This is a genomic window from Methyloterricola oryzae (assembly GCF_000934725.1).
Classification (GTDB): Bacteria; Pseudomonadota; Gammaproteobacteria; order Methylococcales; family Methylococcaceae; genus Methyloterricola; species Methyloterricola oryzae.
Window position 1 is genome coordinate 56,405 of sequence record NZ_JYNS01000013.1, and the last position, 57,671, is coordinate 114,075.

Consider the following 57,671-nt stretch of genomic DNA (forward strand, 5'->3'; position numbering starts at 1 on the left):
CAGTTCACCAATTCCAAATACTCGGTCACGGTTCCTGCCAGCGCGGGTTATCCGATCGTGATTACGGCTTTTCCGGCGGCAGGTTCGGTTTCCAGCGATCCCATCAAGGCCGTGGTAACCAGCCCCCTTGCGGACCGCATGGACGTCTCCTCGGTGACCAACTATGTGGTTGACAATGCCCTGGCCCTGGGCGGACTTACCGCCGAGAACATTGCCAAGGCATCCGGCGGCGCCATCGGCATGCGCCAGGCCCAAGGTGTCAGCGCCGGAGCCGGCGGTTCCGGCGGTGGCCCCGGCAACAGCGGCGGCGGTGCAGGGCAGGGTGGCCATGCGGGCCACAACATGTCGCAAATGAATTCCGGCATGAAGGCTGACGAGTCCAAGGAAGAAGCGAAATAAGACACCGAGCCGCAGGCATTGCGGCGGAGAGAGGGCCCGTTTCCCCTGTCTGGTTTCGGCGAGGCAGGGGGCGGGCCGTTTCATAGGAGTTGAACGCACAAGCGGCATTGGACAAGCAAATTTTCCGCCTTTTTCCGGGGCCTTTCGAAGCGGTCCCATTGCAGGGTCTATACCTGAAGCTGGGCCTGCATGAACTCGGCACGCCGGCGACGCCATTCGTGTACGCCAATTTCCTCGCCAGCCTGGATGGGCGCATTGCCCTAGAAGACAGCAGCAGCGGCGAGACCTATCTGCCCAAGAGCCTGACTACCCCGGACGATTTCCGTCTTTTTCTGGAGCTTCAAGCCCAGGCCGACTGTTTGATCACCCACGGCGGCTATCTGCGCTCGCTGCAGCAGGGCCGCTTGGGCAACATCCTGCAGGTGGGCCTGCGCGAGGAGTCGGCCGACCTGGCGCAGTGGCGATTGAATCAGGGGCTTAGTGCGCAGCCGGCAGTGGTCATCGCGAGCGCCAGCCTGGATTTCCCCTTGCCCGATACCTTGCGGCAGTTTGGTCAACCCTGCTATGTCGCGACGGGGCGCCGGGCGGACCCGGAACGCGTGGCGTACTGGCGCGAACAGGGCATCGACGTAATCTTTGCGGGCGCCGGCCGCATGGTGGAAGGGGCGCCACTGGTTAAGGCCCTGGGCGAGCGCGAGTATCGCAGTCTCTATCTGATCGCCGGGCCGCATATGCTGGACACCATGGTGCGCGACGGCCAGTTGTCGCGCCTGTTCCAGACCATCACCCATCAGTTGATGGGCGGCGCCGGGTTTCGCACGGTTTCTCCTCCAGGGCCGGAACTGGGTCTGTTCGGGCGGCTAAAGATGCGTTCCCTGTATTACGACCCTTCGTCGCCGGACGAAACCGGGCAATGGTTCGCCCAGTTCGACAATCTGTCTCCCAATCGCTGAACACGTTCGTTCTTGCCATGAACCGTTATCACGCGCTGCGCGCCCAGGGCCGACCCCTGATTATGGGCATTCTTAATGCGACGCCGGACAGCTTTTCCGACGGCGGGCTCTACAATGCTCCCGAACAGGCGGTGGAGCGTGGCCTGGAAATGGCGTCGCAGGGTGCGGACCTCATCGACGTGGGCGGCGAGTCGACTCGGCCGGGGGCCGATCCCGTGGGCGAACAGGAGCAATTGGCCCGTGTGTTGCCGGTCGTCCGGAGCCTGCGGGCCCGGTTGCCGGAAACCTGCGCCATCAGCATCGATACGACCCGGTCCCGGGTGGCCGAAGCGGCGCTGGACGCCGGTGCCGACCTCATCAATGATGTCTCTGCGGGGCGCGACGATGCAGGGATGTTCGCGCTGGCGGCGCGGCGGCGAGTGCCCCTCGTCATCATGCACATGCAAGGTACCCCCAAGACCATGCAGGATGGTCCATACTACGAGCGCGCAGTGGACGAGGTGCTGGACTTTCTCCTGGATCGCGCGCGGGCTGCGGAGGCTGCGGGCATCGATCGTTCGGACATCATCCTCGATCCGGGCATCGGCTTTGGCAAGCGGCGGCAGGACAACCTGCAATTGATGGCGCATCTGCAACGTTTCTGCGCGAGTGGCTATGACGTTCTGCTCGGCACCAGCCGCAAGCGTTTCATGGGCGCCGTCTGCAACGAGACTCGCCCTGAGGCCCTGGTCGCCGCCACGGTGGCTACCACCGCGCTGGGTGTTGCATCAGGTGTGCGGGTATTTCGCGTCCATGACGTTCGCGAGAACCGCCAGGCTGCCGATGTGGCCTACGCTATTCTTGAGGCTGCCGAAGGTGCTTGATTGCGACGCCCTTTCTGAGCGAGACACTCACCCGTTTTCCGGATTTCATCTTGCCATGACCAGACGTTCCCGTTCATTTGTGTTGACGCTGACCCTCGCCTTGCTGTCGCCGGGCTGCACATCCAATCCGCCGCAGCACAAGGCTGGCTTGCGCACTGCCGTCGCGGCGCCGCCAGCCTCTGGAATCGCGCGGCAGATGCCGGCGCCATCAGCCATGCAAGCGACGGCTGCCCCAGTCATCCCGGCGAGCAAGCCCTTGAGTGAGCCGGTTGGGCCCTACCGGGCCACGCGGGTGTTAGGCGACTACGCGGGCTACGATGCGGTTGATCAATTTATCGATCGTATGGCCGCACGGCACGGATTCACCCGGGAGTACCTCAACGGCCTGTTCTCCCAGGTGAGCCGCAAGGACTGGACCTTGAACTACATGGCGCGGCAAGCCGGCGCGGCTGCTTCGCCGCGGCCAGGGGCCTGGACCCGCTATCGCGCGCAGTTTCTGACGGAGGCCCATATCGCGGGCGGTGCCGCCTTTTGGAACCGGCATGCGGAGGCCCTGCGTCGGGCCAGCGAACGCTATGGCGTGCCCCCTGAGTACATCATCGGCATCATGGGGGTGGAAACGATCTACGGGCGCAACCTGGGCAGCCACCGCATCGTGGATGCGCTTACCACCCTGGCGTTCGATTACCCGCGTCGCGGTGATTATTTCGCCGAGGAGTTGGAAAACTTTCTGATCATGACCCGGGAAGAAGGCATCGACCCTACCGAGCCGGTCGGTTCCTTTGCCGGGGCGATGGGGCTGGGCCAGTTCATGCCGGGGAGCTTCCTGAAATGGGCGGTGGATTTCAACCGTGACGGCCGCCGGGACCTGTGGGAAGCGGACGACGCGGTGGGCAGCATCGCCAATTATTTCGCCCAGCACGGCTGGCGCAGTGGGGAGCCGGTGGTGACCCGTGCCGTGGTCACGGGCTCCGCGGTGGAGAGTCTTGAGAGCGGTTACGACGCGCAATATTCGCTCGCCGAGTTGCAGCGTTATGGCATTCAGCCGGCCGACCATTGTCCCGACGGGCAGCGTGTCCGCTTGCTGCGGCTGCGCGCGGCGCAAGGCGACGAATACTGGCTGGGCCACGAAAACTTCTACGTCATCACCCGTTACAATCACAGCACCCATTACGCGATGGCGGTGCACGAGCTGGCCCAGGCGGTCCGCGCCCGTTATCTGCGCGGCTGATCTGCCCCGAGCGGTGGGCGTCGTCGTCGCTGCCTGACGAACACCCATGAACTTTTCCCGAAATCGGCGATTCCAAGGTTAGAATGGCATTGTCGGGCTCTTGCGGGAGGGGCTATGGTTGCTTGGCTGGCTTGGATTGGCGTCGTCACGGGCGGGTGTTACGCGGCTGCGGCCTGGGCGGATATTGACCACACGCTGTCTTTGAGCGTGGTGCAGATTCAGGGCTATCCGGGAACCGGCCGGGTTGCCTTGGGCTCGGGCGTTGTGGTGGCGCCGGGACGTGTGGCCACCAACTGTCATGTAACGCAGAAATCCAAAGTGGTGGTGATCAACAAAGGGGCGCAACAGGTCAAGGCCAGCGCCCAGCGGGCAGACGTAGAGAAGGACCTCTGCCTGCTGGACGCACCGGAACTGCAACTGCCGGTTGCCCGCTTGGGTCGCTCGTCCAGTCTGAAAGTGGGTGAGACCTTATACCTGTACGGCTATCCGCGTGCGACCGGGATAGCTTTCTCCCAAGGGAGCGTGCAGTCGCTGCACGCTTTCAAGAACAGTCTGGTTATCGAAACCTCGGCCGATCTTACCGAGGGAGCCAGTGGCGGCGGCATTTTCGATGACGCCGGTAAGCTGATGGGCTTGGCCACGTTTTTCTCCGCAGGACACAGTGGCCGCAACTACGCAATTCCCGCGGACTGGATATCAGGCCTTTCGCGTAAGCCGCGCCGCGAGATCGCGCCCATGGACGGCCTTCCGTTCTGGCAGGATCTAGCGCACCTGCCTAAGTTCCTCAAGGTTCCAGGCCAGTAGCGTAGACTCTCAGCAGAGGTCTGCGTCTTCGCTGGTGGCGTAAATCAAGGCCTGATTTCCGCCTCGGCTTTTCCCCTGTACTGATCATCTTCCAGTAGCTTGGACCCCGCAATTGGCAGGGCAGCCCGCAATTGCCGCGGGTGGTCCGCTTGTGCTACGTTATAACCCTGTATCGAGGAGCCATTCATGAGTGCCATGACCGGGCATGACCATAAGTCGTGCGTCAACAAGGCCATCCATACGGCGGAACACCTCTGCCAGGCCCGCGGTGTCCGCCTGACGCCCATACGCCGGCGCGTGCTTGAATTGATCTGGGACAGTCACAAAGCAGTCAAGGCCTATGATCTGCTCGAAAGGATCAAGCCGTCCGACTATGCCGCGAAGCCGGCGACCGTATACCGGGCGCTGGAGTTCCTGATGGAGCAAGGGCTGATTCACCGTGTGGAGAGTCTCAACGCCTTTGTCGGATGCGTCTGTTCCGAATCACAGCACGAACTCTTGCTACTGATCTGCGAGCGCTGCGAGGAAGTCGAGGAACGGCCGGCGCCCGATGTGATGAGCGCCCTCAGCCGTGAAATTCTGCGGGCGGGATTTCTGGTTCACCACAAGGCCATCGAGGTGCACGGCGTCTGCGCCCGCTGTATCGAGCGCGAGCAGGGCCTGGTCTGATGGTCGTAGTCGAAATTGCTACGATATAACATGTTTGTGGTGTTGCCTTTAGGCACTGCCTAAGCGGGGAACGGCCACCGGTGTGATTTGTATGCCTAGGGTACAGTGTCGCAGGGCGGCAAAGTGCCGTGTCTTTGGATAATCGGTGGGACTCGCTTCCCGCGAAATTCCGTTTTGAGGTGCCGCAAGTGGTAATACCACGCGGAGACGGGGGCTAGCGACGCCGTAATAGTTGCATTCGGCGCGAGAGGGGGGAGCGGCCAAGGCCGCTCCCAGGGGCATAAGATTGGCTATTGCTTGGTGGCGGTGGAAGGCACGCAGTACTCGTCCGCCTTCTGCACCTTGGCAGCTGCCGATTCCAATGAATTAGCTATGTTGACCGTTCCCGCGGGCTTGCCGGTCGGCGTGACGGCATAGCACATCAGGAATGTGTCGGGCCGCTGCGCGGAGGCGCCATTGTTGCCGGTTGGGGCGCAGAAATGACTGGGCGTGGTCACCTTGTAACGACGCTGGGCACTCAATTCGTCCTGCAACTGTTTGGTGCTATTCAGGTTTTTCTTTCCCTTGACCTTGGTGGTGTAGCAGGCATAGGTATCAACCACGCCCTGGTTGGACAACTGTGGCGCGGAAGTCGGGGCGGACTTGTCCGCCGAGGAAGGCAGCAGAATGCGGTCCAGCTTCTTGGTGTTCACCGTCCAGGAACCTAATTCGTTGACCACACTGAACTTGGCTTTCCGGTTGAGGGGCTTGGTAAGGCTATAACCGACCAGGCTGGGATCCGGGCTGATGATTTCCGTGACGCCGATCTTGGCCGGGTTGGCCAAGCTGGCGCGTTTGCTGATGCTTGCGGAGAAGGCTCCTGTGGCGTCAGTCAAGGCCAGAGTCGTATTGGTGACCTTGGCCGGTTTGGCCTTGTAACTGAGAAATCGGTCGGGAGATAGAACGGTCTCAACATTGTCGACGGCAAAGGTGAAGTCGGTAAAGGCTCCGGCGCCGTCCGGGCATTCGCCATTGCCTGGAGCGTCTTCGAAGCGAACGACGATGTCGCCGCTCCCCGACGCACTCAGGGCGGCGTGGGGCAGACCGGGCAGACCGAGCGAACCGTCGGCGTCAGGACCGGCGTTACGGGACTGGTTCCCTGAGTAGAAAATGAATTTTTCCTTGGTTGTTTCATTCTGGGCCTCCAGTCTGAACACCAGTTCGTGGCCTGCCTCGAAACTTCCGAGTGATAAAGTGGTTCCCTCCGGTGTGGTCTGGCTCGTGTTCAAGGGATGGCTCTCGAATATCGCGACACTGCCGTACACCGGATCACCGTCCAGATATAGCTTGCTTGTGTAGGCTGCATTCGGGTTTTCAGGGGCGTGCATCGTAACGTTCACCACGCCGGCCTGCGCCACAATGACCGGCTGACCAACGGCCGGGCAAGCAGCATGGCCCAGCAGCGGGGTGGTGAGCAACAGGCCGCAAAGTGCTGTGAGCGGTGAGAATCTGGACATCAAGGACTCCTGCAAATTTTAAATGATAGCGCGCAGCCAACCGTAATCACCCGTTGTTCGAGTTCACGGCCGCGTCATGGGACGGAAGCCGGTGCTCGCCTGTGGGCAAGAGGCATGAACTGGTCTGAGTCCAGTATATGCAGGTGGCGTGCCAATGGTGGTTAGACTTCGTGTTGGGGCGTCTCTGGCGGTGGGAACCGAATCTGTACGCCGCAAAGTGTAAAAAATTGTGACACTGAAAGCTCAACGTCGCCGTGATCCCAATTTTTCTGTCGCCCAGAAGCGCCAGTCGGGATCGGCAAGGGGGATTTTGATATCAAATTTTGATCTGTCACATCGGTGTTACACCTCCCCCGGGAGCGCAGGAATGGTGTGGAAAATCCATACGGTAACGGGGTGTCGAAATTTTTTACATTATCGGCAGACAGGTGCCGAGACACCTCCGTACTTTCCCGTAAAGCCCCAGAATTTGCGGTCTGGTACTAAAAATGCTAAATAAGAGTCGCCATGCAACAGCTTAAAGACTCAGGTGCCCATGAATCCAATCAAATCGACCCTGTTCGTTCTTTTGACCTCTCTGTCCAGCGTGAGTTGGGGAGCGGTCGATGTGAACGAAGCGCGTGAGTTCAGAATGGAAGCAGCTGGGTACGAGCGCGGTCGCGGCGGCAAGCCCGATTATGCCGAGGCGTATCGGCTCTACTGCAAGGCGGCGCTGCTGGGTGACCGGGAAGCAGCCTCCAGTCTGGGCTGGATGTACATGAACCGGCGCGGCGTGGAACTGGATCAGGCGCGGGCCATGGGCTGGTTCAAGAAGGCCGCTGAGCAGGGCGATGCGTTTGCGGGCCGCATGCTGGTCCGGCACAGCGATGTGACGCCCGTCAAGGATTCCGACTGCAGGCCGGAGCGGCCCGCCGTGATTGTGGCCAAGCGCAGCTTCTCCGGGAAGCCGCCGGCGCGCTTCTCGGGTCCCGGCAAGGACCTGATCGAGGGCTGGGTGCACAAGATCGCGCCCAAGTATTCCATCGATCCCGATCTGGTAATGGCCGTCATTCAGGCCGAGTCGGCGTTCAATCCCGCAGCCCTCTCGGGCAAGAACGCCCAAGGCTTGATGCAGTTGATCCCGGAGACCGCCGAGCGCTTCAGCGTCAGGGATGTGTGGAACCCCATCGAGAACATCAAGGGTGGCACGGCCTATCTCCACTGGTTGTTGCGCCACTTCGGCGGGAACGTGGAACTGACGCTGGCGGCCTACAATGCCGGCGAGAACAACGTGGACAAATACCACGGGGTTCCGCCCTTCGCCGAGACGCAGAATTACGTGCAAACCATCCTTGCGGGCTATCAGAAGACCGAGCATCCGGTACCGCCGGATATCGGAAAGAAGGAGGTCGATCGCGAAATCCTGCGACTGGCCTCTGTGCTGCAGCCACTCTAAGTTCGGGCGCTTGACCATACCGCTCCAGGCCAGTCCCTGGAGCGGGGCGCACCCACCAGGCTTTTCTTTTATTCAGCGCCATAGGTCAATGTTGCCGCTTATTCCCCAATCTCCCTTCGACAAAACCTCCAGGGGCTGCATAAGCTAACTGCAACCATTAAGCGCCCGTTTGGCGAGCATCGGGGACGAGATGGTGGATTTCGTCCGCGCCGGATCCGCAGAACTTATAACTTATGCAGCCGGCTATTCTGATTTCGTGCCCAGACTTTGAAGTAGTCCATGAGCAGCTTGCGGAAATGCTTTGAGGCCGTCGTAGTCCAGGTTCAATGCGCTCTGCGGATTCAGCCGCTCTTGCCATTGCGGATGCGCAGGAAGCCTTCCGCCGGGGTGACCCAGATGATGCCATCGCCCATGTGGCCGGTCTGGCAGGTTTCCTGGATGAGTTGGACGATTTCCGCCACCTGGTCATCGGCCGCCAGGATCTCGATGCGCACCTTGGGCGAGAAGTCGGTGAGTTCCGCGTGGATGTCGAGCCGGCTGCGCTGATGCTCGATGGGTGGGCTGCAGCCCTCTGCGCGGCTCACCGTCATGCCGGGGAAACCGGGTAGGGCCACGAGTGCGTTGCGCAGCTTCTGCAGCTTGACCGGCTGTATGACTGCCTTGATCTCTTTCATCGGCACTCCTTTCAGGCTTCCACGCGTTTTTGTTCGAACCAGCGGTAGAGGGTGGGCACCACCACTAGGGTCAGCAGGGTCGAGGTGATGAGTCCGCCGATCACCACGACCGCCAAGGGTCTTTGCACCTCAGATCCGGGACCGGTGGCGAACAAGAAGGGCACCAGGCCCAGGAGGGCCACCGTGGCCGTCATCATCACCGGCCTGAAACGCTGTTCGCAACCGCGGCGGATCGCCTCGATCTGACCCATGCCATCATCGCGCAGGCTGCGGATGTAGGATACCAGCACCACGCCGTTGAGCACGGCTATGCCCCAAAGGGCGATGAAACCCACCGAGGCCGGCACCGACAGGTACTCACCGGTTATGGCCAGGGCGATGACGCCGCCGATGGAGGCGAAGGGCAGTACCAGGATGATCAGGCCCGCGAAGCGCAGCGACCTGAACAGCATGAACAGCAGGAAGAAGATGGCGCCGATGGTGATGGGGATGATGAGCTTGAGGTGGCCCATGGCGCGCTCCATGTTCTGGAACTGGCCGCCCCATTCCAGGTAGTAGCCTTCCGGCAGTTTGACCTTGGCGCCCACCGCCTGCTGCAGCTCGGCGACGAAGCCGCCCAGGTCGCGGTCGCGCACGTTGATGCCCACCACGATGCGGCGCTTGGCCATTTCCCGCTTGATCTGGGCAGGGCCATCCATCAGGCGGATGTCGGCCAGATCTTCCAGGGGCACACGGGCGCCGTTGGGAGAGGTGAGCATGATGCCGGAAATGGCCTCGACGCTGTCGCGGAAGGATTCCGGCAGGCGCACCGCCGCCGAGAAGCGCCGCTCGCCCTCATAGATCTCCGTCGCGACCTTGCCGCCGATGGCGGTCTCGATGACGTCGTGGATGTCGGAGGCGTTGAGTCCATGGCGGGCGATGGCCTCCCGGTCGATCTGGATGTTCAGGTACTGCTGCCCGGTGGTGCGCTCGATGCGGATGTCCTGGGAGCCTTTCACCTCGCTGGCGATCCGCGCGATTTCGGAGGCCGCCAGCTTCAGTTCAGCGATGTCGTCGCCAAAAATCTTTACTGCCACGTCGGAGCGCACGCCGGTCACCATCTCATCCACGCGGTCGGAGATGGGCTGGGCCATGACGATCTGCACCCCCGGCAGGTTCTCCTTGAGCTTGTCGCGCAGGGCATCGGCGATATCGTCCTGGGTCCAGCCCGGGGGCCACTCCTCGCGGGGTTTGAGGGTGGCGATGGGGGTGGATTCGTTCTGGCCCTGCGGGTCCGCCGGGCTTTCGCCGCGGCCGATGTTGGTGGCCACCATGCGCACGCCGGGCACTTCCATCACCATCTTCATGGCCGCCATCTCCATCTTGATGCCTTCCTCCAGGGAGATATTGGGCATGCGGTCGATGGCCGGCACGATGGAGCCCTCCTTCATTTCCGGGATGAAGGAAGTGCCGAGCAGGGGCAATAGCGCCAGGGTTCCGGCGAACAGGGCGGCGGAGGCGATGACGACGGTCTTGCCGTTGGCCATGGCCCAGTCCAGCAGTTTGAGGTACGGCCGCTTGAGGAAGGCAACGATCCGGGTATCGTGCTCCTCGCCCTCGTGGCCGATCAGCATGTAGGAGCACAGCACCGGGGAGAGGGTCAGCGAGACGATCAGGGAGATGAGCAGGGCGATGGAGATGGTGTAGGCCAGGGGCGCGAACATCTTGCCTTCCATGCCTTGCAGTGTCATCAGGGGCAGGAACACCAGGATAATGATGCCGACCCCAAACAGTACCGGCGTCGCCACTTCCTGGGCCGCCGCCAGGACTACGCGGATGCGGCTGGTGGCGCGTCCGCGGCGCTCTGAGAGCAGGCGGAAGGCGTTCTCCACCACCACCACCGAACCGTCCACCATCAGGCCGATGGCGATGGCCAATCCGCCCAGGGACATGAGATTGGCGGACAGTCCCAGTTGATTCATGACGATGAAGGTCACCAGGGGGGTGACGATCAGGGTGCTCACCACGATCAGGCTGGAGCGCACGTCCCCCAGGAACAGGAAGAGGATGATGACGACCAGCACGATGCCCTCGATCAGCACCTTGGTCACCGTGTGCAGGGCGGCGTCCACCAGTTCGCTGCGGTCATAGTAGGGCACGATCTTGAGGCCGCCGGGCAGCATGCCCTTGTCGTTGATTTCCCGCACCCGCTCCTTGATGCGGCTCACCACCTCCTTGGCGTTGCCGCCACGGAGCATCATGACGATGCCGCCGACGGACTCGGTGTAGCCGTTCTTGATAACCGCGCCCACCCGCACCTCGTGGCCTATTTTCACGTCCGCCACATCGTGGATGTGGATGGGCACGCTGTTTTCCTCCTTGAGCACGATGTTGCCGATATCGTCCAGGTTACGGATGAGGCCCACGCCGCGAATCAGATATTGCTCGGCGTAATGGCGCAGTACACCGCCGCCGCTGTTGGCATTGTTACGGGCTAAGGCGAAATAGACGTCGTCGAGGCTGATGCGGTAGTGGCGCATGCGGTCCGGATTGACCAACACCTGGTATTGCTTGACATAGCCGCCTTGGGAGTTGATTTCCGCCACGCCCGGGATGCCGCGCAACAGCGGCCGCACCACCCAGTCCTGGACTTCTCGGCGCTTGGCCAGTTCCTCGGGGCCGAGTTCGCGCTCGCCGTCGTCGTCCCGGTCCAGAGTGTACTGGTAGACCTCGCCTAGGCCTGTGGACACCGGACCGAGGACGGGAATGACGTTCTCCGGCAGGCTCTTGCCCACCTCCATCAGTCGCTCCATCACCAGTTGGCGGGCGAAGTACACGTCGGTCTGGTCGGTGAACACCAGGGTGATGAGGGACAAGCCGTTCTTGTTCAGAGAGCGCATCTCGGTGAGCCCCGGCAGGCCGGTCATGGCGATTTCCAGGGGCACGGTGATGAATCGCTCCACTTCCTCGGGCGAACGGCCCTGGGCTTCCGCCGCGATTTGCACCTGGACATTGGTGACATCGGGAAAGGCGTCCACGGAAAGGTGCTGCACGGCCTGCGCCCCGAAGAACACCAGGGCCACCGCCACCACCACGACCACGATGCGCTGGTCGAGAGCCGATCGGATTAGGGACTCGATCATGGCCTACTCCAGCTCCTTGCGCAGACGCTCGTTGTTCAGGTGGTACACCCCATCCACCACTACGCGTTGCCCGGCCTTGAGCCCGTCTTCGACGCTGCGCATCTTGCCTTCACTGTCGCCCAGCCGCACTCGCACCATTTCGAAGGTGCCGGGGCCGGTCTGGATGAACACGTGGTCATGGTTGTCCTCGCGGATCACCGCCGAGTCCGGCACTACCAATTCCTGCACGCCCTCCTTGCGGATTAGCAGGGTGGCCAGCATTTGAGGTTTGAGGATGCGCTTGGCGTTGGGGACCTCCATGCGCACGGTGACGGTACGGGTTTCCGGATTCACCACGTCGGCGACGAAAATGAGCTTGCCATTCAGCTTCTCTTCCGGCAAGGCTGGCACCTCGGCACTGGCCTCGTCGCCCTCCCGCGCCCAGCGTGCCTGCTGCTCGGGAATTTCGGCAACCACCCAGACCTGGGAGAGGTCGGCGACGGTGAACAGGGCATCCGCGGGCTGCACCACCTGTCCCAGGGTCACCTTACGCTCGATGACGATGCCGGCGAGGCTGGCGGTGATGGGGGAGAAGGAATGAATGGTGCGCTGCCGCGCCAGGGTCGTCAAATCCGCTTCGGACATCCCCATGACCCTGAGTTGGTCCTCGGCGGCATGCAGGTCCACCTCCGCCTCGCCCAGCATGCTTTCCCGCTCCTGCAATTCCGCCGAGGCAATCACGTCGCTCTCCAGCAGTCGGCGCGCGCGGCTGACCGCCAGACGGCGCAGGTTGACCTGGGAACTGGCCTTCAGATAAGCCGATTGGGCGGCGCCCAGTTCCGTGCTGTTGAGCATGGCGAGAATTTCGCCTTTCTTCACCTCGTCGCCCAGCACGGCGCGAATCTCCGTAACGCGACCGGTGACCGTGGCGCCGATGCGGGCCACGCGCTGCTGGTCCAGTTCTACACGGGCAGGCACGCGCAGGGAGTCGCGGATTTCCGCCTGTCCTATGGTGCTGACCTTGAGTTGGGAAAGTAGTGACTGGGGCGGGTTGACCGATTTCGGGGTTTCGGCTTGCGCCATCGGGCAGGAGCCCTGCATGGCGAGGATTAACAGGAGTCTGAGGGACTTCATGGTTGGATATCCTTCAATTCGGTGGCGCGCAGGCGCTCCAGGTCGATGACGGCGGCCTGGCGGTCGAACCTGGCATTGAGAAAGTCCAGGCGCACGCTGCGGAAGACGCGTTGGGCATCGAGATAGTCGAGGATGCCGCGCTCGCCGAGACGGTACGCGGCCTCGGCCACCTTGAGGGTGGCTTCCGCCTGGCGCAGCAGCCCCGACTCGAAGGTTTCCACCTGACGCTGGGCGATGCGGTAGCGGTTGTAGGCGCTCTCCAGTTCGCGCAGCACGGTAAGTTCCTGAAGATTGGCCAGGGCCTCGCTTTGCTGGAGGTCCGCCCGCGCCTCACCGATGGGTCCTTGGCGCTGGTTCCAGATGGGCAAGGGCAGGGCGAAGCCGACGCGCCATTGTTCCAGTCCGGGATCGCGCTCCACCCCCGTGATCAGGGTGGGCACCGGCCAGCGTGACTTCTCTTCCAGGCGCAGTTTTGCCTCTGCCCGCTCCACTTCAGCACGCGCCTGATGCAGCGCCGGTTGGCGGGCCAGGATTTCATCGCGCAGGGTTTCCAGGGTCGGCAGGTCCGACAGGGTCGCGGGCAATTCGCCCTGGGCGTCGAAGTTTCGCGGCAGGACAGGACCGAAAAGGGCGCGCAGGGCGGACTTGGCGTCTTCAACGCGTACGATGGCGCTTTCCCGCAACTTGACCGCGTTCAGGTGTTCCGCTTCCGCCTTCACCTGCTCGTAGCGGGGGGCCTCGCCCACGTCCACCCGCAGGGTGACTTTATCTCGAATCTGGCTGAGCAGCCGCTCGTTGTCCTGGGCGATTTGCAGTTCCGACTGCCTCCGGATGATTTCGTAGAATGCCTGGCGCGCCTGGGCTCGCACGGTAAGCCAGACGTAGCGGTTGGCCTCGTCGGCGGAGGTAATGCCGGCCTCGGCCACCTTGCGGCGCGCTTCCCGCATGAAGGGCAAGTCCAGCGGTTGGGCCACCAGGAGTTGCTCGTTGGGTCCGTTCAATGAGCCCGGGCCGATGCCGGTGGATGTGCCGCCGCTGGTTTCCAGTTCCGGGTTGGGGTACATCCTGGCGGTCACCATGGCGGCCTGCGCCGACTCCTGGCGGGCGCGGGCTGCGGCCATGGTCGGATTGTGACCTTCCAGCAGGCTCAGAACCTGGCCTAGTGTCAGAGTCTGCCCTTGGACAGGAGCGAAGCTGCAGAGCAGGATCAAGAAACACCCGAGGGCAGCGGCGCGTCCCGATGGTGGGGGATGGTGAAGCTGGTTTGAATGCATGGTAGTGCTGCTTTCAATGACGCGGCGCCAGCAGGTCGGGGTGGTGGCCACGTGCAGAATCGGGAGTGGGGGCGTTTCCTCCGCAACCCCAAGCGCAAGGATGGAATCAGCCGACGATGGGAGGAGGGGTTGCCGGAGGCTGGCTCGGAGCCTGCGCCCAGGCGTCGCGGTAAAGAGACGTCAGGCCCGATTTCCCGATGTTGGGGACGCAGGAGAATACCGCCAGCGGAGGTAAAGGATCGGGATCGTCCGCGGAGTCCATCAGGTCTTCACTGTCGCCGTCGATGCTGAAGCTGGCGGGCGAATCCAGCATGATCTGCGCGTACAGCGGTGCGAAAAAGACGAGTCCTGCAAGCAATAGCAAGACTGGAAACAGCATGCCTGCTACGCGATGCCCGTGGCCCTGGCGGGTCAGGCAGAGGAGGGACGCCGACAGGCGCGGCAGCTTCAGGTACACAATAGAACGGCAGAATTTGACAGTGACACAATGGCTTACAATCGTAACCCAAATTCTGTCGTATGGCCAATCGGAAGCGATGCGAGGTTGACGCAGCCGCGTGTACCATCCGGCTGCCGGATCAGGCCAGAGTCAGGTGGAGAGACTGCGGGAATTTTTGGGGTTGCGGAACACCAGCGGCTTGGCTTGCGAGGCGTCCATATCGACCTTGGCAGCGTCGATGGCATCCAGCACTTTCTGGTGGTCGGGCGATAGGCTGCACACCGGATCGGTGCGGTTCATGTCCCCGGTGAGAAGATAGGCCTGGCAGCGGCAGCCGCCGAAATCCTTGACCTTCTCGGGGCAGCTGCGACAGGGTTCCGGCATCCAGTCGAAGCCGCGGAAGCGGTTGAAAGCCTCGGATTTGAGCCAGATGTCGCTGACGCTCATCTCACGCACATTGGGGCACTGCAGGCCCGGCAGTTCCCTCGCCGAGTGGCATGGCAGGGCGGTGCCGTCCGGGGCGATGGTCAGGAAGGTGGTGCCCCAGCCGTTCATGCAGGCCTTGGGACGGTCCTCGTAATAGTCCGGCACCACGTAGTAGATCTTCATGCGGCCCTGGAGCTTTTCCTTGTATTCCTGGGAGATGGCTTCCGCCGCCTGGAACTGCTCGCGGGTCGGCAGCAACTGGTCGCGGTTGAGGCGGGCCCAGCCGTAGTACTGGGTGTTGGCGAGTTCCAGATAATCGGCCTCCAGTTCCACCGCCATGTCCAATATGGCGCGCATCTGATGGATGTTCTGACGGTGGATGACCACGCAGAGCACCATGGGGTAACCGTGCTTCTTGACCAGGTGGGCGACCTGTTTCTTGTGTTCGAAGGATTCGGTTCCGGCCAGGAAGTCGTTCAGGTCCTTTTCCGGCGACTGGATGCTCACCTGGATGTGGTCCAGCCCGGCCTCTTTGAGTTCGGCGATGCGCGCCTCGGTGAGCCCGTAGCCGGAGGTGATCAGGTTGGAGTAATAGCCCAGTTGCCGCGCATGGGACACCAGGGTGCCCAGGTCGCGCCGCGTCAGCGGCTCACCCCCGGAAAAGCCCAGTTGCACCGCGCCCATGGCCCGCGCCTCGGACAGCACCCGCAGCCAGTCCTCGGTGCCCAGTTCCGCGCCGTGCTGGGCGAAGTCGATGGGGTTGGAGCAATAGGGGCATTGCAGCGGGCAGCTGTAGGTCAGCTCCGCCAGCAGCCAGCGCGGCGGGGTGATCTTAAAGGGCTCTGATCCAACCGTTTGCAAGGGCGGTCTCCAGGAAACCGAAGATGTCGTCTCTCAGACCGGTTTCGTTGAACTTTTGTTCAAGGGCTTGCACGATGCCGTCCGCATCGTGGCTGCCGTCGCACAGCTTGAGGATCTCAGCGGAGGGCACATTCAGCTCCACCATGCCCTCCGGATAGAGGATCACATGGCGTTGCTGGGCTTCCTCCCACTGCAGCCGGTGCAGGGGCGAAAAGGCGAGACGTTTGCCGGGCTCAAGGCTCATGGGTATCAGGCGGGCACGTTGAAATAGGGCGGCTTCTTGTCCACGTAGGCCAGCCACATGGCGTCCAGCATGGTCCAGAGGATGTCCAGCTTGAATTGTAGGATATCCAGGGCTCGCTCCTGCTGCTCGCGGGTCTTGAAGTGATCCAGGGTGATGGCGAGCCCGTGCTCCACGTCGCGACTGGCCTGGCTGACGCGCTTGCGGAAATAGGCCAGGCCCTCGGCCTCGATCCACGGGTATTGGTCCGGCCAGCCTGCTAGGCGCTGCTTGTGGATGGTGGGCGCGAACATTTCGGTGAGGGAGGAGCAGGCCGCTTCCTGCCAACTGGCGTTGCGGGCGAAGTTGACATAGGCGTCCACGGCGAATTTGACGCCGGGCAGCACCCGCTCCAGGGACCACAGTTCTTCGCGCGGAATGCCCACCGCCTCGCCGAGCCGGGTCCAGGCCTCGATGCCGCCGGCGTCCTCGCCCCAGCCGTCGTGGTCGTGGATGCGCTGGATCCACAGACGGCGAGTATCGCGGTCCGGGCAGTTGGCCACGATGTTGGCATCCTTCACCGGAATCTTGATCTGGTAGTAAAAGCGGTTGGCGACCCAGCCCTGGATCTGCTCCCGGTCCAGTTTCCCGGCGGCCATCTCCACGTGATAGGGATGCTGGATGTGATAAAACTTTTCCTTGGCGCGCAGCCGCGCTTCGAATTCTTCCCGGCTCCAGGGTTGTTCGTGTTCGCTCATCGGTTCCTCACAGATTGATTTCGAGGCCGTCGTAGGCGACTTCGATACCGGCCTCATTCAGGGTTTTGCGTTCCGGCGAATCTTCGTCGAGGATGGGATTGGTGTTGTTGATGTGGATCAGGATTTTTCGACCCTTGGCGACAGTGGTCAGGGTTTCGATCATCCCGCCCTCGCCCGACTGGGGCAGGTGGCCCATGTCCAGGGCGAGCTTCTCGCAGATGCCGGCCCGGGCCATCTCATCGTGCTGCCAGAAGGTGCCGTCCACCAGCACGCAATCGGCAGCCGCCATGGCCGCGCCCACGTGGGGCTCGATCTCGCCCAGGCCCGGCGCGTAGTAGAGCCTGCGGCCGGTGGAAATCTGTTCCACGATCACGCCGATGTTGTCGCCCGGATGGGGATCGTGGCGGTGCGGCGAGTAGGGCGGCGCCTTGCTCTTGAGGGCATGGGTGTAGACCTTCAGGTCCGCGATGCCGGGAATCTCAAAGCCCGATCCGTCCAGGGGCACCGGGTGATGGTTCACCTTGCAGTAATGTTCCAGCATGGTGAACAGGGGGAATCCGCTGGAGAGATCCTGGCGCACCATTTCGCTGCAATAGATGTCCAGCGGCCGGGTGGACTCGCGCAGCATCAGCAAGCCGGTGGTATGGTCGATCTGGCTGTCGATCAGCAGGACGGCGCGGATGCCGGTGTCCCTCACGCCCTCCCGGGGCTGAATGTCGGGGAAGGCTTCCAGTTGCGCGCGGATATCCGGGGACGCGTTGAACAGCAGCCAATGTCGGCCGTCGCTGCTCACGGCGATGGAGGACTGGGTACGCTTGAGCCCGCGCATCTCCCCGGAGCGGATGCGCCGGCAATTGTGGCAATTGCAGTTCCATTGGGGGAAGCCGCCGCCGGCCCCGGCTCCTAATACCCTGATTCTCATGCTGGCCTGTCGTCAGTTAGCGTGCCGCTGGAAATAAAAACGGGGCCCCACCTAAGTGCGAGCCCCGTTTTTGAATTCAGCCAGGATTAACGATTGTAGATGTACATCGTTACTTCGAAGCCAAAGCGCAGGTCGTTATAGCTCGGTTTTTCCCATCTCATGTCGTCTACCTCCAGAATGCTCGTTGTTAGGTGTTATAACATGGCTCGTGAAAGCTCGGGCGAAAGTATACGTCGCGTGATTTGGTGACGCAACAACCCGTCGGTGGGAACAATTCCCCCAAGGGCCCGTATCATTTCCCGCCGCAGGTTGGACAGCCGGGACTGCGCCGAAGTTTCATCTCCCTCCATTCCAGGCTCAGGGCGTCCAGCAGAAGCAGCCGCCCGCGCAGGGTCTTGCCCTGGCCCAGCAGGAGCTTGATGGCCTCCAGGGCCTGCATGCTGCCGATGATGCCGGGCAGGGGGGCGATGACGCCATTGCGTACGCAGGTGTCGCCCAACTCGCCCTCCTCGGCATACAGGCAGCGGTAGCAGGGGCTGTCGTCCCGACCCGGCGTGAACACCGTGATCTGGCCCTCGAAGCGGATCACGGCGCCGGAGATCAGGGGCGTGCCGGTTTTGACGCACGCGGCATTGACGGCAAAGCGGGTGGCGAAATTGTCGGAGCAGTCCAGCACCACGTCGCTCGCCGCCACCTGCTCCCGCAGTTCGGCTTCCTCCAGGCGCTGGCTAAGAGCCTCTACCCTGATGTCCGGATTCAGCCGGCGCAGGGCATCGGCCGCCGATTCCGCCTTGGGCCGGCCCAGGTCCGGGGTGCCGTGGATGATCTGCCGCTGCAGATTCGATAGATCCACCGAATCGAAATCGCTGATGGCGAGCTGTCCCACGCCGGCGGCTGCCAGATACATGGCGGCGGGGGAGCCCAGTCCGCCCAGGCCGATAACGAGGGCGCGGGCGTCCAGCAGTTTCTGCTGGCCCTCGATGTCCACCTGGCGCAACAGGATCTGGCGTCCGTAGCGCAGCAGTTGTTCGTCATCCATGGCCGGCCTCAGTCCAGTTCGCCCTGGAAATCCACCACCTCGCGTAGGACCGAGGTGGCATAGGCGCCAGCGGGCAGGGCAAAGCTCACCTGCAGCGCGGAGCCATCGAGCAACCGCCAGCCGAGATCGGACACGCAAAGCCGCAGGGGCCGGCGCGCCATCTCCAGGCCCGCTCGCACCAGGCCGCCGCAATAATCCTGCAGGTTTTCGGCCACTTCGCTCTCCAGCGCTCCGGGAGTTTCGCTGGTCGGCAGTTCGCCCTTGCCCCAGAGCGGACCGCTGGGGTGGATCTCCCGGGCCTCGACACGGCGCTGGATGTCCTCGTTCAGGGCCTCGCGGAAGAAACTGTGCGAATCGCCGAACATGAACACATCGCCCGGCAGGGCCTTGTTCCAGTGGCCTTCCACGACCCGTCGGGCAAGGACGGAATTGAAGACATGGGAGCGCGCCGCCGACAGATAGATGCCGGCCAGGTTGCGGTCGCGCAGCTTGAGTTCGCCGGAAAACATCGCCAGGGCCTGCTCCAGGTTGCGCCCGCCGTGTCCGAAGCGCTGTGGCCCGAAGTAGTTGGGGACGCCGTCCGCCGCGACGCGTTGCAGCCGTTCCTCGATCATTTGGGGACTGCCGTCTAGGTCGCGCAGGACGATCTCGAAACGGTTGCCGCGCAGGGCGCCGGTCCTGAGCTTGCGGCTGTTGCGGCGCGTTTCCAGCACGCGCACGCGCTCCGATGCCAGGCCGGACCAGTCGATTTCCCGCTTGCCCGGCACCTGCACGCTGTACCACTGGATAGTGCGGGCATTGCGGTCTTTCATGCCGGCATAGCTCACCGCCTGGCGCGGGACTTCCGCATGGCGGGCGATCTGGCGGGCCAGGTGGTCGGTGTTCTCGCCGGTCTTTTCCACCCGCAGGAAAATGTGCTCGCCTTCGCCGCTGGGTTCAAAGCCCAGCAGTTCTTCCACGACGAAGTCCTCCGGCGTGGCCTTGAGGGCGCCCTTGGCGGCCGGTCCGCCCCAGGCGTGGGGCAGCAGGGGCAGGCTCACGGTTTTTCCAGGAGCACCGTCGCCAGGGAGGAGATGCCTTCGCCGCGGCCTTCGAAGCCCATGCCTTCGGTGGTGGTGGCTTTGACGTTCACCGCATCCAGTTCCACCCCAAGGTCACTGGCGATGATTTCGCGCATGGCGGGGATATGCGGCGCCATCTTGGGGGCCTGGGCGATGATGGTGAGGTCCACGTTCACCGGCCGGTAGCCCATGCCCTTGAGCTTGGCGCAGACGTCGCGCAGCAGGATGCGGCTGTCGATGCCCTTGAAGGATTGATCGGTGTCCGGGAAGTGCTTGCCGATATCGCCCAGGGCGGCGGCGCCCAGGAGCGCGTCGCACAGGGCGTGCAACGCCACGTCGCCATCGGAATGGGCGGCCATGGCCTTGGTGAAGGGGATGTGCACGCCCGCCATGACGATACCGTCGCCTTCCTTGAATTTGTGGGCGTCGTAGCCCTGGCCTATGCGAAACATTGCTGCTCCAGGTAAAAGGCGGCCAGGGGCAGATCCTCCGGCCGCGTGATCTTGATATTGTCGGGGCGGCCTTCCACGATGGCCGGGCGCTGGCCCTGCAGTTCCAGGGCGCTGGCCTCGTCGGTGACGGTCAGTCCGCGCCGGGCGGCGTCCTCCAGGGCAAAGCGCAGGGTGCCGTAGCGGAACATCTGCGGCGTCAGGGCGCGCCAGATATGGTTGCGGTTCACCGTGTCGACGATGACGCCGTATTCCACACCCTTCAGGGTGTCGGTGGAGGGCAGGGCGAGTATGCCGCCGACGGGGTGGTCCGCCAGTCGGTCCATGAGGCTTTCCACATCGCTAGGAGTGACGCACATGCGAGCGGCATCGTGCACCAGCACCCAGTCCTCCAAATGAGCCAGTTCCTCGAGCCGGACCAGGGCCGCCAGCACCGAATCCGCCCTTTCCTTGCCGCCGGGCGCGGTGACGATGCGGGCCTCATTGGCGCAGGGCAGGTCGGGCCAGTAGCCGTCCTCGGCGCCCAGGGCCACTGCGATGGCGGCGAAACGCTCCACCGCCAGCAGGCGCTCCAGGGTGTGCTGCAACACCGGCTTGCCGGCCACGGCCAGATATTGCTTGGGGATGACACCGCCCATGCGTTTGCCCACGCCGGCGGCGGGGACGACGCCCCAGTAGCGGATGCACGCCGTCATGCTAATCAGCCCTGGCCGGTGCGGGAGCAGCCGAAGGTTGCGCCTGCCGGTCGAACTCCTCCACCGGATCGGAAGGCGGTTTACGCGCCCGGCGACGTTTTGGAACCGGCGTGCCCTTGGGTGTCTCCTTGGCGGCGGGCGCCGGGCTGGGTGGCGGCTGATGCTCGATCACCTGCACAAAGAACTCGCCTTCCTTGATCATGCCCAGGTCCTGGCGGGCTCTTTCCTCGATGGCGTCGGTGCCCTGCTTGAGGTCCATCACCTCGGCCTCCAGGGCGGCGTTGCGTTCCTGCCGCCGCGTGCCTTCCCGGCGCAGTTCCTCGATGCGCTCGCCCAGGCGGTGCAGCTCCAGCACATTGCCGTCACCGAACCAGAGCCGGTATTGCAACAGCCCGATCAGGAGCAACAGGAAGACGATCAGCTTCTTCAAGCAGGTTCAGGCTAGGGGTCAGATGGCGCGTTTGAAGGCATTGCGCCCGGCGTAGACCGCGCGGCTGCCCAACTCTTCCTCGATCACCAGGAGGCGATTGTATTTGGCCACACGGTCGGAGCGGCTCAATGAACCGGTCTTGATCTGTCCGGCGCCCGTGGCCACCGCGAGGTCGGCGATGGTGCTGTCCTCGGTTTCGCCAGAGCGATGCGAGACGACCGCCGTGTAGCCGGCGGCCTGGGCCATGCGGATGGCTTCCAGGGTTTCGGTGAGGGTGCCGATCTGGTTGACCTTGATCAGGATGGAGTTGGCGATGCCCTTGTCGATGCCTTCCTTGAGAATCTTCGGGTTGGTGACGAACAGGTCGTCGCCCACCAGTTGGATGCGGGAGCCCAGCTTGTCCGAGAGCAGTTTCCAGCCGTCCCAGTCGCCCTCCGCCAGACCGTCCTCGATGCTGACGATGGGATATTTGTCCACCCAGGCGGCCAGGTAATCGATGAAACCGGCGGAATCGAACTTGCGGCTCTCGGAGGCCAGGTCGTACTGGCCGTCCTTGTAGAACTCGGAGCTGGCCACGTCCAGGCCCAGGTAGATGTCCTTGCCCGCCTGGTAGCCGGCCTTGGCGATGGCCTCCAGGATCACTTCGATGGCCTCCTCGTTGGAGGACAGGTTGGGGGCGAAGCCGCCCTCGTCGCCCACGGTGGTGGCCAGGCCGCGGTCGTGCAGCACTTTCTTCAGGTTATGGAACACCTCGGCGCCATAGCGCAGGGCCTCGCGGAAGCTGGGCGCGCCCACCGGCAGGATCATGAACTCTTGCAAGTCCACGCTGTTGTCGGCATGGGCGCCGCCGTTGATGATGTTCATCATCGGCACCGGCATGATGAACTCGCCCGTGGTGTTGAGTGCGGCGTACAAGGGCTTGCCGACGGATGCGGCGTGGGCGCGGGCGCTGGCCAGGGAAATGGCGAGCAGGGCGTTGGCGCCCAGGCGGCCCTTGTTGTCGGTGCCGTCCAATTCGATCATGCGAGCGTCCAACGCGGCCTGGTCGCCGGCATCCAGGCCGATTACGGCCTCGCGCAGGGTGGTATTGGCGTTCTCCACCGCCTTGAGCACGCCCTTGCCCAGATAACGCTGCTTGTCGCCGTCGCGCAATTCGATGGCCTCGCGGCTGCCGGTTGAGGCGCCGGAGGGCACCATGGCAGAGCCGAAGGAGCCGTCGGCCAGGACCACGTCGGCCGCGACGGTGGGATTGCCGCGGGAGTCCAGCACTTCGCGGGCTTTGATGTCAGTGATCTTGCTCATGTCGGTACCACGGTTGAGTGAAGTTTGAAGGGTGGGTCTTGCCGACCTGGTTCGGCTGGCTGTCCCTGCCGCCTCGTGGCGTTATAGCAATTCAGCGTTCTTGACGGTGCGGTCGATGGCACACAGCACTCCCAGCAGTTCGGGCATGCGCGCCAGCGGCCAGGAATTGGGGCCGTCGCTCAGGGCCTTGTCGGGATCGGGGTGGGTTTCCACGAACAGGCCGGCGATGCCCACGGCAATGGCGGCCTTGGCCAGGGTCGGCACGAACTCGCGCTGCCCGCCGGAGGCATGCCCCTGGCCGCCGGGGAGTTGCACCGAGTGGGTGGCGTCGAATACCACGGGGCAGCCGGTTTCGCGCATCACCACCAGGGAGCGCATGTCGGAGACCAGGTTATTGTAGCCGAAAGAGACACCGCGCTCGCATACCATAATCTGCTGGTTGCCCGTGGCCTGGGCCTTGCTGACCACGTTCTGCATGTCCCAGGGCGCCATGAACTGGCCTTTCTTGATGTTGACCGGCTTGCCCTGGGCCGCCACCGCCTGGATGAAATTGGTCTGCCGGCAGAGGAAGGCGGGCGTCTGCAGCACGTCCACCACGCTGGCCACCTCGTCCAGGGGGGTGTCCTCGTGCACGTCGGTGAGGACCGGCACGCCCACGGACTGCTTCACCGTCTCCAGGATCTTGAGTCCCGTCTCGATGCCGAGGCCTCGAAAACTCCCCAGGGAGGAGCGATTGGCCTTGTCGAAGGAGGATTTGTAGATGAAGGGGATGCCCAGCCGCGCGGTCATTTCCTTCAACTGCCCGGCGGTGTCCAGGGCCAGTTGCTCGCTTTCGATGACGCAGGGGCCGGCAATCAGGAAAAAGGGCTGCTTCAGCCCGGCTTCAAAGCCACAGAGATTCATGCTTGGCGTTCCTTGACGGCGGTGCCGAGGCAGTGCTCGCGGGCGGCGCCCACGAAGCCGGCGAACAGGGGATGGCCCTTGCGAGGGGTCGAGGTGAATTCCGGGTGGAACTGGCAAGCCAGGAACCAGGGGTGGTCGGGGATCTCAATCACTTCCACCAGGCGCCCGTCCAGGGACTTGCCGGAAATGCGCAATCCCGCGTCTTCCAGTTTCTTCTGGAAATGGTTGTTGAATTCGTAGCGGTGGCGATGACGCTCGGTGATCACGTCCTTGCCATACAGGCTGCGGGCGAGGGTGTCGGGCAGCAGTCGGCATTTCTGCCCGCCCAGGCGCATGGTGCCGCCCAGGTCGCAATCGGCGCTACGCTGCTCGATATGGCCGGATTCGTCCTGCCACTCGGTGATGAGGGCAATCACCGGATGCGGCGTGGTCGGGAGGAATTCGGTGCTGTGGGCGCCTTCCAGGTGGGCCACGTCGCGGGCGAACTCGATCACCGCCACCTGCATTCCTAAGCAAATGCCGAGGTAGGGGATCCGCTTCTCGCGGGCATATTTCACCGTGGCGATCTTGCCTTCAATGCCGCGTTCGCCGAAGCCCCCGGGCACCAGGATGGCGTCCACGCCCTCCAGGCTGCCGGGACCGCGGTCCTCGATTTCCTCGGATTCGATGAAGCGAATGTTGACCTTGGTCCGGTTGCTGATGCCGGCGTGCACCAGGGCCTCGGTCAGGGACTTGTAGGCGTCGGAATGGTTGACGTACTTGCCCACCATGGCGATGGTGACTTCGTCCCGGGGGTTCTCCAGGGCACGTATCACGTTCTGCCACTCGCTCAGGTCCGCCGGCGGCACGTCCAGGCGCAGCTTGCGCACCACGATGTCGTCCAGGCCCTGCTCGTGCAGCATCATGGGGATGCGATAGATGGAGTCCGCATCCACCGCAGAAATCACGGCGTCCTCGTGGACATTGGTGAACAGGGCGATCTTGCGCCGCTCGCTCTTGGGAATGAAGCGGTCCGAGCGGCAGATCAGCACGTCGGGCTGGATGCCGATGGTGCGCAGTTCCTTCACCGAGTGCTGGGTGGGCTTGGTCTTCAGTTCGCCCGCGCTGGCGATGAAGGGCACCAGGGTCAGGTGGATGAACAGGGTCTTGTCCTCCCCCAGGTCCACCCGCATCTGGCGGATGGTCTCCATGAAGGGGAGGGACTCGATGTCGCCTACGGTGCCGCCGATCTCGACCAGGGCCACGTCGTAGCCTTCCGCGCCCTGCTTGATGACGCGCTTGATCTCGTCGGTGATGTGGGGGATCACCTGCACCGTGGCGCCCAGGTACTCGCCGCGGCGTTCCTTGCGGATCACGTTTTCGTAGATCTGGCCGGTGGTGAAGTTGTTGGCCTTCTGCATGGTGGTGCAGAGGAAGCGCTCGTAATGGCCCAGGTCCAGGTCGGTTTCGGCGCCGTCCTCGGTGACGAACACCTCGCCGTGCTGGAAGGGGCTCATGGTGCCGGGATCGACATTGATATAGGGGTCGAGCTTGGTCATGGTGACCTTGAGCCCGCGCGCCTCCAGGATTGCCGCCAGGGACGAGGCCGCAATGCCCTTGCCCAGCGAGGAGACCACGCCGCCGGTGATGAAGATGTATTTGGTCATGCTCAGATGCTGCTTGTCAGTGCGAAGACCGGGAAACGTATGTGCCCGGCCCGGCCGGGTTCCATGGTTGCCGGGGTTTCGCTTCAGGTAAGGGAGGATAGCGTATTTTACCCGAAGCGAAGTCCCGCCGTCACCGCCCGCCTACAGGTTGTCCGAGGCATAGTCCGCCAGACGCGAGCGCTCACCGCGCCTGAGGGTGATGTGGGCGCCGTAGGGCCAGGGCTTGAAGCGGTCCACCGCGTAGGTGAGGCCGGACGTCGTGCCGGTGAGATAGGGCGTATCGATCTGGCCGATGTTGCCCAGGCAGACGATCTTGGTGCCGGGGCCGGCGCGGGTGATCAGGGTCTTCATCTGCTTGGGCGTGAGGTTCTGTGCCTCGTCCAGAATGATGTAGCGGTTGAGGAAGGTGCGTCCGCGCATGAAGTTGAGGGAGCGCACCTTCACCCGGTTCAGCAGCAGGTTGTTGGTGGCCTGGCGCTCCCAGTCGCCGCTTTCACCGTGGCTGCCCAACAATTCCAGATTGTCCAGCAACGCGCCCATCCAGGGTGTCATCTTCTCCTCTTCCGTGCCCGGCAGGAAACCGATGTCCTCGCCCAGGGGGATGGTCTCGCGGGTCATGATGATTTCCTTGTACAGCTTGTCGTCCAGGGTCTGGGTCAGCCCGGCGGCCAGGGTCAGCAGGGTCTTGCCCGTGCCCGCGGTGCCCAGCAGGGTGACAAAGTCGATGTCCGGGTCCATGAGGACGTTGAGGGCGAAGTTCTGCTCGCGGTTGCGCGCCTGTATGCCCCAGACATTGTGCTGGGACGAACGGAAGTCGCGGGCCAGTTCGATCACGGCGGTCCCTTTGTCGAGGGAGCGCACGATGGCCTCGAAGCCGGAATCGTCCGGCAGGTAGAGGAACTGGTTGATGTGCCAGCCGGCCGCCAGGGGTCCGGCGACTTTGTAGAAGGTGCGCCCGCGAGGATCCTGCCAGGAGTCCATCTTGCTGCCGTGGGTCTCCCAGAAATCCAGGGGCAGTTCGGCGGCGCCGCTGTAGAGCAGGTTGATGTCGTCCAGCACCTGGTCGCTGTGGTAGTCCTCGGCGCGGATGCCCAGCACCGAGGCCTTGATGCGCATGTTGATGTCCTTGGACACCAGGATCACCTGGGTGTCCTTGCGGTCGTCCGCCAGGGCCCTGGCGGTGGCCAGGATGGAATTGTCGGCCACGCCCCCCGGCAGACTCTCGGGGAGAGCGGAGGTGAGGCGGCTCACCTGGAAGAACAGCCGGCCCGAGCACTTCTCGTCGATGCGCGCGGCGTATTGCAACTGCGGCAGGGGAATCCCGCTGTTGATGACGGTCAGGTCCGCGTGCTGGATCAACTCGTCCAGAAAGCGGCTGGCCTGGCGGGCGTTGCGGGCAATCTCGGTGAGCCCTTTCTTGGAATGATCCAATTCTTCCAGGACGATCATGGGGATGAAGATGTCGTGCTCCTGGAAGCGGAACAGCGACGAGGGGTCGTGCATCAGCACATTGGTGTCGAGTATGAAGAGCTTGGATTCAGGTTCCTTGATTTCGCTCATGGGATCAGATCGCTGCGGGTCGGGACAGGAAGGGGCGAGGCCGGCCCGATGGGGCCGGGGCGCGCATCACGGGCCGGCACACGCTGTGGACGCGGGCCGGCGGGAAAGGGAGCGTGTGGCAAGCGGGTGGTAATGCTCAGGCGCCGCTAAGGGACTTGAGGACGCCGAGCACTTCTTCGGCGTGTCCGGGCACGCGCACCTTGCGCCAGACCTTAGCCACCCGGCCTTGCGGGTCGATGAGGAAGGTGCTGCGCTCGATGCCCTGAACCTGCTTGCCATACATGTTCTTCATGCGGATGACGTCGAAGGCGCGGCACAGGCTCTCGTCCGGATCGGACAGCAGTTCGAAGGGAAAGCCCTGCTTGCACTTGAAGTTCTCGTGGGATTTCAGGCTGTCGCGGGAAACGCCAAAGATTTTCGCCCCCAGTTGGTCAAATTCGGCGTGCAGATCGCGAAAAGCTTGCCCCTCCTGGGTGCAGCCCGGCGTGCTGTCCTTGGGATAGAAGTACAGCACGCTGTAATTGCCCTTGAGGTCGTCGGCGCTGACAGCTTGGCCGCTGGTGGACTCGACGGTGAAGGCGGGGATTGGATCGCCCTCGGCGATGGTATCGGACATAAAGTTCAGACCCTGCAAAAAATGAGAGAACCTAATGAAGATAGCCAGTGATTGTACCCGGCTGTGTCAAAACACGTGTCTTTCTGAGGTCGACTGAAGCGATTGTTAGCGCATCAGACTTGAATAATCACTTCTCAGCATACTGCGCCCCGACTGGGCGCCTGCACAAGAACAAAGCGTGGCGGCTATCGCGAGGCACTGCCCCTCAAAATGTGCTCGCGCATGCGCTCGCCGACCCGTTGCCAATCGTAGCGGTCGCAGGCAAGTTCGAATCCTTTTTCACCGAAACGTCGGCACTTGTCGGGGTCCTCCAAAAGTTCAAGCAAGCGGCTCGCGATTCCTTCGGAGTCGCCGGGTTCCAGGAGGTAGCCATTGACGCCGTCCGCGACGATATCGGGCAGTGCACCTATGGTCGTGGCGACAATCGGCAGTTTGTAGGTCAAGGCTTCCACGAAAACGATGCCGAATGGCTCCAAGTGAGTCGGCATGCAAAAAATACTGGCCTCCCTATAGTAGCGGTTCACATCCTCTAGAGGCACGCGCCCTACGACCTTGCATTGCGGAATGTCGACTTCGGGTGTACAGCCGACGAGGGTCAAACTGGCATCGGGGCGCTTTTCCAGCACCTTGCGAAACGCTTGCAGGAGTGTTGGTCCGCCCTTGCGCTCCCAATCCAGTCCGACAAACAAGATGTTTCCCTTGGAATAGTCCGGCTGATGATCGTCCGGCCTTGTGGTGGTCGCATTGCTGCCGGCGTAAACGCAGGCGACCTGGTTCGGTGGACAACCGTACTGTTCGATCACGGAGCGTGAAACGTTGGAGCTTCGCGTGAATACCTTATCAGCGTTGTGATAGACGCTGCGTTCCAGATCAATCCAGGCTTGCTTGTAGAGTTGGCTCCGGTCGAAGTCCTTGTAATAGAGATTGGCCAGATGGGTATGGTCGGTGTAGACGTAGTGCCGAACCCCAGGGCAACCGCCATCGAACAAGGATTGTATCTGGATGGAGAAGGCATAGCGTTCTGGCGAAATCTTCGATCGGAGCAACTTCTTGACCTGTTCGAAGAAAAAGCGAGTTCGCATGGCGCAGGCGCGCAAGGATCTGCGGCGCGCCAGGATGTCTGGACCATAGTCGATCAGGGCTGCCAGCAAGCAGCTCGCGTGCAGGACCGGGCGTTCCTTGAGAATCTGGCCCAGGTCAATAATGTCGACCGTATACTCGGGAAAGCTCTGCCTGAGTACGTCCGCTAGTCGTTCATTGGCGGGGATGGCTGTTCCCATCCGAATGAATGCAATTCGCTGCTCCAATCCATGTCTCCCAATGTGCCGATGATACCGCCCGTCGACCGTCGTATTGCCTGCGGGTGAGGGCCGAAACCTTAGTTCATCCACGGAACCCAGCGTCGCGGGGTGGTGTCGTAATCGTACAAGATTGCGTCAGTTAAAAGAGTAAGGGCGGCCTACCTCTTTACCGGTTCCAGAATGGCGTCCAGGTTCTGCTGGTCGCAGAATTCGAGGAATTCGTCGCGCAGCGAGACGATCTTGACGCCTGCAGGGATTTTGACAATGAGATGCGCAAGGAACAATGGGGCTCCGCTGTAAGGCGCCGGGTAGCGGCTGGAACTGAAGTCCAGCACCTTTATATTGCGGTCCGCAAAAAACGCCGAGAGTTCGTGGATATTGTCGATCTGATCGCCGGCGAAAATGTCCACGGTGTATGGGATCACGCCATCATCGGGCGGCGGCGTATCGCTGGCGCGCAGGGTGCTGATCTTCAGTTGCAGCCGGGCGGCCAGGGCCTCCAAGGCATTTTCCAGCTTGACGATGTGGTTCCAGTTTCCGTCCACCAGCATATGGGCCGCGAACTCGGACCCAAGTTCCGTCATGCGGCTCTCCAGGATCGCGCATTTGCATTCCTTGATGTTGCGGGTCAGTTCCGCGATGAGATCGGGCCGGTCGGGGCCTGCGACGGTGATGACTAGCTGCATTGCGTTGGCGGTCCAAGAGTTAAATGGCGCCAGTTTAACATCTCGCGGACGATCTTCAGTATGGGCGCTTCATCGTGACGGTCACGGGCTGGCGGTTTGGTTTTGATGGCTCGGGTCCAAGCGGAAATGGGCATGCAATTTCATGGTATGGCATGGGGTTTGTCGCTGCCAAAGCGTCGGTTGCCCGGACCCTTCACATGGAAAGTGCTTGATATTCACTCTGTTAAGCTGCGATGCCCCTGTAAACAGTCTGTTTAACAATGATTTAGGTGCGATTTTTTGACAAATTGATTGCGAAAAGACACAAAGTAGTTTTTGATATTTCAGCTTTGCGTCCCGGAAATGCCGCCCCGTTGCCGGCGACGCCGCTACGCGGACCGCAGGTTATTTGAAACCTGGGGTCCGCGGTTCAGGCCAAGTCATTACGAAACGAGATTACAATGAATCAACTGGACTGGGACAAGAACGCGGTGCAGGCCGTGATCGAGGGACTGAAGGACATTCCCGGCGCGCTGTTGCCGATTCTTCACGGTATTCAGGACCGGCTCGGTTACATTCCGCCCGACAGCGTTCCCCTGATCGCCAGCGCCCTCAACCTTTCGCGGGCCGAGGTACACGGCGTCATCACCTTTTATCATTACTTCAGGGAAACGCCGCCCGGCAAGCACACCATTCATATCTGCCGTGCGGAATCCTGCCAGTCCATGAATTCCCGGGGCCTGGAAGCGCACGCCAAGGCGAAGCTGGGAATCGACTACCACGAAACTACCGCCGACGGCGATTTCAGCCTGGAGCCGGTCTACTGCCTGGGCAATTGCGCGTGCTCGCCGGCCATGACCATCGATGGCGAGGTCTACGGCCGCGTCAGTCCGGAAAGATTCGACGAGATCCTGAACGAAGTGAGGGCCGAGGCATGAGCGTCACTGTTTACGTACCCCGCGACTCCAGCGCGCTCTCTCTGGGCGCGGAGAAAGTGGCGAAGGCCATCGCCCAGGAAGCCGCGAAGCGCGGCGCAGACATCAAGCTGGTTCGCAACGGCTCGCGCGGCCTGTTCTGGCTGGAGCCCATGGTGGAGGTGGCTACACCCGCAGGGCGCCTCGCCTACGGTCCGGTTCAGCCCAAGGACGTGACGTCCCTTTTCGACGCCGATTTCCTCAAGGGCGGCAAGCACCCCTTGGCCTTGGGCGCGACCGATGAAATCCCCTATCTGAAAAAGCAGGAGCGCCTGACCAATGCCCGCGTCGGCATCACCGACCCGGTGAGTTTGGACGACTATCTTGCGCACGAGGGCTACCGCGGACTGAAGAACGCGCTGGACATGGCGCCTGCGGAGATCGTCAAGGCGGTTACCGACTCCGGTCTGCGCGGACGTGGCGGCGCCGCATTCCCTACCGGCATCAAGTGGAACACTGTGCTCAACGCGCCGGGCGAACAGAAATACATCGTCTGCAACGCCGACGAAGGCGACTCCGGCACCTTCTCCGACCGCATGATCATGGAGGGTGACCCCTTTGTGCTGGTGGAGGGCATGACCATCGCAGGCCTCGCCGTGGGCGCGACCCAGGGCTACATATACCTGAGGGTGGAGTATCCCCATGCACACCAGAACCTCAACGCGGCGATCCAGGCGGCCTATGCGGCAGGTTACCTGGGCAAGAACATCTGCGGCAGCGGCAAGGCCTTCGATCTGGAGGTGCGGCTGGGCGCCGGCGCCTATGTCTGCGGCGAGGAAACCTCGCTGCTGGAGAGCCTCGAAGGCAAGCGCGGCCTGGTGCGCTTCAAGCCGCCTCTGCCGGCCATCAAGGGCCTGTTCGGACAGCCCACCATCATCAATAACGTGATCTCCTTGGCCTCCGTGCCCATCATCCTGGACAAGGGCGGCGAGTATTACCGTGACTTCGGCATGGGCCGCTCCCGCGGTACCCTGCCCATCCAGTTGGCAGGTAACATCAAGCATCCGGGGCTCATCGAAAAAGCCTTCGGCGTGACCTTGCGCGAACTCCTCTACGACTACGGCGGCGGTTCCGCCACCGGACGCCCCATCAAGGCGGTGCAGGTGGGCGGGCCTCTGGGCGCCTTCATGCCCGAGTCCCAGTTCGATACCCCCCTGGATTACGAGGCGTTCGCGGCGCTTTGGGCGGTTTTGGGCCACGGCGGCGTGGTGGTGTTCGACGACACCGTCAACATGGCGGACATGGCGCGCTATGCCATGGAGTTCTGCGCCATCGAGTCCTGCGGCAAGTGCACGCCCTGTCGGATCGGCTCAACCCGCGGGGTGGAAGTGATGGACCGCATCATCGAAAACCAGGACCGCGCAAGCAACATCCAGTTGCTGCGCGATCTCAGCGACACCATGCTGAATGGCTCGCTGTGCGCCCTGGGCGGCATGACTCCGTATCCGGTCCTGAGCGCGCTGAACCATTTCCCCGAGGACTTTGGCGCCGATTCCAAGGCCAAGGCGGCCTGACGGCCACAAGAACAAGATTGGAGCAAGCAACCCTTGCTCCGAAGGCGAGGTGATCGGTGGGCCTGCAACCCGTCGATTTCTCCAACTTGATGATGAGGTAATCCCTATGTCACTGCAACGCGATAAAGACTACGGCACCCCGGCCAGTTCTTCCGACAAGACGGTCAGCCTGGAGATCGACGGTTTCAAGGTGAGCGTGCCAGAAGGCACCTCGGTGATGCGCGCCGCCTCCAGCATCGGCATCGAAATTCCCAAGCTGTGCGCCACCGATAGCCTGGAGCCCTTCGGTTCCTGCCGGCTGTGCGTGGTCCAGGTGGAAGGCGGGCGCGGCTATCCTGCCTCTTGCACCACCCCGGTGTACGAGGGTATGAAGGTCACGACCCAGAACGACAAGCTGGGTCAGATCCGCCGCGGCATCATGGAGCTCTACATCTCCGATCACCCGCTGGATTGCCTGACCTGCTCCGCCAACGGCAATTGCGAGCTGCAGGACATGGCCGGCACCGTCGGCTTGCGCGAGGTGCGCTACGGCTATGAGGGCAAGAACCACCTCAAGTCCGAGAAGGATGCCAGCAACCCCTATTTCACCTTCGATCCCAGCAAGTGCATCGTCTGCTCGCGCTGTGTACGGGCCTGCGAGGAGACCCAAGGCACCTTCGCGCTGACCATCGATGGGCGCGGCTTCGACTCGGTGATCTCGCCGGGCCAGCATGAAGCCTTCATGGATTCCGAGTGCGTGTCCTGCGGCGCCTGCGTGCAGGCGTGCCCGACCGCGACCCTGATGGAGAAGGGCGTCATCGACAAGGGCCAGGCCGATCATAGCGTCATCACCACCTGCGCCTATTGCGGCGTCGGTTGCTCCTTCAAGGCGGAAATGAAGGGAGCGGAAGTGGTGCGCATGGTCCCTGACAAGAACGGCCAGGCCAATCACGGCCATTCCTGCGTCAAGGGGCGCTTCGCCTTCGGTTATGCGACCCATCCGGACCGCATCACCAGCCCCATGATCCGCAAGAGCATCCACGATCCCTGGCAGAAAGTGAGCTGGGATGAGGCCATCAACTACGCGGCGTCCGAGTTCAAGCGCATCCAGGCCAAGTACGGGCGCTACTCCGTGGGTGGACTGACCTCCAGCCGTTGCACCAACGAGGAAGCCTATTTGGTGCAGAAACTGGTGCGCGCCGCCTTTGGCAACAACAACGTGGACACCTGTGCCCGCGTCTGCCATTCGCCCACCGGCTATGGCCTCAAGCAGACCTTGGGCGAATCCGCCGGCACCCAGACCTTCGACTCGGTGATGCAGTCCGACGTGATCGTGGTCATTGGCGCCAATCCCACCGATGGCCACCCGGTGTTCGGTTCGTTGATGAAGAAACGCCTGCGGCAAGGCGCCAAGCTGATCGTGGCCGACCCGCGCGACATCGATCTGGTGAAATCGGCCCACGTCAAGGCGGACTATCACCTCAAGCTGCGTCCCGGCACCAATGTAGCTCTGATCAATGCCCTAGCCCACGTGATCGTGGAGGAAGGCCTGGTCAACGAGTCGTTCGCCCTGGAGCGTTGCGAGGTGGAGTCCTACAAGAAGTGGAAGGAATTCGTTTCCCTGGAACGCAACTCTCCCGAGGCGACCGAGTATGTCACCGGCGTGCCCGCGGCCCAGGTGCGGGAGGCGGCGCGTCTTTACGCCACCGGCGGTAACGCGGCCATCTACTACGGCCTCGGCGTGACCGAGCACAGCCAGGGTTCCACCACGGTGATCGGCATCGCCAACCTGGCCATGGCCACCGGCAATATCGGCCGCGAGGGCGTGGGCGTCAACCCGCTGCGCGGTCAGAACAACGTGCAGGGTTCCTGCGACATGGGTTCCTTCCCGCACGAACTGCCTGGCTACCGACACGTTTCCGACTTTGAGACGCGTGCCCTGTTCGAGTCGGCCTGGAAGACCACCCTGGAGTCCGAGCCGGGCCTGCGCATTCCCAACATGTTCTCGGCGGCCCTGGATGGCAGTTTCAAGGGCTTGTACTGCGAGGGCGAGGACATCGCGCAGTCCGATCCGGATACCCAGCATGTGTTCGCGGCCCTGGAAGCCATGGAGTGCGTGGTGGTGCAGGACCTGTTCCTGAACGAGACCGCCAAGTTCGCCCATGTGTTCCTGCCGGGTGCTTCCTTCCTGGAGAAGAGCGGCACCTTCACCAACGCCGAACGCCGCATCTCTCCGGTGCGCCGCGTGATGCCGCCGCTGGCCGGCTACGAGGACTGGGAAGTAACCCAGATGCTCTCCAACGCGCTGGGTTATCCCATGAACTACAGCCATGCGTCGGAGATCCTGGATGAGATCGCCAGCCTGGTGCCAACCTTCACCGGCGTCAGCTTCAAGAAGTTGGACGAGCTGGGCAGCGTTCAGTGGCCGTGCAACGAAAATGCTCCCAACGGTACCCCGACCATGCACGTGGATACGTTCGTGCGCGGCAAGGGGCGGTTCATGCTCACCGAGTATGTGGCCACCCACGAGCGCAGCAGCAGCCGCTACCCGCTGATCCTCACCACCGGCCGCATCCTGTCCCAGTACAACGTGGGCGCGCAGACCCGCCGCACCCACAACAGCATGTGGCATTCCGAGGACCGCTTGGAAATCCATCCGCACGATGCAGAGAATCGCGGCATCAAGGACGGCGATTGGGTCGGCATCAAGAGCCGCGCCGGGGAGACCGTGCTGCGGGCGACCATCAGCGAGCGGGTGCAACCGGGCGTGGTGTACACCACCTTCCACTTCCCGGAGTCCGGCGCCAATGTGATCACCACCGACAACTCCGATTGGGCCACCAACTGTCCCGAGTACAAGGTGACGGCGGTGCAGGTAAGCCCGGTGAGCCAGACTTCCGAGTGGCAGGAAAACTTCCGCGCCTTTACGGAAAAGCAGTTGGCTCTGCTGGATAGCGCCAGCGCGGAGTAAAGCGGGGCGGTATGAGCGCGTCGGGACCCGCCGTCGGGATGGATGCTCCCGCATCCACCGACCTCGTCTGCGACGCGCCCGACGCCGAAGCCACAGGCACCGGCTTCGGACTTGCCGGTGAGCTGGGCTGGCCCAGCCATCGCGAATACGGCATCCTGCGCCAGCGCGGCGACGAGGTTCTTTCGCAGCGCGACGAGATTGTCGAAGAAGTGCCGGTGGCCTTGGTCTACAACGGCCAGCCCCATGTGGTGATGCTGGCGACGCCCTTGGACCTGGAGGACTTTGCTATCGGTTTCAGCCTCACCGAGGGCATCGTCGCGTCTGCTTCCGAGGTATCTTCCGTACGGGTGCACCTGCGTGCCGAGGGCATTGAGGTGCGCATGCGCATCCCCCAGGAGCGCTTCGAGGCACTGCCTGGGAAGGAACGCAACCTGACCGGCAGGACTGGCTGCGGCCTGTGCGGTGCGGCCACCTTGCGCCAGGCGGTGCGGCACCCGCAACCGGTAGAATCAGGGATTTGTGTCGCCGTGACAGAGATGAGGCGGGCCCTGCGGGAACTGGGGGAGCAACAGAAGCTGAACCGGCTTACCGGCGCTGTCCACGCGGCGGCATGGGCGGTTCCGGGTCACGGTATTCAGGTCGTGCGCGAGGATGTGGGCCGGCATAACGCGCTGGACAAGCTGATCGGGGTCCTCGCCAAGACGCGTGCTGATCGCAGCTCGGGTTTCGTGGTGGTGACCAGTCGCGCCAGCTATGAGATGGTGCAGAAATGCGCCGCCGCCGGCATCGGCTTCATGGCGGCCATCTCGGCGCCGACCGGCCTCGCGATCCGATTGGCTGAGGAGGCGAATTTTACGCTGGTGGGATTTGCGCGGGGCGATGGCCATGTGGTCTATGCCGGCGCGCAGCGGTTGCGGGGGGCCCCCTCTGGGGAAGACCGGACACGAACCGACCGAATTTTGAACGGGCCGCCGCGCGGCGGGCGAATTTGAGGAGACGTTTTTAGTATGCACATCGAGAAGCTGGTCAAGATGGCCAACGACATCGGCGCCTTTTTCCAGGCCGACCCGGATCGCACCGTCGCCGTGCACGGCGTGGTGGATCACATCCGGAAATTCTGGGATCCACGTATGCGTAAGCAGATCATCCAGCATTACCAGAATGGCGGCGAGGGCTTAAGCGAGATCGCGGGCAAGGCGGTCAAGCAGTTGGCTGATGACGCGGTCTCACTGGCTGAGAGTGGCGACGGCTAGGATGGCTTAACGATAGGCTTTCAAGATGCCCACCGCCGAGTGGGCATTTTTTTAGCTACTTGCGCGTCAAGCGTTGAAATGACTTTTCGGCATACTGCGCTCTGGAATGGGACCCGACATCTTGCGGAGGCCCATTCAATTGTTGCCGTCGGATGTCTTTGCTCCTTCCCCCATAAAAAAATGCCCATGGAGCCCGACTTCCGCAGAAGACCTGAAACCTGAGTCGATTGCCTCATGAGTCCGGGATTTAGCCGCCGGATATCAGCAGTAGTCGGATGGAATCCCCCAGGATCTGCTCCACCCTGCCTGAAGGCTTTGTTGGTCGATGTGTGTGAAATCACGCTATCGCCTGCGGTAGATCCCGCATGGCCATCGCCTGATCCGGGCCTGCAGGCCTAAATTCGTTGATCTGGCAATCCCCTACCGTTTGGCATGGTATGTGACTGTGTTTTGGTTGGAATGGATTGAGCGGGGCGCGCGGGTGAGGGCGGTCACAAGCCCTGGCTCGAAGCCCAAGGCCTATGAGCTGAGCGAGAGGACTTTCATGAACCTAGAGCAGACCAAAGCCAAGCCGAACGCCAAGGCTGCCGACGACCACGGCGCTGAGCCGGTGCAGGAAGCGTTTCCCGGAGTACGGTATTTCCAGATTCATTTCGAACACATCGAGTCCCTGATTGCTGAACTGCGCACCAGCCTCGAGCAGGTCAGGAGCGAACTCGCCGAGGTGCGGGCCATGGCTGGTGGCGTCGAGGATGAGCAGACGCCAGGCAAGCTTGTCTTGTGCCCAGAAGAAGCCACGGGCCAGCCGCGCAGCAACTAGCGCTTGCTCTTCATTATTCGGCTCCGGGCAGCGATGCCGCTGCGTGAGGCGGCTTCGGTCCTCCGAGACGGCCGTTTGTTTTCCACCAAACTGCCATTAACCCGGCCCTTAGTGGCCGGGTTAATGCGGGGCACGGATGCCCCGGCGCGGCCACAGGCCGCGTCAGCCAAGGCCGGGCGCGTAGCGACCTTGGCGTTGGCCCGAAATACCAGGAGGGTATTTTGAGGGCTGATTAATAAACTCGCTCAAGCTTCGACGGGCCTTTCGCGCAGAACCATGCGCCGTTATAGGACTCATCCATGTGGTGACCCATGAGGCCGAGTCGTTCGTTTGGCGATGACAGCTCGCGTTGCGAATCTGTTTCCAGGATTCTGTGTTCCAGGCTACGATTACTTGCGCAGAATCGGGGCCAGGGCCATAGTGTGCTCGCTGCAGAGCGTGACAGGCCCGTGAGTTTCCCCGTTCGGCGAATCGCCGTACCATCTGGGATCGCGCCGGTCCGCGGCAACATAATAATGAAAACAGCAAGCCATCAGTGGGAACAATCCAAGGGGATTCAGTCATGTCTCAGCTTCCTTTTCCGAAGTCGTTTAATCTGGTGTTCTTCGGTGGCACCGGCGATCTCGTTACACGAAAACTCTTGCCTGCCATGTACCAGTGCCATCGGAACGGCCATGCTGAAGGCGGGCGCATTTTCTGCCTAGGGCGGCGTGCGATCACTCAGGACGAGTATCTAGCCACGGCCGTCAGCAAGGCGCGGGAGTTCATTCCTGCCAGCGACTGGGATGACGCGGAGTGGGCGGAGTTTGTCGCCCGTGTCAGCTACGAGCAGATCGACGCGGAAAAGCCGGCGGATTACGCCCTGCTCAAGCAGCGCCTGGATCAATCACCTGCGGAGACCACGGTGTTCTTTCTCTCGGTGATGCCCTCCCTGTTCACGGTCATCTGCGGCAGCCTGGCGGAGCAGGGATTGAACGGACCCGACACGCGGGTGGTGCTGGAAAAGCCTCTGGGTCATGATCTGGCTTCCAGCAACGCCATTACCGAGGCGGTGGGCCGGCATTACCACGAGAAGCAGATCTACCGCATCGACCACTACCTGGGGAAGGAGTCGGTGCAGAACCTGATGGCGCTGCGCTTCGGCAACTCCTTCCTGGAGCCCTTGTGGCGGCGCATGTGGATCAGCAATGTGCAGATCACCATTGCCGAACAGGTGGGCATCGGTACCCGCGGGGGTTTTTACGAGGGTACCGGCGCGCTGCGGGACATGGTGCAGAACCACCTCTTGCAGCTGCTCTGCTTCGTGGCCATGGAGCCACCGGTGAGCCTGGACTCGGACGCCATTCGCAACGAAAAGATGAAGGTGCTGGAATCCCTGGTGCCCTTCGACGCGGAAAGCGTGCACCGCAATACCGTGCGCGGCCAGTACCGGCCGGGCGTGGTGGGCGGCGAGCCGGTGCCGGGATACCTGGACGAGGGGAACATCCCGGCGGACAGCAAGACGGAAACCTTTGTCGCCATCCGCGCCGATATCGCCAACTGGCGATGGGCGGGCGTGCCTTTCTACCTGTTTACCGGCAAGCGCCTGCCGAGCCGGTTGGCCGAGATCGTCGTGCACTTCCATGATGTGCCGCACCACATCTTCCCGCTGCCCAAGAGCGGCACCCGCGCACCGGCCAAGCTGGTGATTCGCCTGCAGCCGGAGGAATACATCCGCCTCTACCTCAATGCCAAGGTGCCCGGGGATTCCATGGAACTGCAGCCGGTTTCACTGGACCTGAACTTTGCGGGTAAATTCACGGTGCGACGCGCGGAAGGGTACGAGCGCCTGCTGCTCGACATCATTCGCGGCAACCAGGCGCTATTCGTGCGTCAGGACGAACTGGAACTGGCCTGGCGCTGGGTGGAGCCGATCCTCAACACCTGGGCCGCGGACCCCAAGGGCCCCGAGCACTACAAGGCCGGCACCTGGGGCCCCAGTTCTTCGGCGGCCTTGCTGTCGCGCGATGGACATTGCTGGCATGATGAGGTTTGAAGCATAAGCTAGCGCGTCGGTCCGTTGGGCGTGGGCTCGCGCCCGATGGGCACTGCGCGACCACTCGCCGGAAGGTCAGGATTCCGCGCGCTTTGATTGCCTTCCGACGCTTGAATTGCTCACAGCTCTGGGCGGAGTGTCGTGGTGGCGACGATGTCGCGCTCGGATGCCAGGTCGATCTATGCGGCCGCTTGCTGTGTTAACTCGGAAAGCGCTGCAGGAGTCATTGGAAAGCGGCGTTGCCCCGAATCGCTCAGATTAGGTGTGCGACTTTCAGGAGTACGCCGGTAATCAGCGAGGTCTGCAGCATTCCGACACCCACAACCGAGCGAGCCAGGTCCGAGGGCGTTTCGGCGATCTTGACCTCGACTTCCGTGATGCCTTTCTGAAGCAGACGTTCGGATTCACGCAACTGGGTTTGGGTGGCGACGTCCTGCTGGTTGGGATATTGCTCTATCAACTGGCCGAAGTCCTCTGTGATGATCTTGGCTTTGGCAGTCATCGGTGGCCTCGGTAAGTTGCTCGTATAGATGCAGGGAGGTAACGCGCATGACAACCTGACTGGCACAAATCAGGACGCTAAGACAGTATGTCATGTTGAACACTTGCCTACGCTGCAAGTGCGTGTCTCGCCCATAGGCGTAAAGAAGCCCGCGCGACCTGGGCTGCGCGGGCTTTGCTTCATCATCCCTGAGAGCGATTCCCTAAGCGGTTGCTTTTTCCTTGCGTCGCCCTAGCACGCCGAGGCCAGCCAGGGCGCTGCCGAACAGCCAGACCGCCGCCGGAACCGGGACCGGAGCCGAGGTGATGCTGAGTGAATAGCCCGCATGGGGTCCGAAATTGCCTGAGCCGGAATATCCGCCCAGCAGGATGCTGTAAATTTGTCCTGCCTGGGCCGTGAACGTGATATCCCCGCTGTCGGAGAAGGTCAGGAAAGTCAGGCCGGTAGTCCCCAGGGGGTTGCTCTGCATCGCGGGTGTGGGGTTCGGTGTCGAATAGCTGGCTGGCTGATAGCCAACATTCCATCCGCCGTGATGGTCGTAACTCGATCCCGTGTCCATGCCGGTGAATACCGAGATGCCGAAATTGCTCCAGCCTGCGTTACCGACGGTGGATGGGGTGATGGTGACCTTTTGGGTGACATCGGATTTCAGCAGGCCCACATCGGTATTGTGTCCCCAGCCCTGCGAACCGACCCCGCCGTTGGGCCCTTTATCATTCCAGGCGCCTTTGGCCGTGTCGATATCCGCCCAGATTCCGTAATGATCGAAGGCGTCCTGGGAGGAGATTTCCAAGGTGGCGCCCTGGCTATGGAGTTGGCCCGCCCAATGCGTGACCAGTCCAACGGAGCCGAAGGGCGCCGCGCCGCCTGCCGTGCCTACCCAGCCTCCGGCAGAAACCCATCCATCGGTCCCGTTGACGCCTCCATCCGTGCCATTCGCGATGTGGGTGGGGTTGGTGTAAGCGCCATTAGAATTGTACATGGTATGAGCCATCGCATTGGACGCGGCGCCGAGCGATAGGGCGGCGCCTGCGAGGCTCATAGAGATCGCTCTTGTTAAGGTATGACTTTTCATTCGTTCGCCTCAAGTTATAGCTTTATGTGGCCCGCAAGAAACCGGCAGGCCGTGTCGACTGGAAGAGGCAGTCCGGCTGTCTTGAGGCAAGATCCTGGGACTTTCCGACTCCGCCTCGCGGCGGGTGTGGCTTTGGCTCTTCGCTTGCGCCCTCGGAGTTGCGGTTCCATGTGCTTAGAGTCACGCGCAATGCCATCCGGGGCATCGCGCATTCTCCGATTCACCTGTCCGTCCATCAGATAAACCCGCCAGCCGTTTTCCGATTGGCGTCCACTCCAAAAGAACGCATTGGCTGCTACCTGTCACGTCGCAGTCGACATCATTGAGCAGGTTTTGTGCCGTATATAGTAATCAATGACATAAGCTGATCGCTTAGTCAGCTTCTGAGGCATATGCCTGAATCTATGCGTTATTTCTCCGAATGCCGGGAATTGCCTTAGCCAATTGATTTGATTGGTCAGCTGCGAAAGGAGGGCTTGAAGAGGTCCGGCTTACGCCACTTAATCCCGTGGATGAAGGGAGGGGTTCGAGAGAACAATTCTGAGGCCTGGCGTCCGAGGAGGCCCCCTATTGATCAGGCCCAAAAATACCCTCCAAGTATTTCGGGCCGACGCCAATGTCGGTACGCGCCTGACTTGGCTGACGCGGCCTCTGGCCGCGCCGTGGCATCCGTGCCCTGCATTAACCCGGCCATTAAGAGCCGGGATAATAACTCCGAAGGCCGGCGCCACTAAAGAAAAGCCCGTGCAGCTCACGGAGACTGCACGGGCGGCAAGCTCTGCCTTTACCCCCGGAGGGGCTGACGCGCCTCAGCCTCAGGCGGTCAGTCTTTCCTTGCGGCGTCCGAATACCCCCATGCCAGCCAGGGCGCTGCCTAGCAGCCAAACAGCCGCAGGCACCGGCACGGTGGTGACGGAACCGACGTTATTGAAGCTGATGCTCCAAGAGCTCTTCCGATTGGAGGCGATCTCTTGCAGGCACCGATCCCAGATGGACGTGCTGTGCGTCTTGCCACCGAAGGTGGTGTTGCCCATCAGGTAGAACCACACGCTTTCGTTGGATGTCATGAGCTGGCTGGCCCAACCCCAATCGTCGCTGGCGTCGGTGGTAAAGCCGAGGCCGATCGGGCTGAGGTCCGCGCCCAGGTCGATCAGGTCCGCCCGATAGAGCTGCCCGGTCGTGGTTGTGACATTCGTGCTCTGGAAGCCGGAAGCGGTGCTTCCGTCATAGGTGATTGATCCTGATCCACTGTAGCCCGGGATCTTGCCTTTGATGCTCACATAACTGCCGTTCGAACTAAAGACAGGCAATCCGAGAGCGCTGGTAAAGTTCGCCCTGAAGTCGAACGTTCCGTTGGTAACATTCCAGCCCGTGCTGGAATTTTCGTTAAAGGTGAACGTCGAACCGGATTTCGTGCCAGTCAGCCGGTAACCGCCCGAAACCTTGGAGAAGGTGAGGTTGGCGCCGGTGAAGAAGTTGGGCGCTCCGGCATCCGGGACGTTGCCGGAGATGCCACCCAACAATGGGAAGTCGCCGGCTCCAAGTCCCGCCGGCGGTGCATAAGCCATGGCGTCTTGCGCCACGGCCCCTGCCGCTAGCAGCGGGACCAGTGTGAGCCACTTGGTGGCCCTCTTGTTCGCTGTCATTGGAAAGGTTCTCCTATACTTTTTGTGCATTTGAGTGGCGCCGGGGCGGATTACTTGTACCAGGCCATGGTGAAGATGATCTGGTTCAAGGCGTGGCAAGGCCGCCGCCCCGTTTTTTTTTCTGATGGCTGCCTGTCCTTAGCGCATGAAGTGCAGGTGGCTCCCTCCCAAAGCCCGCCTACCCTCCGGTTTGCCGCACATCCTTCCAGCAAACCCACGCCCGAACTCTCCGGGGTGCCCACCATACAGAAACGGCGTAGCCAGGGGTTGAACGGTCCTGGCCACAAATTGAAACGCAAGATTGATGCCTTCTAGTTAAAACAATGGGTTGGATCAATATGGCTTCAGGGAGTTGCGGGAAATGCCGTATCTGTGCGGGAAATCTCTGGAACCCCAGAGGAAACTGCCTTATCCCCCCGCCCTCTGGTTCAGGGGTTGCGACGTTCTTTCGCGCCAGTCCAGCGCCACATGACTTTCGCGCCGGAAGCTGTGTTCTGATGCGGCTGAGGAGTCCGAGTCCGGTCACGCCGCTGACGAAGAGCCAGGCGGCCGCGGGGAGGGGCACCGGGGCGGCGGCGAGGGTCAGTTGGAAGTTCTTGGTATGACCGCCATAGCCAATTCGATGGGTCACCGAATTGCCGTTGATGTCGTTGTAGTTGACGAAGGGCAGGTCTACCAAGGTAGCGTCGGTGTTATAGACATTGCTGGCATTTCCGCCGATCCAAAGCGACCAGTCTCCCGCGCTCAGGTGATAGGTGTTGGACGCGGCGTTGCCGTTTCCGACATCGACATGGGCGCAATAGCTCATGCCCATGTGGTTGCCCTATTGGCAAAATTATGGGTCAGAGGATTCTGTCCCGCGGTGCTGATGCCCTGGTACAGGGTGAAGCCGGGCTTGAGGTCGTTGCCCAATGCGCTGCCTTCTTCGTTGGGGCCTTCGAGATTGGCCACCGGCCCGTTGCTCAAGGTAATCGTGATATCGGTGGCCTGGATGAGGGTAAAGCGCAGGTGCTGGGTGGTGTGGTTCCAGCCCTGGCCGATTCCAACCCCACTCCAACTGAACTGCTCGACACCATAGAGCGAATGCCCGGAGAGCATCGGGTTCCGGAGTCCGTAGGCGCTGCCCAGCACCGACCAGGTCTCGCCGGGGGCGAGGCCGTCCACCCAGCGCTGGTATTCCGCGCCGTAATAGGTCCCGGTCGGGAAGTAAGTTCCAGTTTTGCTGTTGTAAATAACGATTTCAGACCCGAAGGCGCCGGCGTCCGGGGTGTGGGTATAGGCGGAAGCGGCTTGTGCGGTGGCTAAGGCCAGGGTGGCCAGAGCAAGATGCGGTTGTCTCATGGTGAACTGACTCCTGAGGTGGTTGCTTTCTGTTGGTTAAGCGGCTGGGGACGCTGTCCGGTTCCCGCTCCCGCCGCTTCCGCAAGGAGGCAGCCCAGCCGTCTCCATCCCGGGAGACACGCAGATTTTCGGCCCCGCCTTGCGGCGGGTGTGGCGCGCTTAAATGGACGCAGGTCTTGCGCCACCCCAAAAAAACTACGGGATACGGAGATATCTACCTTTTGAGTGATCTGGCTGGCGCAGCATTTGCCTCAGTTCGAGGCAAATGCCTGATATGTATGTCAGTGCGACTGCTGGCGCAGCAGCGACTCGGCGTTGCGGAGATTTTGCTGGGCGGCGGGGTTGCTCGGGTCGAGGGCCGCGGCGCGGCGGAAGTAATCCAGTGCCTCCGGCAAGCGTTCCAGATTGGCGAGAGCCACCGCCAGGGTGTTGAGGGTTTCGGCTTCGTCGGGCTTGGTCTGCAAGGCCTTCTGCAAATGGGGAATTGCGGAATCCAGCCGGCGGCTGCGCACCAGGGCCAGTCCCAGCTTCTGATTGGCGACGGCATCTTCGGCATCCAGTACCAGGGCGCGCTGCAGGTAGCGGATGGCCTCGGCGTCCCGCTGCTGGCGGGTGAGGAGGTCGCCCATCATGCGCAGGGCCTTCAGGTTTTGGGGATTGGCGTCCAGCACCGCCTGCAGTTTGCGCCGCGTGCCCTCGGGATCTCGTTCCCCATCGTTGGGTTCGATGAGTTCCAGCATGTTGGCCGCAGCCATGTCCCCCAGGTTATCTCGTCGCGCCGACTCGGCCGCTTGCAGGCTCTGCGGCGGCGGGGCAGGACCTTCAAGGGCGAGTTGCAGCGGCGAGAGGTGCCGGCCGATCGCCGGTGCCAGACGCACCGCCCGCAGATCGGTTTCCTCGAAGTCGTTGATGGAGTACGCCAGTTTGGGGCGGTCATCGGTAAATTCGACAGCGCCTTCTAGATTGGCCAGGGCCTGCAGTTCATCGCCGGTAGCGAGGAAGCCCGCCAGGAAAACCGGGAAGCGGTCTTGCGCGAATCCCGGGCCGCCCCAATGGGAATAGGCCAGGTCGCTGCGAATATCCGCTTGCGCCAGCCGTTGCGTGAAGGCGGGTTCCGAAATTCCCCGGCTCGCGCCATTGAAGCCCATCAGCAACAGCTCGTTGCCGTTGTACCAGAGCTTCGCCTGCGGAAATTCGGCGAGGAAGGTCTTGATGATGCTGGCGAATTCCGCCTCGCGCAGGAACTCGATGGGCACAAACTGCACGATCATGCCGCCTGGACGCAGGCGCTCCCTAGCCTCGTGGTAGAACTCGCGGGTGTAGAAGACATCGACGCCGGGACGGTACAACTGGCCCACTTCCACGGAGAGCAGATCGTACTGATGCTTCGTGTGCTTCACGTACCCGCGGCCGTCCTCGGCCAGCAGGCGGACGCGACCGTCGTTCATCCAGCCCGATTCGAAGTTGCGGCGAGCGAAATCGAACAGCTTGGGCTCGATGTCCACCACATCCAGCGTCTGGATGGGGTACTGCAGAAAACGGCTGGCCGTCTGGCCCACGCCCAACCCGATGACCAGCACGTCCTTGGCCTCGGGGTAATGGAACATGGGCACGTGGGCCACCATGACCTGATGGTTCTTCTTGGAAGTGCCCTGCCAGAGCTGGCTCACCAGCATGATCTTGGCATCGCCGCGCTGGATGACGGCAAGGGTTGAATTGTGCCCCTCCTCGAAATCCACCAGTGCATCCGGGCCGGCGATGTAGTCGTTGGGGATGCGCGCCGGCGACACGGAGGGCATGAGCAGCCAGAGTCCGGCGCAGGCTGTCACGAATGCTGCCGACGCGATGGGCCGAGGCGCGGCTGGACGGGCCTTGATGCGTGCAGGCGGCTTGAGGGCGAAGCTCGCGCCCATCGCGAGCAGGGCGGCGGTTAGTGCGGCGCCGGTGCTGGCATAGAGGCTGGCGTCCAGTCCGTATTCGGGCAGGAGGACAAAACCGGTGACCAGCGAACCCGCGACGCAGCCCAGGATGTTGAGGGCGGTCATGCGTCCCACCAGGCTACCGGCGTGCTCGGGGTCGTTGATGACGATGCGGTTGGCCAGCGGAAAGCTGGCCCCGGCGATCATGGCGGGCGGCAGCATGAGGACCATGTAGGGCAATACGCCGTATTGCTTCAAGTAAAGCCAGGCGATCACCGGCAGGTGCGTGAGCACCAGGGTCAGGGCCGCCGACCCGGCCTGGAGCGCCGCGAAACTTGCCAGGAGGCCGCGCCGATCCCGGGCGCGGTCGAACATAGGCGCCGCCAGCAGGCTGCCGGCCACGGTACCGGCCAGCACCACTGAGAGGGTGATGGTGTAGGTGTAAACGGTGTTGCGGATGAAGTTGGTGAGAAAGCGCGCCCAGACCAACTCATTGGCCAGGGCGGCGGCGCCGATGAGGAAGAACAGGGCGCCGGTCAGGATGTGTTGGGATTGGGTTCCGGGGTGGCTGGAGCTATCGCTGGTCGGGTGCTTCGCGCTTCCTCCTTCCCCTTCACCCTTCAAGGGGGAAGGCTGGGATGGGGGTTCCAGTCCCAACCGAGCTGTCAGCCGATAAAACCCTATGGCAGCAAGCAAATTGACCGTTGCAGCCAACCAGGTGGCGGCATTCAGGCCGACCCAGGGCAACAGGCCGAAGCCGGTTGCCGCGCAGCCCAGGGTCGCGCCCAGGGTGTTGATACCGTAGATAGCGCCAATGTTGGCGGAAATGCGTGCCGGGTCCCGCACCAGTTGCCGGACAAACAAGGGCAGGGTGCCGCCCATCAGCAGGGTAGGCGGCAGTAGCACCAAGGCAATCAGGGAGGCGCGAAGCGCGGTCAAGCCAATCGAATCGAGCGGCCAGGTGTTGTAAAGGGTGCCGAAGGCTGATTCGGCCCAGCCAAACAACACCGGGTTGAGGAGGCCGTTGGCGGCCAGCAGGCCTTCCAGCGCGGCACACCAGTACAAGGGCCGCTGGGCCTGCCGCGCCATATGGCCGAAGGCGAAACTGCCGAGGCCCAGGCCGATGAAGAACACGGCCAGCACGGTGGCGAGCGCCAGGGAACTGGAGCCGAAGGCCAGCGCGGCGCGCTTGATCCAGACGATTTCGTAGACGAGGCCGGCGAAGCCGGACAGGAAGACCAACAGGTAGACCACGGCGGATTCCTTGAAGCAGGCTCAGGGTTCGCGGCGGCACGGGCCGCACAGAGGGAGGGTTTCAGGTGTAATGCGCCTTCCGCTGCAGCCAATGCCGCGTGGCACATCGCTTCTCATAGCGGGCTTGGGGTCTAAAACCCGGCGGCATTATGCCACTCCCGCGGGATTGTGCGGTGCAAGTGCAGTCGCCTTCGTTTGCGAGCGGTCGCCACCCCGGCGTCGCGCCGGGGCTCACGAAGGTTGATGCCGTTATGGCGCGCAATAGCTGGGCGCATAGGTGACGGGCACGGCGCCGCTCATTTTGCCGCCGAAATCGGCCTTCACGCTGCAGGCGACCGCTGCACTGTCGGCCGCGAAGACCGCGCGCCAGGTGTTGTCGCGGCGAACCTGGATGTCCAGGGCGATGGGCGTTCCGCTGGCCGCGTCAACGATAGTGATGCGGCGGGTTTCCCGAAGCTCACGGCGCTTGGAGGCCGAGAAGGCGGGAGAGAATTTCAGCCGTCCGGTGACGGTCAACAGGCCGCTGCGGGCCCGCCAGCGGGCGCGGTCGATGCTCAACTCGGGCAGCACGTCGCCGTCACGCACGCCCCAGGCGAAATAGTCCGTCGCATAGCTGGCGTTGGCCCCCTGAAATCCCTGGAAGTTGAAAAACCAGCTGTTGTCGGCAAGTGGCGCATAGGCGGCGTCGGACCAATAAAAGACGCCTATGCCCTTGAATTCGATGCCGCCGCTACTGACCCGGTTGCCATTGAGCAGGGTGCCCGGCGTGAAATTGGAGAAATCCACATAGTACAAATGGCCCATCTCACTGCCACGACAGCGGTAGCCGTGGGAGATGCCCAGTTCTTCGTCCTGCGTCAGGCAGGTCGGGTCGGGCTGCGGGATGTGCGGGAGGCGCCAGTCGCTGAACCCCCCGTAAGCCAGTTGATCGGCCCAGGCCATGGCGCCGTACCAGGTCATCTGGCCGGAGGCGGCCTTGAAGTCCTGCGGGGTGAGCGTTCTGCCGGCGACGCCGCCCTTGGCGTTGGCGGCGGCGACGATCTCGGCGATCCGGCTGGGGTTGGCGGCGAACTCGGCTTTGGCGTAATTGGCGCTTTGCAGCCAGGTGATGTTCTGGGCGTCGTCGTAGATCATGCCGTCGCCGCGGTCGTGCAGGGCGGCCTGGGCGGCGGATGCGGCGAAGGCGAGCACGAGCAGGGACGGCAGTCGCTTGTTGTTGTTCATGTTTGAAACTCCCGAAAGTTCGGCTTCATGGCGGCGCAGTGCCGGCTTGGCGTACTGCGGCCTTGGACAAAAAACTGCCCGCGCACGGGGCGCGGGCAGCGGGTCGACTCAGGGCTGCGGCCGTCCGTGGCCGCGGCGCGCTCAAGCCGAAGCTTTGTCCTTGCGGCGGCCGATGATGCCCATGCCCGCCAGGGCGCTGCCGAACAGCCAGACGGCTGCCGGCACCGGCACGGTGGTGGTGCTGATGGTGAGGGCGTAGTTCTTGCCATGGCTGCCGTCGGCGTTGGCGACGTTGGCATAGTTGCCGCCGATCCACAGGCTGTAGTATCCGGGCTGCAGGATGCCGGGGCCGTCGGTCACGCTGTTCCAGGTGATGCTGCTGGCATTGGCCGTATTGGCGTCGTGGTCCAGATAGCTGACGTTGGTCCAGGGGTTCTGCTGATTATTGAACGTGTGGTTGCCGTCATTGACACCGGTGGTCGACGCGCCGCTGAAGATGGTGAAGGCGGGCTTGAGGTCGCCACCGAGAACGCCACTGCTTTCATTGGGGCCATGCTTGGTGGCATCCGCCGCCGCGTTGGACAGGGTGATGGTTACCGGACTGGCCTGAGACAATGAGAACAGGATGTGGTTGGAGGTGTGGTTCCAGCCGATGCTGGTGCCGCTGCCGCCGGCGCAGGTGCCGGCCTGGCACCAGCTCAACTGGCCGACACCGTAGGCGGCATGGTCATAGACATAGCCGGTGGGTTCGCCGGTATTTGGGTCAAGGTGCAGCGAGCCCGGCATCATGGCGTCGTGCATGCCGTAGTTGGAGGCGGTGATGGTGCCAGTGGTGCCGTTCGGGGCCTGGTCGACATTGGTGAAGATGTGATGGTACTGCACACCGTTGCCGACCTGGGTGCCGCTGGTGGCGGTATTCAGTCCCACGCGCTGCTTGTTGAAGTTGATCGCGTTGTCCGTGGCGCCGACGCCGTTGACATTGACCAGGTGGTTGTAGCCGGTGAGGGCATTGACGGTGTTGAGGTTGCCGCCGTAGTCGACGATCGTGGCCGCCTGTGCATTGATGCCGGCCACCAGGGCCGCGCCGCCCACAGCCAGCGCAATAGAAGTTTTTTTCATCACGTATCTCCGTTCGCTAGTTGAATTATGCGTTGCTGGATGAACGGCCGGGGAACGTTCCGCGTCCCCGCTCCCGCCGTTCATGGGAGGCAGCTCAGCCATCTTGAGTCCCTCAAGATCGTAGCTTTCCGGCCCCGCCTCGCAGCGGGTGTGGCGAAATTGGGCTGGCGTCCCTGCCCGGCCCCCGTCCGTGAGGGCCGAAAAATCAAGCCGGAATTGGTTTGCCGAGGCTATTGCCCGGCGGTCGTCCCTGTTCCAGCGTCTAATAAGAGACACACTGACTCAGCACGTTGTGTGCCAATAATATGTGATTGATATATAGTGAATTAAATTGCTTTTACGCGGATAAAGTGCGGGAAATGACCCAGGTGACTCGGCTTATGCCATACGAGCTGAGCGCTTGCTTGGTGGGCGTTGATTCTGTGGGGTTCTTTCAGGCGGTATCCACCGCCAAAGGAAAGCGTGTTCTCTCGTTCCCACGCTCTGCGTGGGAACGCTGCTTTGGCGCTCTGCGCCGGGGGTGGACGCGGAGCGTCCGGGGATGGGCTCCGACGCGGAGCATGGGAGCCAGGGCAGGGTTGGTTCTCGTGGCCGCGCTCTGAATGGGAAAAGTGGCTTGGCGTTTCGCATTCTCTCGTTCCCATGCTCTGCGTGGGAACGCTGCTTTGGCGCTCTGCGCCTGGGGTTGATGCAGAGCGTACGGGGATGGGCTCCCACGCGGAGCCTGGGGCCCCCGGAAATGGGCAAAAAAATCCCGGAACCGTCGCCGGTCCCGGGTTGTTCAGAGTCACGAAGTTAACGCAGGTGGGAAGGGATTAGTCCTTGTCTTTTTTGCCCTTGTCGTGGTGGTGGTCATCGTCGCGCTCGCGCTTGGGCTCGTTGACGTGTACGAAGGTCCAGCGGGTGGTCTGCTTGGACTCGCCCGGCTTGTCGTCGGTGGCGGTGAAGTACACCTTGTAGGTGTTGCCTGCTTCAGCGCGGTCCGGCGTGTAGACCCAGGTGGCTTCCCACTTTCCGGTCTTCTTGTTGAAGAAGGTGTTTTTGATCTGGGCACCTTCGGGTCCTTTGTTGATGAAGAAGCGCACCTTGTCGCCATCCGGGTCCTGAGCCTGCAGGCGGATCTTCAACTGCTTGCCAGGATTCGCAGCGTACCAGCCAGCGGTCCAGTCAAACTGCGGAGCGCGGTTCTCCTGCGGCAGTGCCTTGACGTTGAGGGTGACCGTTTCCTCGGTGCTAAAGCCGTCCGTGTCGGTTGCTTTGAATACCAGGGTGTGCGGACCCGCATCGTCTGCGGTCGGCGTCCATTTGAACAGGGCATTGCCCTGGGCGTCGATCACCAGCACCGGTACCGCATGGCCGATCTTGCACTGGCTGCTGTCCCCTGATGTCGAAAGGCTTGGCGTCGTCGCGGCAGCAGTGGCCAGCAGCGTGTTTAGCGAACTCTCCTCACCCGAGTCAGACAAGGCGCTGCTCACGGTATCGGTCAGATCGCCGGCCAATTCGGCTACCGCTTCGTTGTCCAGGGTGGCGCTGACATCGACGGTCTGACCTTGCGGGTCCGTGCTCTTGACCAGCAGGCTGATTGACTCGCCAACATTGGAATCGCCATCGCCGCTGCCCGTAACTTCCAAGGTGGGTGAATCGGTGGGACCCGGAGTCGGGGTTGGTGATGCCGAAGGTTCGGGCGTGGGCGAAGCCGAAGGCGACGGACTCGGGCTTGCTGACGGTGCCGGAGAAGCGGACGGTGACGGGCTTGGCGAGGCCGAAGGCGATGGGCTCGGGCTTGTGCTCGGAGCCGGAGTTGCCGATGGGGCCGGGGTAGGCGTGGCTGGCGCAGGCGTCGGCGTTGCTGGTGTCGGAGTGGGCGTGGCCGGCGCAGGCGTCGGTGTTGCGGGCGCCGGGGTGGGTGTGGCTGGCGCAGGCGTCGGTGCCGGAGTAGGCGTGGCCGGCGCAGGTGTTGGCGTTGCGGGGGCCGGGGTGGGGGTTGGGGGCGGCGCCGCGCTGATGCTCAGGCGATAGTTCTTGCCATGAGAGCCGTCGGAATTGGCGACATTCGAATAGTTACCGCCAATCCACAAACTGTAGTAACCGGGCGCGAGGACTCCAGGCCCATTGTTGACGCTGTTCCACGTAATGCTGGCTGCGTTGGCCGTATTGGGTTCGTGGTCCAGGTAGGTGACGTTGGTCCAGGGATTCTGCGTGTTGTTGAAGGTATGGTTACCGTCATTCACCCCAGTCGTGGAGGCGCCGCTGTAGAGGGTGAAGGCGGGCTTCAGGTCACCGCCCAGTAAGCCCGTGGATTCGTTCGGGCCATGTTTGCCGGTCACCGCGGGGCCATTGGCCAAGGTAATGGTGACATTGCTGGCCTGCGAAACCGAGAACAGGATGTGATTGGCCGTGTGATTCCAGCCGATACTGGTTCCGCTGCCACCGGCGCAGGTGCCGGCCTGGCACCAACTGAGCTGGCCAACGCCGTACGACGATTGGTCGTAAGAAAACCCGGTCGCTTCGCCGGTATTCGGGTCGAGATGGAGCGCGCCGGGCATCATGGCGTCCATCATGGGGTAGTCGGAGGCGGTGATGGTGCCGGTGGTGCCGCCGGGTGCCTTGTCCACATTCTTGAAGATATGGTGGTACTGGACGCCATTGCCCACGTTGGTACCGGTCGTCGCCGGGTTCAGTCCGACGCGCTGTTTGTTGAAATTTATGGCATTTTCCGTCGCGCCGATACCGTTAACATTGGATAGGTGCTGGTAACCGGTAATGGCGTCGATGTCGTTGAGAGTCGTCGCCGAAGCATCAATGACCGCAGTCACCGACAAGGCGCCGAAACCCAGAAGTAGCTTATGGTTGGCCATGTTTACTTCCTTAAAGTTGAGATGGTTATGACGTCAGGGTGAATGGCTGAGGAATCGGATGCTTCCTCACTCCCGCCTTTCAGGGGAGGCAGCCCGCCATCTTGTGCAAGCCAAGACCGTAGCTTTCCGGCCCCGCCTCGCGGCGGGTGTGGCAAATCGGGGCTTGAAATCAAAGTGGCGCCGGCTTCCGCAGCAAGGTTGCCCGGTTACCGGCGCCAATCAGGCCGCTATTTCTTCTTCGTGGAGTTGTAACTCGACGCGCCCGCGGTCGCGGTGCCGCTTGCTGTGATGGGAACCCCGACGGCGACCGAACCTGTGCAGGTCTGGCTTCCATCGTTGGCCGAGAACGCGATCGCATAGACGCGTCCATCGCCTTCGTTCTGGCGCTCTGCCCGCACAAGGGCTTTGTCCTGCGGGAAGGCGTTCTTCTTGGTCTTGCGCTGCTTTAGTATCTTCGCGTCGGGTCCGGTCTTGTCTTTCGCCACCTTGTCCTTGACCGGTTCGTCCTGGTTAATCCCGGTGATGGTCAGGGCATAGGGATCAGGTCCCGTCACCCCTGTTACATCCACCTTGACCAGGCCCTTCTTGGGTGGCCAAAGAGACGTGCGGCTGGGGGCAGCCTGCGAACAGTCAAGCCGAGAAGCATCGTCGGTGACGGTGATGGACGCGTCGGCTTTTGTAGTGGCGGGGTTGGGCGCATAGTTGTCAGTCACCGTGACGGTGAACGCCAGCGACTCGCCGCCGGGACCGACGTGAGGGGCGGTAAAGCTGGCCGAAGCGCTGTCGGCGCCCCTCAGGTCGACCGGCGTGCCGCTAGTTTGCTGCCACTGATAGCTGAGGACATCGCCATCGGGATCGCTGCCTGCAACGGTCAGCGTCACGTTGCTGCCCTCGGTCACCGCTGGGCTTGCCGAAGCGGCCAGCACGGGCGCGGCGTTTTCGACTACGGTCGTGCTGACGGTGGCGGAATTACTGCTTTGCAGGCTGCCGTCGGAAACCCGGAGCGAGAAGACCAGGGACTGCCCAAGTGCATCGCTGGGCGCGACGAAGCTGGGTTTGCCGGCCGTCGCGTCACTGAGCGTCACGGAAGGACCGGAAACCTGGGTCCAGAGGAAGGTGAGACTGTCGTCATCGGGATCGTAGCTGCCGCTGCCGTCGAGGGTGCGGGTGGCGCCTGCCCGGATATTGCCTGCGCTGCCGGCGTCAGCCACCGGCGCCTGGTTTGGGCCCACCGTGATGTTGACGACGGCGGGATCGCTGGTCTGGTTGTCGGCGGTGTCCCTGACCACCAGCCGGAAGGTAAGCACCGTGCTGGAGCTTACGTTAGGCGCGTTGAAGGTCGGCTTGACCCCCGTGGCGCTGCTCAGGCTGACGGAAGGCGAACCACTGATCTGGGTCCATTGGTAGGACAAGGCTTTGCCATCGGGATTGAAGCTGGCGGAGCCGTCCAAGGTGACTTGCGCTCCCTGACGCACGGACTGATCCGCACCGGCATTTGCCACCGGCGCCGCCGACGGCGACGAGGCGGTGATGGTCAGGCGGTAGTTCTTGCCATGGCTGCCGTCGGCGTTGGCGACGTTGGCGTAGTTGCCGCCGATCCAAAGGCTGTAGTAGCCGGGCACGAGGGGGCCGGGGCCATCGCTGACGCTGTTCCAGGTGATGCTGCTGGCATTGCCGTCATTGGCGTCGTGGTCCAGGTACGTGACATTGGTCCAGGGATTCTGCTGGTTGTTGAAGGTGTGGTTGCTGTCATTCACACCCGTCGTCGAAACACCCGTGTAAATGGTGAAAGCAGGCTTCAAATCCCCGCCGAGGACACCATTGGGCTCGTTGGGGCCGTGCTTTCCGGTTACCACCGGCCCGTTGGACAGGGTGATGGTGACGCTGCTCTCCTGCGACACCGAGAACAGAATGTGGTTGGATGTGTGGTTCCACCCCGTGCTTGTGCCCGCGCCTCCCGCACATTCGCCCTGCTGGCACCAGCTGAGCTGCCCGACGCCGTAAGCACTCGCGTCGTACAGGAAGCCGGTCGCTTCGCCGGTATTCGGGTCCAGGTGGAGCGCGCCCGGCATCATGGGGTCCATCATGGCGTATTCCGAGGCGGTGATGGTGCCGGTGGTGCCGCCGGGTGCCTTGTCCACGTTGGTGAAGATGTGGTGGTACTGCGTGCCATTGCCGACGTTGGTCCCGGTCGTCGCCGGGTTCAGGCCAATGCGCTGCTTGTTGAAGCCGATGGAGTTAGCGGTGGCGCCCACACCATTGACATTGGACAAGTGGTGGTAACCGGAAAGGGCGTTGATGTCGTTCAGATTGGTGGCCAAGGCCGGAGTGGCTGCAGCCAGGGCGATCAGGCCGGCGACTGGGTGAGTTCTTACGGTATTCATGATTGCGCACATGGGGTTTTCTTGGGCTTGGACGCAGACAGCCCCGCGGCGTTGGGCCGCGGGGTGTTGCTTGTCACGACCTTCAGGGTTTAGATGCGGAAATGGTCAGCTTGAAATCCTTTTCCGTGCCGCCGCAGCCAGCCAGGTGGGTTCCTTCGCAGGGTCCCGGATTGGCCGGGTCCTTGGGCGCTCGCGTCAGGCTGCGGTCGGTGGAGCCCGCCAGGGTGGTGTCGTTGTTGAGGACGTTCTTGTAGTTGCCGCCGATGTAGAGGGTGTAAAAGCCGGGCTGCAGGTCGTAAGTGCCGGACACCGTGTTGGCGTCGCCGGCATCCTTCCAGTCGACGATGGCGGTGGTGTTGGTCCAGCTGATGTTCACCTGGTTCTGGAAGGTGTGGTTGGAGTCGTTGATGCCGGTGGTGCCCTTGCCGCTGTAGAGGCTGAAGCCCGGCTTAAGGTCGTTGCCCATGGGGATGGGCCCTGCCGCCCAGGAGGCGCTGGCGGTCGTCGGCGTGGCGTTGGACAACTCGATGTTTACTTTGGCGGCTTCCGTCAGTTCAAAGCCGACGTGAACGCCGGTGTGGTTCCAGCCCAGGCTCTCGCCGCTGCCGGTGGCGCAGGCTCCCGCCTGGCACCAGCTGAGGGCGCCCACTCCCCAGATATAGTTGCCAGGGGACATGGCGTCGGGAAACTTGTTGTCGTGGCCATAAACAGTCGTTGACTGTCCGGCCGCGAAACCATTGAGAATGTAATGGTAGTGGATGCCCTTGCCGCCCAAGCCCTGTGGCCCCGGATCGATGGCCAGGCTCGCCTCCGCACCGGGAGAAATGGTCACATCGATGTTGTTAACGCTGGTTCGGTCCGCCGTGGTCGGGTTGAGCTCGTTCTTTACGCCCAGGCCGGTCTTGCTGCCGCCGCCGTGACCTGCGCCGGGGGTTGTGCTGGAGGAACTGGCGTTCTTGCAGATATCACGGGTGTCCCCAGACTCACACACGGCCCAGTCCTCGGCCTCCAGCACATTGGTGATCTGCATCAGGTAATAGCCGTCCTTGGGCAGGGTGATGAACCTTTCCACCTTGCCGGGTACGCCATCGCTGACGGCGATGTCGTTAAGGGCGGTGGGGTGCATCACGAACTTGTTGGTGGGCACGTAGAGGTCGTTGTCCCAGGCGGCAGCCACGTGGTACAGGGTGTAGCTATTACTGGGCGAGGGATAGAGCGTGGTGTCGATGCCTTCGGGCATGACGTGGTCGGCTTTTTCCGGCAGGCCGGTGATGGTCCAGTCGGCCTTCTGCGGTACATTGTGAGCCGGCACGATGTCCACTGCTGCTCCAAGCTTGCCTCCGACGGCAATGTCCTGGGTGCCTTCCCAGTTCAGGGGGGCTCCCTCGGGGCGCCAGAAGACGATGAAGGCCGGGTGGCTGCCGGGAGCCGTGACCGCCGAGCCTTTTTCCGCCTTGATCTTGATCACTTCGCCGGCCTTGCCGTAGAAATAGCCCCATTTGCCGGTATGGGTCCAGGCGCGCCAGATGCCCTGGCCGTCCGAGGCAGGAACCGCGGTGTAGTCGTTGTAGCTATTGCCGGTGGTGGGGTCGTAGAAAGATACCTTGCCCACGGCCGGGTACTCGAAGGTCTTGTTCCAGCCGGTGTAGTCGCGCGGTCCTTGTCCCTCGTTGAAGGGTACGGTGGGGCTGGAGAAGGCGGTAGTATTGCCCTGGTAGGTATCTAGGGCCTCTGGCAAGTCCGAATCGCGCCCGTCGCAGTCGGAGTCGATGCCATCCAGGCGCTTCTCTTCGACGCCGGTGTTGCGGGTGGCGTCGTAATCGCAGGTGGCGTCCAGCGAGGCTTCCACGTCGTTGGTGTAGCCGTCGCCGTCGCGGTCCACGGCGGAGGGGTCGCCGGCGGATTTGGCCTTGCCGGACAGTACGATCTCGGAGAGCAGCATGGCGCCTTTCTTCTTCACCTTGGCACTGCCCTTGGCGGGGGTGTCGAACAGGGCGCGCGTCTCGCCCACCTGGACGTCGAACTGCGCGCCTCCCGGCACGGTTAGCTTGGCCTGGGCCGTGTCGATGTAACTCTTGGCCAGCAGGGCATCACCGCTCCACTTCAGGTTGAACTTGATGAATTTCTTGTCCCAGGTGACCCTGAGCTTGCCGGCGCTCAGGTTGATATTGGCCTTGCCCTTCTTGGGGCTGAACTTGGCATTGGGGTCGTCGCCCAGGGTTCCCTGAGCCAGCAGTGCGCCGTTGGCGTAGACCGACCAGGGCGTGGAGGCATTGAGTTCGCTGATGCCGCAGGCAACCCCGGCGGGGCAGGCGGCGAATTTCATGTTGCCATCGAGGGTGGTGTTATTGGTGGCAACTTCAGCGCCGCCTTTCACCCGCTCTCGATAGACTTCCTGATAATTCAGCCCTGCCGCGGTAACGCCGCCATGAGGGCCGTCGTGGGCAGCGGCCAGGGAGGGCAGCGTCGCGATGATGGCGGCTGCAAGGATGGTGTTTGAGGATCTTTTGGTCATGGATATGCTCCTGCCTGGTCTCTTGTTGCTACCCGGTCTGGCCTGAGGTCCGTTGATCCGGGGTGAAATTTGGGGCCTTCCGCCCTCTGCTTTCCCTAGGAGGGGCAGAGTTGCTTAGGCTTCGCGTTGCGCCGGCTCCCAGTCCTATTCCCTCCCACGGCGGGGGAGGGTTAGTGGTGGGGTGAGCGCCGGACATCAGAGGGTTCCGTCGCTGCCCTCGATGGTCTGCTGCAGGGGCTTGATGGGCTCCAGGCCTTCAGCGGTCCGGCCGTTCCTGCCGATGGCGGGAACGCTCAGGATTTCATCGTCCGCCATGCCGTCGCCGTCTTCGTCCAAAGCGATGGCCTCGTCACCCTTGTGGCCGTGGGGCACTTTTAGCGCCGGATGATCGAAGGGCGCTGCTTCATTGCGCACACGCTCGTCGGTCAAGCTCTTGAGGAACTCGAGCAGATCCTCGGTGACGTTGGGGGCTTCGCCCAGGATTTCCGCCAGGGTGGGCATTTCGCCCGCGGCGCGGTCCGGGTTGGTGTAATTGCCCGTGCGGATATAGAAGTCCAGCACCTGGGGGAGGGTCAGCGCCGACCCGTTGTGGAAGTAGGGCGCCGTCAGCTCCACGTTACGCAGGGAGGGGATCTTGAAGGCGGCGGACACGCCCACCTTGAGCAGGCTGGGCTGCCCATTCAGGGTCTTGTTCCATTCCGCCTGGGCTGCTTCCTGGGTGGGGACGAAGGCCAGCGACGTCTTGTCGGTCACCTGTCCGGTGTTGTAGTCGGTGACGACGCAGCCAGCGCTGCCTGCGGGGTCTGCCTGCAACTGCTCTCTGGGGAACACCAGTGGGTCGGAACGGCCTCCGGTGAAGGCGGCACCCAACTGGCAGGCCTTAACCTTGAGAGGATCAAGCACGCCCGCGCTGTCGCCGATGAGTTGGGACAGGTATTGCCGCGCGAAGGACAGGGGCTGGT

49 protein-coding genes and 3 riboswitches (2 of these 52 running past the window's edge) are annotated in these 57,671 nt (G+C 62.5%); of the genes, 14 read left to right on the plus strand and 35 right to left on the minus strand.

Features of this window, described 5'->3' with window-relative positions; genetic code table 11:
* From EK23_RS15905 to EK23_RS15930, 6 genes are all read left to right on the plus strand, one after another.
* A protein-coding gene (locus EK23_RS15905; RefSeq protein WP_145998699.1) for a hypothetical protein crosses the window boundary here: on the plus strand, nt 1-399 show its 3' portion. It extends 243 nt beyond the left edge of the window; only the last 399 of its 642 coding nucleotides appear in the window; its start codon lies beyond the left edge, outside the window; its stop codon occupies nt 397-399.
* A gap of 107 nt (nt 400-506) precedes the next feature.
* The gene (locus EK23_RS15910) at nt 507-1,352 is read left to right on the plus strand and encodes a RibD family protein (protein WP_045226381.1); all 846 of its coding nucleotides are present in this window, start codon (nt 507-509) and stop codon (nt 1,350-1,352) included.
* 17 nt (nt 1,353-1,369) lie between these two features.
* Nucleotides 1,370-2,215 (plus strand): dihydropteroate synthase, encoded by an 846-nt coding sequence (folP, locus tag EK23_RS15915; RefSeq protein ID WP_045226382.1) that lies wholly within the window; start codon nt 1,370-1,372, stop codon nt 2,213-2,215.
* 55 nt (nt 2,216-2,270) lie between these two features.
* Nucleotides 2,271-3,446, plus strand: a complete 1,176-nt coding sequence (gene mltB, locus EK23_RS15920; protein ID WP_045226383.1) for a lytic murein transglycosylase B — start codon at nt 2,271-2,273, stop codon at nt 3,444-3,446.
* 114 nt (nt 3,447-3,560) lie between these two features.
* Entirely contained in the window at nt 3,561-4,250 is a 690-nt protein-coding gene (locus tag EK23_RS15925) for a S1 family peptidase (protein WP_052808249.1), read from the plus strand.
* A 186-nt stretch (nt 4,251-4,436) separates the two neighbouring features.
* Nucleotides 4,437-4,919, plus strand: a complete 483-nt coding sequence (locus EK23_RS15930) for a transcriptional repressor (protein WP_045226384.1) — start codon at nt 4,437-4,439, stop codon at nt 4,917-4,919.
* Between the two features lie 290 nt (nt 4,920-5,209).
* Here EK23_RS15930 and EK23_RS15935 read toward each other — a convergent pair whose 3' ends face one another.
* Entirely contained in the window at nt 5,210-6,415 is a 1,206-nt protein-coding gene (locus tag EK23_RS15935; RefSeq protein ID WP_045226385.1) for a DUF7450 family protein, read from the minus strand.
* Between the two features lie 535 nt (nt 6,416-6,950).
* Between EK23_RS15935 and EK23_RS15940 the strand changes: the two genes are divergently transcribed.
* Nucleotides 6,951-7,850 carry a transglycosylase SLT domain-containing protein gene (locus EK23_RS15940; RefSeq protein WP_082054251.1) on the plus strand — a complete coding sequence of 300 codons (900 nt, stop codon included), beginning with the start codon at nt 6,951-6,953 and terminating at the stop codon, nt 7,848-7,850.
* Between the two features lie 341 nt (nt 7,851-8,191).
* On the opposite strand, the gene EK23_RS15945 is transcribed toward EK23_RS15940, so the two are convergent.
* From EK23_RS15945 to EK23_RS16045, 22 genes are all read right to left on the minus strand, one after another.
* Entirely contained in the window at nt 8,192-8,524 is a 333-nt protein-coding gene (locus EK23_RS15945; RefSeq protein ID WP_045226386.1) for a P-II family nitrogen regulator, read from the minus strand.
* Between the two features lie 11 nt (nt 8,525-8,535).
* Nucleotides 8,536-11,646, minus strand: coding sequence for an efflux RND transporter permease subunit (locus EK23_RS15950; RefSeq protein WP_045226387.1), 3,111 nt, complete (start codon nt 11,644-11,646; stop codon nt 8,536-8,538).
* Nucleotides 11,647-11,649: 3 nt separating this feature from the next.
* Nucleotides 11,650-12,759 (minus strand): efflux RND transporter periplasmic adaptor subunit, encoded by a 1,110-nt coding sequence (locus EK23_RS15955; protein ID WP_045226388.1) that lies wholly within the window; start codon nt 12,757-12,759, stop codon nt 11,650-11,652.
* Nucleotides 12,756-14,033: a TolC family protein gene (locus EK23_RS15960; RefSeq protein WP_082054252.1), complete on the minus strand. Its 1,278-nt coding sequence runs from the start codon at nt 14,031-14,033 to the stop codon at nt 12,756-12,758. The genes EK23_RS15955 and EK23_RS15960 overlap by 4 nt, the downstream gene beginning before the upstream one ends.
* A gap of 106 nt (nt 14,034-14,139) precedes the next feature.
* Nucleotides 14,140-14,490, minus strand: coding sequence for a hypothetical protein (locus tag EK23_RS15965; RefSeq protein WP_045226389.1), 351 nt, complete (start codon nt 14,488-14,490; stop codon nt 14,140-14,142).
* 132 nt (nt 14,491-14,622) lie between these two features.
* Entirely contained in the window at nt 14,623-15,759 is a 1,137-nt protein-coding gene (pqqE, locus tag EK23_RS15970; protein WP_045226390.1) for a pyrroloquinoline quinone biosynthesis protein PqqE, read from the minus strand.
* A complete protein-coding gene (pqqD, locus tag EK23_RS15975) occupies nt 15,731-16,003 on the minus strand; it encodes a pyrroloquinoline quinone biosynthesis peptide chaperone PqqD (RefSeq protein ID WP_045226391.1) in 273 nt (90 codons plus the stop codon). The genes pqqE and pqqD overlap by 29 nt, the downstream gene beginning before the upstream one ends.
* 5 nt (nt 16,004-16,008) lie before the next feature.
* The gene (pqqC, locus tag EK23_RS15980; protein ID WP_045226392.1) at nt 16,009-16,737 is read right to left on the minus strand and encodes a pyrroloquinoline-quinone synthase PqqC; all 729 of its coding nucleotides are present in this window, start codon (nt 16,735-16,737) and stop codon (nt 16,009-16,011) included.
* 7 nt (nt 16,738-16,744) lie between these two features.
* A complete protein-coding gene (gene pqqB / locus EK23_RS15985) occupies nt 16,745-17,659 on the minus strand; it encodes a pyrroloquinoline quinone biosynthesis protein PqqB (RefSeq protein ID WP_045226393.1) in 915 nt (304 codons plus the stop codon).
* A gap of 86 nt (nt 17,660-17,745) precedes the next feature.
* On the minus strand, nt 17,746-17,820 hold the full coding sequence (gene pqqA / locus EK23_RS22630) for a pyrroloquinoline quinone precursor peptide PqqA (protein ID WP_082054260.1): 75 nt from the start codon (nt 17,818-17,820) through the stop codon (nt 17,746-17,748).
* A gap of 131 nt (nt 17,821-17,951) precedes the next feature.
* Nucleotides 17,952-18,698, minus strand: coding sequence for a HesA/MoeB/ThiF family protein (locus tag EK23_RS15990; RefSeq protein ID WP_045226394.1), 747 nt, complete (start codon nt 18,696-18,698; stop codon nt 17,952-17,954).
* Between the two features lie 8 nt (nt 18,699-18,706).
* Nucleotides 18,707-19,738: a tRNA pseudouridine(13) synthase TruD gene (truD, locus tag EK23_RS15995; protein ID WP_045226395.1), complete on the minus strand. Its 1,032-nt coding sequence runs from the start codon at nt 19,736-19,738 to the stop codon at nt 18,707-18,709.
* Nucleotides 19,735-20,211: a 2-C-methyl-D-erythritol 2,4-cyclodiphosphate synthase gene (gene ispF, locus EK23_RS16000; protein ID WP_045226396.1), complete on the minus strand. Its 477-nt coding sequence runs from the start codon at nt 20,209-20,211 to the stop codon at nt 19,735-19,737. The genes truD and ispF overlap by 4 nt, the downstream gene beginning before the upstream one ends.
* The gene (ispD, locus tag EK23_RS16005; RefSeq protein WP_045226397.1) at nt 20,199-20,903 is read right to left on the minus strand and encodes a 2-C-methyl-D-erythritol 4-phosphate cytidylyltransferase; all 705 of its coding nucleotides are present in this window, start codon (nt 20,901-20,903) and stop codon (nt 20,199-20,201) included. Before ispD ends, ispF begins: the two co-directional genes overlap by 13 nt.
* A gap of 1 nt (nt 20,904) precedes the next feature.
* Entirely contained in the window at nt 20,905-21,333 is a 429-nt protein-coding gene (gene ftsB / locus EK23_RS16010) for a cell division protein FtsB (protein ID WP_045226398.1), read from the minus strand.
* An 18-nt stretch (nt 21,334-21,351) separates the two neighbouring features.
* Nucleotides 21,352-22,635, minus strand: coding sequence for a phosphopyruvate hydratase (eno, locus tag EK23_RS16015; RefSeq protein WP_045226399.1), 1,284 nt, complete (start codon nt 22,633-22,635; stop codon nt 21,352-21,354).
* Between the two features lie 81 nt (nt 22,636-22,716).
* Entirely contained in the window at nt 22,717-23,538 is an 822-nt protein-coding gene (gene kdsA, locus EK23_RS16020) for a 3-deoxy-8-phosphooctulonate synthase (RefSeq protein ID WP_045226400.1), read from the minus strand.
* Complete coding sequence (gene pyrG, locus EK23_RS16025; RefSeq protein ID WP_045226401.1) at nt 23,535-25,184, minus strand: CTP synthase; 1,650 nt, start codon at nt 25,182-25,184, stop codon at nt 23,535-23,537. The genes kdsA and pyrG overlap by 4 nt, the downstream gene beginning before the upstream one ends.
* A 141-nt stretch (nt 25,185-25,325) precedes the next feature.
* Nucleotides 25,326-26,744 carry a PhoH family protein gene (locus EK23_RS16030; protein ID WP_045226402.1) on the minus strand — a complete coding sequence of 473 codons (1,419 nt, stop codon included), beginning with the start codon at nt 26,742-26,744 and terminating at the stop codon, nt 25,326-25,328.
* 136 nt (nt 26,745-26,880) lie between these two features.
* Nucleotides 26,881-27,360 carry a peroxiredoxin gene (locus EK23_RS16035; RefSeq protein ID WP_045226403.1) on the minus strand — a complete coding sequence of 160 codons (480 nt, stop codon included), beginning with the start codon at nt 27,358-27,360 and terminating at the stop codon, nt 26,881-26,883.
* A gap of 185 nt (nt 27,361-27,545) precedes the next feature.
* Nucleotides 27,546-28,640, minus strand: coding sequence for a glycosyltransferase family 4 protein (locus EK23_RS16040; RefSeq protein WP_045226404.1), 1,095 nt, complete (start codon nt 28,638-28,640; stop codon nt 27,546-27,548).
* A 179-nt stretch (nt 28,641-28,819) separates the two neighbouring features.
* Nucleotides 28,820-29,347: a glycine cleavage system transcriptional repressor gene (locus EK23_RS16045; protein ID WP_045226405.1), complete on the minus strand. Its 528-nt coding sequence runs from the start codon at nt 29,345-29,347 to the stop codon at nt 28,820-28,822.
* 440 nt (nt 29,348-29,787) lie between these two features.
* Between EK23_RS16045 and EK23_RS16050 the strand changes: the two genes are divergently transcribed.
* The 7 genes from EK23_RS16050 to zwf all read left to right on the plus strand — a co-directional run bounded on the left by EK23_RS16050 (nt 29,788) and on the right by zwf (nt 38,872).
* The gene (locus tag EK23_RS16050; protein WP_045226406.1) at nt 29,788-30,264 is read left to right on the plus strand and encodes a formate dehydrogenase subunit gamma; all 477 of its coding nucleotides are present in this window, start codon (nt 29,788-29,790) and stop codon (nt 30,262-30,264) included.
* On the plus strand, nt 30,261-31,814 hold the full coding sequence (locus EK23_RS16055; protein ID WP_045226407.1) for a formate dehydrogenase beta subunit: 1,554 nt from the start codon (nt 30,261-30,263) through the stop codon (nt 31,812-31,814). Before EK23_RS16050 ends, EK23_RS16055 begins: the two co-directional genes overlap by 4 nt.
* 106 nt (nt 31,815-31,920) lie before the next feature.
* Entirely contained in the window at nt 31,921-34,764 is a 2,844-nt protein-coding gene (gene fdhF / locus EK23_RS16060) for a formate dehydrogenase subunit alpha (protein WP_045226408.1), read from the plus strand.
* Between the two features lie 11 nt (nt 34,765-34,775).
* Nucleotides 34,776-35,756: a formate dehydrogenase accessory sulfurtransferase FdhD gene (fdhD, locus tag EK23_RS16065; RefSeq protein WP_235282137.1), complete on the plus strand. Its 981-nt coding sequence runs from the start codon at nt 34,776-34,778 to the stop codon at nt 35,754-35,756.
* A gap of 15 nt (nt 35,757-35,771) precedes the next feature.
* Nucleotides 35,772-36,017 (plus strand): formate dehydrogenase subunit delta, encoded by a 246-nt coding sequence (locus EK23_RS16070; protein ID WP_045226409.1) that lies wholly within the window; start codon nt 35,772-35,774, stop codon nt 36,015-36,017.
* A gap of 544 nt (nt 36,018-36,561) precedes the next feature.
* The gene (locus EK23_RS16075; protein ID WP_045226410.1) at nt 36,562-36,837 is read left to right on the plus strand and encodes a hypothetical protein; all 276 of its coding nucleotides are present in this window, start codon (nt 36,562-36,564) and stop codon (nt 36,835-36,837) included.
* A 562-nt stretch (nt 36,838-37,399) separates the two neighbouring features.
* Nucleotides 37,400-38,872, plus strand: a complete 1,473-nt coding sequence (zwf, locus tag EK23_RS16080; protein ID WP_045226411.1) for a glucose-6-phosphate dehydrogenase — start codon at nt 37,400-37,402, stop codon at nt 38,870-38,872.
* Nucleotides 38,873-39,125: 253 nt separating this feature from the next.
* On the opposite strand, the gene EK23_RS16085 is transcribed toward zwf, so the two are convergent.
* From EK23_RS16085 to EK23_RS16140, 12 genes are all read right to left on the minus strand, one after another.
* Nucleotides 39,126-39,374, minus strand: coding sequence for a hypothetical protein (locus EK23_RS16085; RefSeq protein ID WP_052808251.1), 249 nt, complete (start codon nt 39,372-39,374; stop codon nt 39,126-39,128).
* Between the two features lie 202 nt (nt 39,375-39,576).
* On the minus strand, nt 39,577-40,356 hold the full coding sequence (locus EK23_RS24255) for a VPLPA-CTERM sorting domain-containing protein (protein WP_235282139.1): 780 nt from the start codon (nt 40,354-40,356) through the stop codon (nt 39,577-39,579).
* Between the two features lie 156 nt (nt 40,357-40,512).
* Nucleotides 40,513-40,590: riboswitch (cyclic di-GMP riboswitch) on the minus strand.
* Nucleotides 40,591-41,264: 674 nt separating this feature from the next.
* A complete protein-coding gene (locus EK23_RS16095) occupies nt 41,265-42,095 on the minus strand; it encodes a VPLPA-CTERM sorting domain-containing protein (RefSeq protein ID WP_045226413.1) in 831 nt (276 codons plus the stop codon).
* 178 nt (nt 42,096-42,273) lie between these two features.
* The gene (locus EK23_RS23365) at nt 42,274-42,909 is read right to left on the minus strand and encodes a hypothetical protein (RefSeq protein ID WP_145998700.1); all 636 of its coding nucleotides are present in this window, start codon (nt 42,907-42,909) and stop codon (nt 42,274-42,276) included.
* Nucleotides 42,900-43,436 carry a hypothetical protein gene (locus EK23_RS16105; RefSeq protein WP_045226415.1) on the minus strand — a complete coding sequence of 179 codons (537 nt, stop codon included), beginning with the start codon at nt 43,434-43,436 and terminating at the stop codon, nt 42,900-42,902. The genes EK23_RS23365 and EK23_RS16105 overlap by 10 nt, the downstream gene beginning before the upstream one ends.
* 281 nt (nt 43,437-43,717) lie before the next feature.
* The gene (locus tag EK23_RS16110) at nt 43,718-46,609 is read right to left on the minus strand and encodes a fused MFS/spermidine synthase (protein WP_045226416.1); all 2,892 of its coding nucleotides are present in this window, start codon (nt 46,607-46,609) and stop codon (nt 43,718-43,720) included.
* Between the two features lie 249 nt (nt 46,610-46,858).
* Nucleotides 46,859-47,833 (minus strand): Lcl C-terminal domain-containing protein, encoded by a 975-nt coding sequence (locus EK23_RS16115; protein ID WP_045226417.1) that lies wholly within the window; start codon nt 47,831-47,833, stop codon nt 46,859-46,861.
* A 141-nt stretch (nt 47,834-47,974) separates the two neighbouring features.
* A complete protein-coding gene (locus EK23_RS16120) occupies nt 47,975-48,952 on the minus strand; it encodes a VPLPA-CTERM sorting domain-containing protein (RefSeq protein ID WP_045226418.1) in 978 nt (325 codons plus the stop codon).
* Nucleotides 48,953-49,037: 85 nt separating this feature from the next.
* Nucleotides 49,038-49,117: riboswitch (cyclic di-GMP riboswitch) on the minus strand.
* A 650-nt stretch (nt 49,118-49,767) separates the two neighbouring features.
* Nucleotides 49,768-51,810, minus strand: coding sequence for a hypothetical protein (locus EK23_RS23980; RefSeq protein ID WP_045226419.1), 2,043 nt, complete (start codon nt 51,808-51,810; stop codon nt 49,768-49,770).
* 84 nt (nt 51,811-51,894) lie between these two features.
* Nucleotides 51,895-51,973, minus strand: a riboswitch (cyclic di-GMP riboswitch).
* Nucleotides 51,974-52,037: 64 nt separating this feature from the next.
* Nucleotides 52,038-54,194, minus strand: a complete 2,157-nt coding sequence (locus EK23_RS21955) for a PKD domain-containing protein (protein ID WP_158002529.1) — start codon at nt 54,192-54,194, stop codon at nt 52,038-52,040.
* Between the two features lie 82 nt (nt 54,195-54,276).
* On the minus strand, nt 54,277-56,709 hold the full coding sequence (gene corA / locus EK23_RS21960; protein ID WP_052808253.1) for a copper(I)-binding protein CorA: 2,433 nt from the start codon (nt 56,707-56,709) through the stop codon (nt 54,277-54,279).
* Between the two features lie 195 nt (nt 56,710-56,904).
* Nucleotides 56,905-57,671: the final stretch of a cytochrome c peroxidase gene (locus EK23_RS16140; protein WP_235282141.1), read on the minus strand. 1,588 nt of this gene lie beyond the right edge of the window; only the last 767 of its 2,355 coding nucleotides appear in the window; the start codon falls outside the window, past its right edge; its stop codon occupies nt 56,905-56,907.

What these genes read in the sequence shown, in the direction of transcription:
- EK23_RS16055 (WP_045226407.1), top strand. Translation starts at nt 30,261, where the DNA reads ATGAGCGTCACTGTTTACGTACCCCGCGACTCCAGCGCGCTCTCTCTG.
- EK23_RS16095 (WP_045226413.1), bottom strand. Translation starts at nt 42,095, where the DNA reads ATGACAGCGAACAAGAGGGCCACCAAGTGGCTCACACTGGTCCCGCTG.
- zwf (WP_045226411.1), top strand. Translation starts at nt 37,400, where the DNA reads ATGTCTCAGCTTCCTTTTCCGAAGTCGTTTAATCTGGTGTTCTTCGGT.
- pqqB (WP_045226393.1), bottom strand. Translation starts at nt 17,659, where the DNA reads ATGAGAATCAGGGTATTAGGAGCCGGGGCCGGCGGCGGCTTCCCCCAA.
- EK23_RS15945 (WP_045226386.1), bottom strand. Translation starts at nt 8,524, where the DNA reads ATGAAAGAGATCAAGGCAGTCATACAGCCGGTCAAGCTGCAGAAGCTG.
- pqqC (WP_045226392.1), bottom strand. Translation starts at nt 16,737, where the DNA reads ATGAGCGAACACGAACAACCCTGGAGCCGGGAAGAATTCGAAGCGCGG.
- EK23_RS15990 (WP_045226394.1), bottom strand. Translation starts at nt 18,698, where the DNA reads ATGGATGACGAACAACTGCTGCGCTACGGACGCCAGATCCTGTTGCGC.
- kdsA (WP_045226400.1), bottom strand. Translation starts at nt 23,538, where the DNA reads ATGAATCTCTGTGGCTTTGAAGCCGGGCTGAAGCAGCCCTTTTTCCTG.
- fdhD (WP_235282137.1), top strand. Translation starts at nt 34,776, where the DNA reads ATGAGCGCGTCGGGACCCGCCGTCGGGATGGATGCTCCCGCATCCACC.
- EK23_RS15960 (WP_082054252.1), bottom strand. Translation starts at nt 14,033, where the DNA reads ATGCATTCAAACCAGCTTCACCATCCCCCACCATCGGGACGCGCCGCT.
- EK23_RS23980 (WP_045226419.1), bottom strand. Translation starts at nt 51,810, where the DNA reads ATGGCCAACCATAAGCTACTTCTGGGTTTCGGCGCCTTGTCGGTGACT.
- EK23_RS16120 (WP_045226418.1), bottom strand. Translation starts at nt 48,952, where the DNA reads ATGAAAAAAACTTCTATTGCGCTGGCTGTGGGCGGCGCGGCCCTGGTG.
- EK23_RS16085 (WP_052808251.1), bottom strand. Translation starts at nt 39,374, where the DNA reads ATGACTGCCAAAGCCAAGATCATCACAGAGGACTTCGGCCAGTTGATA.
- mltB (WP_045226383.1), top strand. Translation starts at nt 2,271, where the DNA reads ATGACCAGACGTTCCCGTTCATTTGTGTTGACGCTGACCCTCGCCTTG.
- EK23_RS16115 (WP_045226417.1), bottom strand. Translation starts at nt 47,833, where the DNA reads ATGAACAACAACAAGCGACTGCCGTCCCTGCTCGTGCTCGCCTTCGCC.
- EK23_RS16070 (WP_045226409.1), top strand. Translation starts at nt 35,772, where the DNA reads ATGCACATCGAGAAGCTGGTCAAGATGGCCAACGACATCGGCGCCTTT.
- EK23_RS15935 (WP_045226385.1), bottom strand. Translation starts at nt 6,415, where the DNA reads ATGTCCAGATTCTCACCGCTCACAGCACTTTGCGGCCTGTTGCTCACC.
- EK23_RS15925 (WP_052808249.1), top strand. Translation starts at nt 3,561, where the DNA reads ATGGTTGCTTGGCTGGCTTGGATTGGCGTCGTCACGGGCGGGTGTTAC.
- EK23_RS16045 (WP_045226405.1), bottom strand. Translation starts at nt 29,347, where the DNA reads ATGCAGCTAGTCATCACCGTCGCAGGCCCCGACCGGCCCGATCTCATC.
- EK23_RS21955 (WP_158002529.1), bottom strand. Translation starts at nt 54,194, where the DNA reads ATGAATACCGTAAGAACTCACCCAGTCGCCGGCCTGATCGCCCTGGCT.
- EK23_RS16050 (WP_045226406.1), top strand. Translation starts at nt 29,788, where the DNA reads ATGAATCAACTGGACTGGGACAAGAACGCGGTGCAGGCCGTGATCGAG.
- pqqD (WP_045226391.1), bottom strand. Translation starts at nt 16,003, where the DNA reads ATGAGCCTTGAGCCCGGCAAACGTCTCGCCTTTTCGCCCCTGCACCGG.
- EK23_RS23365 (WP_145998700.1), bottom strand. Translation starts at nt 42,909, where the DNA reads ATGGGCATGAGCTATTGCGCCCATGTCGATGTCGGAAACGGCAACGCC.
- fdhF (WP_045226408.1), top strand. Translation starts at nt 31,921, where the DNA reads ATGTCACTGCAACGCGATAAAGACTACGGCACCCCGGCCAGTTCTTCC.
- corA (WP_052808253.1), bottom strand. Translation starts at nt 56,709, where the DNA reads ATGACCAAAAGATCCTCAAACACCATCCTTGCAGCCGCCATCATCGCG.
- EK23_RS16075 (WP_045226410.1), top strand. Translation starts at nt 36,562, where the DNA reads ATGAACCTAGAGCAGACCAAAGCCAAGCCGAACGCCAAGGCTGCCGAC.
- EK23_RS16030 (WP_045226402.1), bottom strand. Translation starts at nt 26,744, where the DNA reads ATGAGCGAAATCAAGGAACCTGAATCCAAGCTCTTCATACTCGACACC.
- EK23_RS15930 (WP_045226384.1), top strand. Translation starts at nt 4,437, where the DNA reads ATGAGTGCCATGACCGGGCATGACCATAAGTCGTGCGTCAACAAGGCC.
- ispF (WP_045226396.1), bottom strand. Translation starts at nt 20,211, where the DNA reads ATGTTTCGCATAGGCCAGGGCTACGACGCCCACAAATTCAAGGAAGGC.
- EK23_RS15950 (WP_045226387.1), bottom strand. Translation starts at nt 11,646, where the DNA reads ATGATCGAGTCCCTAATCCGATCGGCTCTCGACCAGCGCATCGTGGTC.
- EK23_RS16035 (WP_045226403.1), bottom strand. Translation starts at nt 27,360, where the DNA reads ATGTCCGATACCATCGCCGAGGGCGATCCAATCCCCGCCTTCACCGTC.
- EK23_RS24255 (WP_235282139.1), bottom strand. Translation starts at nt 40,356, where the DNA reads ATGTACAATTCTAATGGCGCTTACACCAACCCCACCCACATCGCGAAT.
- folP (WP_045226382.1), top strand. Translation starts at nt 1,370, where the DNA reads ATGAACCGTTATCACGCGCTGCGCGCCCAGGGCCGACCCCTGATTATG.
- eno (WP_045226399.1), bottom strand. Translation starts at nt 22,635, where the DNA reads ATGAGCAAGATCACTGACATCAAAGCCCGCGAAGTGCTGGACTCCCGC.
- EK23_RS15955 (WP_045226388.1), bottom strand. Translation starts at nt 12,759, where the DNA reads ATGAAGTCCCTCAGACTCCTGTTAATCCTCGCCATGCAGGGCTCCTGC.
- EK23_RS16040 (WP_045226404.1), bottom strand. Translation starts at nt 28,640, where the DNA reads ATGGGAACAGCCATCCCCGCCAATGAACGACTAGCGGACGTACTCAGG.
- ispD (WP_045226397.1), bottom strand. Translation starts at nt 20,903, where the DNA reads ATGACGGCGTGCATCCGCTACTGGGGCGTCGTCCCCGCCGCCGGCGTG.
- pyrG (WP_045226401.1), bottom strand. Translation starts at nt 25,184, where the DNA reads ATGACCAAATACATCTTCATCACCGGCGGCGTGGTCTCCTCGCTGGGC.
- EK23_RS16105 (WP_045226415.1), bottom strand. Translation starts at nt 43,436, where the DNA reads ATGAGACAACCGCATCTTGCTCTGGCCACCCTGGCCTTAGCCACCGCA.
- EK23_RS15940 (WP_082054251.1), top strand. Translation starts at nt 6,951, where the DNA reads ATGAATCCAATCAAATCGACCCTGTTCGTTCTTTTGACCTCTCTGTCC.